The sequence below is a fragment of the Streptomyces sp. NPDC039609 genome, assembly GCF_055596705.1.
The window spans coordinates 401,766-458,477 of the sequence record NZ_JBVIUJ010000004.1; the positions used below are offsets into that span (position 1 = coordinate 401,766).

The 56,712-nt window shown below is 69.8% G+C and carries 47 protein-coding genes and 10 pseudogenes (1 of these 57 cut by a window edge); 35 read left to right on the forward strand and 22 right to left on the reverse strand.

Features of this window, described 5'->3' with window-relative positions; genetic code table 11:
* The first annotated feature begins 105 nt into the window (after positions 1-105).
* Positions 106-1,317 (forward strand): cation:proton antiporter, encoded by a 1,212-nt coding sequence (locus tag ACZ561_RS14005; protein WP_470993826.1) that lies wholly within the window; start codon positions 106-108, stop codon positions 1,315-1,317.
* A 98-nt stretch (positions 1,318-1,415) separates the two neighbouring features.
* Positions 1,416-1,637 (forward strand): hypothetical protein, encoded by a 222-nt coding sequence (locus tag ACZ561_RS14010; protein ID WP_329113465.1) that lies wholly within the window; start codon positions 1,416-1,418, stop codon positions 1,635-1,637.
* A gap of 42 nt (positions 1,638-1,679) precedes the next feature.
* Here ACZ561_RS14010 and ACZ561_RS14015 read toward each other — a convergent pair whose 3' ends face one another.
* Both ACZ561_RS14015 and ACZ561_RS14020 read right to left on the reverse strand, forming a co-directional pair.
* On the reverse strand, positions 1,680-2,516 hold the full coding sequence (locus tag ACZ561_RS14015) for an endonuclease I family protein (RefSeq protein ID WP_470993831.1): 837 nt from the start codon (positions 2,514-2,516) through the stop codon (positions 1,680-1,682).
* A 382-nt stretch (positions 2,517-2,898) separates the two neighbouring features.
* A complete protein-coding gene (locus ACZ561_RS14020) occupies positions 2,899-3,483 on the reverse strand; it encodes a snapalysin family zinc-dependent metalloprotease (RefSeq protein WP_470993834.1) in 585 nt (194 codons plus the stop codon).
* A 296-nt stretch (positions 3,484-3,779) separates the two neighbouring features.
* On the opposite strand from ACZ561_RS14020, the gene ACZ561_RS14025 reads away from it, so the two are divergent.
* Positions 3,780-5,213, forward strand: a complete 1,434-nt coding sequence (locus ACZ561_RS14025; protein ID WP_470993836.1) for an amidase — start codon at positions 3,780-3,782, stop codon at positions 5,211-5,213.
* A 45-nt stretch (positions 5,214-5,258) separates the two neighbouring features.
* Complete coding sequence (locus ACZ561_RS14030) at positions 5,259-6,512, forward strand: glycosyltransferase (protein WP_470993838.1); 1,254 nt, start codon at positions 5,259-5,261, stop codon at positions 6,510-6,512.
* 180 nt (positions 6,513-6,692) lie between these two features.
* Here the strand turns inward: ACZ561_RS14030 and ACZ561_RS14035 are convergent, their stop codons facing one another.
* Positions 6,693-7,328: a TetR/AcrR family transcriptional regulator gene (locus tag ACZ561_RS14035; protein WP_470993841.1), complete on the reverse strand. Its 636-nt coding sequence runs from the start codon at positions 7,326-7,328 to the stop codon at positions 6,693-6,695.
* A gap of 139 nt (positions 7,329-7,467) precedes the next feature.
* Between ACZ561_RS14035 and ACZ561_RS14040 the strand changes: the two genes are divergently transcribed.
* From ACZ561_RS14040 to ACZ561_RS14050, 3 genes and pseudogenes are all read left to right on the forward strand, one after another.
* On the forward strand, positions 7,468-8,613 hold the full coding sequence (locus ACZ561_RS14040; protein WP_470993844.1) for a VOC family protein: 1,146 nt from the start codon (positions 7,468-7,470) through the stop codon (positions 8,611-8,613).
* 43 nt (positions 8,614-8,656) lie between these two features.
* Entirely contained in the window at positions 8,657-9,610 is a 954-nt protein-coding gene (locus tag ACZ561_RS14045) for a fumarylacetoacetate hydrolase family protein (RefSeq protein ID WP_470993846.1), read from the forward strand.
* 96 nt (positions 9,611-9,706) lie between these two features.
* Positions 9,707-10,754 (forward strand): annotated as a pseudogene (locus ACZ561_RS14050) (FAD-dependent monooxygenase).
* A 250-nt stretch (positions 10,755-11,004) separates the two neighbouring features.
* Here ACZ561_RS14050 and ACZ561_RS14055 read toward each other — a convergent pair.
* From ACZ561_RS14055 to ACZ561_RS14075, 5 genes and pseudogenes are all read right to left on the reverse strand, one after another.
* Complete coding sequence (locus ACZ561_RS14055) at positions 11,005-11,343, reverse strand: MerR family transcriptional regulator (protein WP_470993848.1); 339 nt, start codon at positions 11,341-11,343, stop codon at positions 11,005-11,007.
* Positions 11,344-11,537: 194 nt separating this feature from the next.
* Positions 11,538-11,843 carry an SCO5918 family protein gene (locus ACZ561_RS14060; RefSeq protein WP_470993851.1) on the reverse strand — a complete coding sequence of 102 codons (306 nt, stop codon included), beginning with the start codon at positions 11,841-11,843 and terminating at the stop codon, positions 11,538-11,540.
* Between the two features lie 45 nt (positions 11,844-11,888).
* Positions 11,889-12,363, reverse strand: a pseudogene (locus ACZ561_RS14065) (hypothetical protein); the annotation flags it as partial.
* A 274-nt stretch (positions 12,364-12,637) separates the two neighbouring features.
* Positions 12,638-12,841, reverse strand: a complete 204-nt coding sequence (locus ACZ561_RS14070) for a cold-shock protein (RefSeq protein WP_030939356.1) — start codon at positions 12,839-12,841, stop codon at positions 12,638-12,640.
* 407 nt (positions 12,842-13,248) lie between these two features.
* Positions 13,249-13,383 (reverse strand): hypothetical protein, encoded by a 135-nt coding sequence (locus ACZ561_RS14075; RefSeq protein ID WP_470993854.1) that lies wholly within the window; start codon positions 13,381-13,383, stop codon positions 13,249-13,251.
* Positions 13,384-13,621: 238 nt separating this feature from the next.
* Here ACZ561_RS14075 and ACZ561_RS14080 point away from each other — a divergent pair, with 238 nt between their 5' ends.
* Both ACZ561_RS14080 and ACZ561_RS14085 read left to right on the forward strand, forming a co-directional pair.
* On the forward strand, positions 13,622-13,936 hold the full coding sequence (locus tag ACZ561_RS14080; protein WP_470993857.1) for a DUF6980 family protein: 315 nt from the start codon (positions 13,622-13,624) through the stop codon (positions 13,934-13,936).
* 217 nt (positions 13,937-14,153) lie between these two features.
* Positions 14,154-14,651: pseudogene (locus tag ACZ561_RS14085) on the forward strand (transposase); the annotation flags it as partial.
* A gap of 241 nt (positions 14,652-14,892) precedes the next feature.
* On the opposite strand, the gene ACZ561_RS14090 reads toward ACZ561_RS14085, so the two are convergent.
* Entirely contained in the window at positions 14,893-15,324 is a 432-nt protein-coding gene (locus ACZ561_RS14090) for a hypothetical protein (protein WP_470993860.1), read from the reverse strand.
* Positions 15,325-15,976: 652 nt separating this feature from the next.
* Between ACZ561_RS14090 and ACZ561_RS14095 the strand changes: the two are divergent.
* A pseudogene (locus tag ACZ561_RS14095) lies at positions 15,977-16,188 on the forward strand (hypothetical protein); the annotation flags it as partial.
* Between the two features lie 55 nt (positions 16,189-16,243).
* Positions 16,244-16,666: a hypothetical protein gene (locus ACZ561_RS14100; protein WP_470993862.1), complete on the forward strand. Its 423-nt coding sequence runs from the start codon at positions 16,244-16,246 to the stop codon at positions 16,664-16,666.
* Here ACZ561_RS14100 and ACZ561_RS14105 read toward each other — a convergent pair.
* Positions 16,663-17,682, reverse strand: a pseudogene (locus ACZ561_RS14105) (IS110 family RNA-guided transposase); the annotation flags it as partial. The gene ACZ561_RS14100 and the pseudogene ACZ561_RS14105 sit on opposite strands and share 4 nt — an antisense overlap.
* Positions 17,683-17,877: 195 nt before the next feature.
* On the opposite strand from ACZ561_RS14105, the gene ACZ561_RS14110 reads away from it, so the two are divergent.
* Complete coding sequence (locus ACZ561_RS14110) at positions 17,878-18,123, forward strand: hypothetical protein (protein WP_470993865.1); 246 nt, start codon at positions 17,878-17,880, stop codon at positions 18,121-18,123.
* On the opposite strand, the gene ACZ561_RS14115 is transcribed toward ACZ561_RS14110, so the two are convergent.
* Positions 18,092-18,427 (reverse strand): antibiotic biosynthesis monooxygenase, encoded by a 336-nt coding sequence (locus ACZ561_RS14115; protein WP_470993867.1) that lies wholly within the window; start codon positions 18,425-18,427, stop codon positions 18,092-18,094. The two genes, ACZ561_RS14110 and ACZ561_RS14115, sit on opposite strands and share 32 nt — an antisense overlap.
* 59 nt (positions 18,428-18,486) lie before the next feature.
* On the opposite strand from ACZ561_RS14115, the pseudogene ACZ561_RS14120 reads away from it, so the two are divergent.
* Positions 18,487-19,437, forward strand: a pseudogene (locus tag ACZ561_RS14120) (alanine--tRNA ligase); the annotation flags it as partial.
* Between the two features lie 54 nt (positions 19,438-19,491).
* Here ACZ561_RS14120 and ACZ561_RS14125 read toward each other — a convergent pair.
* Positions 19,492-21,228, reverse strand: coding sequence for an amidase (locus ACZ561_RS14125; RefSeq protein WP_470993870.1), 1,737 nt, complete (start codon positions 21,226-21,228; stop codon positions 19,492-19,494).
* A gap of 172 nt (positions 21,229-21,400) precedes the next feature.
* Here ACZ561_RS14125 and ACZ561_RS14130 point away from each other — a divergent pair, with 172 nt between their 5' ends.
* Positions 21,401-22,123, forward strand: coding sequence for a TetR/AcrR family transcriptional regulator (locus ACZ561_RS14130; RefSeq protein WP_470993873.1), 723 nt, complete (start codon positions 21,401-21,403; stop codon positions 22,121-22,123).
* 107 nt (positions 22,124-22,230) lie between these two features.
* Here the strand turns inward: ACZ561_RS14130 and ACZ561_RS14135 are convergent.
* Positions 22,231-22,379: pseudogene (locus tag ACZ561_RS14135) on the reverse strand (energy-coupling factor transporter transmembrane protein EcfT); the annotation flags it as partial.
* A gap of 474 nt (positions 22,380-22,853) precedes the next feature.
* On the opposite strand from ACZ561_RS14135, the pseudogene ACZ561_RS14140 reads away from it, so the two are divergent.
* The 3 genes and pseudogenes from ACZ561_RS14140 to ACZ561_RS14150 form a co-directional block, all read left to right on the forward strand.
* Positions 22,854-23,708 (forward strand): annotated as a pseudogene (locus ACZ561_RS14140) (SPFH domain-containing protein); the annotation flags it as partial.
* Between the two features lie 147 nt (positions 23,709-23,855).
* Positions 23,856-24,083: pseudogene (locus ACZ561_RS14145) on the forward strand (cation:proton antiporter regulatory subunit); the annotation flags it as partial.
* A 91-nt stretch (positions 24,084-24,174) separates the two neighbouring features.
* A complete protein-coding gene (locus tag ACZ561_RS14150) occupies positions 24,175-24,468 on the forward strand; it encodes a hypothetical protein (RefSeq protein WP_470994467.1) in 294 nt (97 codons plus the stop codon).
* Between the two features lie 311 nt (positions 24,469-24,779).
* On the opposite strand, the gene ACZ561_RS14155 is transcribed toward ACZ561_RS14150, so the two are convergent.
* Complete coding sequence (locus ACZ561_RS14155; RefSeq protein WP_470993875.1) at positions 24,780-25,085, reverse strand: DUF3040 domain-containing protein; 306 nt, start codon at positions 25,083-25,085, stop codon at positions 24,780-24,782.
* Between the two features lie 76 nt (positions 25,086-25,161).
* Positions 25,162-26,223, reverse strand: a complete 1,062-nt coding sequence (locus tag ACZ561_RS14160) for a PucR family transcriptional regulator (protein ID WP_470993879.1) — start codon at positions 26,221-26,223, stop codon at positions 25,162-25,164.
* Between the two features lie 225 nt (positions 26,224-26,448).
* On the opposite strand from ACZ561_RS14160, the gene ACZ561_RS14165 reads away from it, so the two are divergent.
* The 3 genes from ACZ561_RS14165 to ACZ561_RS14175 all read left to right on the forward strand — a co-directional run bounded on the left by ACZ561_RS14165 (position 26,449) and on the right by ACZ561_RS14175 (position 33,958).
* On the forward strand, positions 26,449-26,922 hold the full coding sequence (locus tag ACZ561_RS14165) for a hypothetical protein (protein WP_470993881.1): 474 nt from the start codon (positions 26,449-26,451) through the stop codon (positions 26,920-26,922).
* Positions 26,923-27,019: 97 nt separating this feature from the next.
* On the forward strand, positions 27,020-29,023 hold the full coding sequence (locus tag ACZ561_RS14170) for a flotillin family protein (RefSeq protein WP_470993884.1): 2,004 nt from the start codon (positions 27,020-27,022) through the stop codon (positions 29,021-29,023).
* Between the two features lie 99 nt (positions 29,024-29,122).
* Complete coding sequence (locus ACZ561_RS14175) at positions 29,123-33,958, forward strand: DNA repair ATPase (protein WP_470993887.1); 4,836 nt, start codon at positions 29,123-29,125, stop codon at positions 33,956-33,958.
* Here ACZ561_RS14175 and ACZ561_RS14180 read toward each other — a convergent pair.
* Positions 33,955-35,196 (reverse strand): NAD(P)/FAD-dependent oxidoreductase, encoded by a 1,242-nt coding sequence (locus ACZ561_RS14180; protein WP_470993890.1) that lies wholly within the window; start codon positions 35,194-35,196, stop codon positions 33,955-33,957. The genes ACZ561_RS14175 and ACZ561_RS14180 overlap by 4 nt on opposite strands.
* A 524-nt stretch (positions 35,197-35,720) precedes the next feature.
* Between ACZ561_RS14180 and ACZ561_RS14185 the strand changes: the two genes are divergently transcribed.
* From ACZ561_RS14185 to ACZ561_RS14240, 12 genes and pseudogenes are all read left to right on the forward strand, one after another.
* Positions 35,721-37,259: an alanine/glycine:cation symporter family protein gene (locus ACZ561_RS14185; protein ID WP_470993893.1), complete on the forward strand. Its 1,539-nt coding sequence runs from the start codon at positions 35,721-35,723 to the stop codon at positions 37,257-37,259.
* Between the two features lie 231 nt (positions 37,260-37,490).
* Positions 37,491-38,777 carry a Na+/H+ antiporter NhaA gene (gene nhaA / locus ACZ561_RS14190; RefSeq protein WP_470993896.1) on the forward strand — a complete coding sequence of 429 codons (1,287 nt, stop codon included), beginning with the start codon at positions 37,491-37,493 and terminating at the stop codon, positions 38,775-38,777.
* 452 nt (positions 38,778-39,229) lie between these two features.
* Complete coding sequence (locus ACZ561_RS14195; RefSeq protein WP_470993899.1) at positions 39,230-40,186, forward strand: sensor histidine kinase; 957 nt, start codon at positions 39,230-39,232, stop codon at positions 40,184-40,186.
* A complete protein-coding gene (locus ACZ561_RS14200) occupies positions 40,183-40,839 on the forward strand; it encodes a response regulator (RefSeq protein WP_470993902.1) in 657 nt (218 codons plus the stop codon). The genes ACZ561_RS14195 and ACZ561_RS14200 overlap by 4 nt, the downstream gene beginning before the upstream one ends.
* A 280-nt stretch (positions 40,840-41,119) precedes the next feature.
* The gene (locus ACZ561_RS14205) at positions 41,120-41,575 is read left to right on the forward strand and encodes a hypothetical protein (protein ID WP_470993905.1); all 456 of its coding nucleotides are present in this window, start codon (positions 41,120-41,122) and stop codon (positions 41,573-41,575) included.
* 12 nt (positions 41,576-41,587) lie between these two features.
* Positions 41,588-43,828: a DUF6571 family protein gene (locus ACZ561_RS14210; protein WP_470993907.1), complete on the forward strand. Its 2,241-nt coding sequence runs from the start codon at positions 41,588-41,590 to the stop codon at positions 43,826-43,828.
* Positions 43,829-43,830: 2 nt separating this feature from the next.
* Positions 43,831-44,415 carry a hypothetical protein gene (locus ACZ561_RS14215; protein ID WP_470993910.1) on the forward strand — a complete coding sequence of 195 codons (585 nt, stop codon included), beginning with the start codon at positions 43,831-43,833 and terminating at the stop codon, positions 44,413-44,415.
* A gap of 336 nt (positions 44,416-44,751) precedes the next feature.
* A complete protein-coding gene (locus ACZ561_RS14220; protein ID WP_470993912.1) occupies positions 44,752-45,999 on the forward strand; it encodes a cation:proton antiporter in 1,248 nt (415 codons plus the stop codon).
* On the forward strand, positions 45,986-46,438 hold the full coding sequence (locus tag ACZ561_RS14225) for a CBS domain-containing protein (protein WP_470993915.1): 453 nt from the start codon (positions 45,986-45,988) through the stop codon (positions 46,436-46,438). Before ACZ561_RS14220 ends, ACZ561_RS14225 begins: the two co-directional genes overlap by 14 nt.
* Positions 46,439-46,472: 34 nt before the next feature.
* Positions 46,473-46,706: pseudogene (locus tag ACZ561_RS14230) on the forward strand (tyrosine-type recombinase/integrase); the annotation flags it as partial.
* Positions 46,707-47,623: 917 nt separating this feature from the next.
* Positions 47,624-48,898: an APC family permease gene (locus ACZ561_RS14235; RefSeq protein ID WP_470993918.1), complete on the forward strand. Its 1,275-nt coding sequence runs from the start codon at positions 47,624-47,626 to the stop codon at positions 48,896-48,898.
* 102 nt (positions 48,899-49,000) lie between these two features.
* Positions 49,001-49,495, forward strand: a complete 495-nt coding sequence (locus tag ACZ561_RS14240; protein ID WP_470993921.1) for a DoxX family protein — start codon at positions 49,001-49,003, stop codon at positions 49,493-49,495.
* A gap of 13 nt (positions 49,496-49,508) precedes the next feature.
* On the opposite strand, the gene ACZ561_RS14245 is transcribed toward ACZ561_RS14240, so the two are convergent.
* From ACZ561_RS14245 to ACZ561_RS14260, 4 genes are all read right to left on the reverse strand, one after another.
* Positions 49,509-49,790, reverse strand: a complete 282-nt coding sequence (locus ACZ561_RS14245) for an Rv3488 family transcriptional regulator (RefSeq protein WP_470993925.1) — start codon at positions 49,788-49,790, stop codon at positions 49,509-49,511.
* 211 nt (positions 49,791-50,001) lie between these two features.
* A complete protein-coding gene (trxB, locus tag ACZ561_RS14250) occupies positions 50,002-50,979 on the reverse strand; it encodes a thioredoxin-disulfide reductase (RefSeq protein ID WP_470993928.1) in 978 nt (325 codons plus the stop codon).
* Between the two features lie 5 nt (positions 50,980-50,984).
* The gene (locus tag ACZ561_RS14255) at positions 50,985-51,398 is read right to left on the reverse strand and encodes an arsenate reductase ArsC (protein ID WP_470993931.1); all 414 of its coding nucleotides are present in this window, start codon (positions 51,396-51,398) and stop codon (positions 50,985-50,987) included.
* A gap of 49 nt (positions 51,399-51,447) precedes the next feature.
* Positions 51,448-52,086 (reverse strand): arsenate-mycothiol transferase ArsC, encoded by a 639-nt coding sequence (locus tag ACZ561_RS14260; RefSeq protein WP_470993934.1) that lies wholly within the window; start codon positions 52,084-52,086, stop codon positions 51,448-51,450.
* Positions 52,087-52,160: 74 nt separating this feature from the next.
* On the opposite strand from ACZ561_RS14260, the gene ACZ561_RS14265 reads away from it, so the two are divergent.
* Genes ACZ561_RS14265 through ACZ561_RS14275 form a run of 3 tightly spaced genes read left to right on the forward strand, consistent with a single transcriptional unit; the run spans position 52,161 to position 54,353 of the window.
* Entirely contained in the window at positions 52,161-52,475 is a 315-nt protein-coding gene (locus ACZ561_RS14265; RefSeq protein WP_470993936.1) for an ArsR/SmtB family transcription factor, read from the forward strand.
* 46 nt (positions 52,476-52,521) lie between these two features.
* Complete coding sequence (locus ACZ561_RS14270) at positions 52,522-53,289, forward strand: aquaporin (RefSeq protein WP_468271283.1); 768 nt, start codon at positions 52,522-52,524, stop codon at positions 53,287-53,289.
* The gene (locus tag ACZ561_RS14275; RefSeq protein ID WP_470993939.1) at positions 53,286-54,353 is read left to right on the forward strand and encodes an ArsO family NAD(P)H-dependent flavin-containing monooxygenase; all 1,068 of its coding nucleotides are present in this window, start codon (positions 53,286-53,288) and stop codon (positions 54,351-54,353) included. Before ACZ561_RS14270 ends, ACZ561_RS14275 begins: the two co-directional genes overlap by 4 nt.
* A 169-nt stretch (positions 54,354-54,522) precedes the next feature.
* Here the strand turns inward: ACZ561_RS14275 and ACZ561_RS14280 are convergent, their stop codons facing one another.
* Both ACZ561_RS14280 and ACZ561_RS14285 read right to left on the reverse strand, forming a co-directional pair.
* Positions 54,523-55,806 carry an MFS transporter gene (locus tag ACZ561_RS14280; protein WP_470993942.1) on the reverse strand — a complete coding sequence of 428 codons (1,284 nt, stop codon included), beginning with the start codon at positions 55,804-55,806 and terminating at the stop codon, positions 54,523-54,525.
* Positions 55,803-56,712, reverse strand: the 3' portion of a protein-coding gene (locus tag ACZ561_RS14285) for an MBL fold metallo-hydrolase (protein ID WP_470993945.1). Its footprint extends 467 nt past the window's final position; the window shows 910 of its 1,377 coding nt (coding positions 468-1,377); its start codon lies off the right edge, out of view — the gene reads right to left on this strand; it ends in the stop codon at positions 55,803-55,805. Before ACZ561_RS14285 ends, ACZ561_RS14280 begins: the two co-directional genes overlap by 4 nt.

Consider the following 56,712-nt stretch of genomic DNA (forward strand, 5'->3'; position numbering starts at 1 on the left):
ACCGCCGGTCGGGGGTGGGACGGGTCCTCGTCGGCGTGCTCGCACGGGTCGGAGGGACTTCCCGCCCTACGCTGCGTCTGTCCGAGGGCCCCTTCGAAAGCGCGGATGCTGTTGATCGCCGTCACCGTCATCGCGGGCATTCTGTTCACCTGGTGCGTCCTGTCGCACCGGCTCGCGCGATGGAGCATCACCGCGCCGATCGCCATGATGGTGGCGGGCATCGCCCTCACCAGCGGCTCGGACCCGCCGCTCGTCTTCGACTTCGGCGACATGGCGGGCTTCGAACATGCGGTGGAGGTCGTCCTCGCCCTTCTCCTCTTCGTCGACGCGACCGAGGTTCCCGAGGGAGTCATCCGCCGGGAGAGGAGCGTCGTCGCCCGTCTCCTGGGCGTCGCGCTGCCGCTCACCCTGGGCGCCGCCTTCCTGACCGCGCTCGCCTTCTTCCCCCACCAGCCCGGATGGGTTCTCGCGGCGCTCGCCACCGTCGTCGTCCCCCTCGATCTGGCGCCCACCGCGGCCGTGGTGCGGGACAAGCGCATCCCGGCCCGCCTGCGGGAAGTGCTCAACGTCGAGGGCGGCCTGAACGACGGGATCATCTCGCCGGTGTTCCTGCTCTGCGTCGCCGCCGCCGTCGAGTCCCACACGGCGAGCGACGACTACGCCGAGGCCGTCGTCGACGCCGTCGGATCGGCGGGCTGGGCCATCGGGGCCGGATCCCTCGTCGGCTACCTGGCCGGATGGGTGCTGCGCCGGTCCTGGGTGAGGGGCTGGACGCAGCACGCCGCGACGAGGCTCGCGGTGCTGAGCGTGCCCATCGCCGCGTACACCCTCTCCTCGTCCCTGGACGGCAACGGTTTCGTCGCCTCCTTCGTGGCCGGGGTCTGCATGGCACCCGCCATGAGGCATCTGCCGAAGGACGCCGTGGAGATGACCGACGATCTGGTCACCTTGCTGACGCTCGCCCTGTGGTTCCTCTTCGGCCAGATCGTCAACGACCAGTTCTGGGACGGGTTCCACCTCTCCGTCATCCTCTACGGTCTCCTCGCCGTCACCCTCGTGCGCATGGTGCCCGTGATGCTCGCGCTGATCGGTACGGATCTGTCCCTGACCGACAGGCTCTTCCTGGGATGGATGGGGCCCAGAGGTGTGACCTCGGTGGTCTTCGGCCTGCTCGCCGCGATCCAGTTGCCCGCCGCCGGTGGCGGTGACTTCATCTCCCGGGTGATGGTGATCACCGTCATGGTCAGCATCGTGCTGCACGGCGTGAGCGCCGAGCCCCTCGGCAGGCTCTACGCCCGCCGGCGCACCTCACCGTGAGCCGGCGGGTCTCGGGAACCTGCGGCCGGCGTCGAGCGTCATACCGGGCGAGGGCGATCATCGCCGACGCATGCACCACTCACGGAAGAGAGCCGCCCATGCAGTCGAGTGAAGACACCACCTTCGAGACCAGCCTCCCCGACGGCCGTCGCATGACCCTGTCCCTGCCTCCGCTCGACGCCCCCTGGGCCACCGGGGGCGTCGACGGCCTGCGTCCCGTCCGTGCCATGTACGAGGGACGCGGCGAGGAGCCGCACGACCTTCCTCCCGTTCCGGACCTGCGTGCGCTGAACCTCGCCGTCCTCGGCATGGGAGCCTGAGCCCGCGGGCGGACAGGGCTCCCATGCGCGCGGGAGCCTCCGTCACCTCCAGATCTCGGCCACCCATTCGGGGTGGTCGACGAAGGGGTTCCGGTTCTTCTGGATGCCGAAGATCTTGTCGTTGCGGGACTTCTCGAAGGCGTCCGGCGGATCCTGGTCGTTCCACTGCTTGAGGACCGACAGACGGCCCATCGCCGGCGCGGAGCCGTTGTCGACCTGGTCATTGGGCTCGAGGTCGGGGAAGCCGTCGCCGCCGTCGTAGCGGACGGCCATGTAGAGGATCATGCGGGCCACATCGCCCTTGACCTCGTCCCGCGGCTCGAACGAGTCACCGTCCGAAAGACTGCCGGGAGCCTCGTCGACCGGGTCGCCCCCGTTGTCGAAGTCGAGGTTTCCCCTGGTCGAGTTGACGGTGACGTCCTCGGGGCGCAGGTGGTGGATGTCCGTACCCGGGCCGGTGGCGGTGCCGAAGTCGCCGTGCGACTTGGCCCAGACGTGCTCGCGGTTCCAGTCGTTCGCGCCGCCGCCGTTGGTGTCCTTGGCCTGTGAGCGTCCTGAGTAGAGCAGGACGACGTTGTCCGGGTTGGCCGGGTCCTCGTCGGTGGTCTTCAGCGCGTCCCAGACCTCGTCGTACGAGAGTTTGGTCTGCTCGCCGATGATCGTGTGGAGGGCGTTCTTCAGCTCGGCACCGGTCTTGCCGAGCGCTCCTTCGTAGTACGTGGCGTCCAGCGGCGCTGCAGCCGGAGTGGGCGTGCCGGCACCGGCCGGCGGGGGCTGGGCGCCGGATGCGTAGGCCGCGGTGGAGGCGGCGATCGCGGCGGTCGCGACGATGCTCAGGACGGGGCGCCGCCAAGGGCGCTGCCTGTGGTGAGCGGACATGTGTGGGGGGTGTCCTCTCGCTCGGCGGGCACGGCGCCTCGTTCCGGCGATCGGCAGGCCCGGACGTGGTGCCCGACAGACGGATCACGGTGGGTGGTTCAGGCCGAGCTTGGCATGTCCTGGCCACGGGCGCGTGGACGCCGTGCACCTGTCCTGTGGTGACACCGTGGAGAGCGCCGGCTTCGTGCGCGGTGTATCGGTGGCCGCCTCCGTCGTTTCGATGACCGCTTCCGACGCAGAGGGAAGGCCGTTCGGCGGCACGGTGCCCGACGCAGGGGGAAGACCGACCGTCGGCAGGGTGCCCGACGCAGGGGGAGACCGACCGTCGGCAGGGTGCCCGACCGTCAAACACGGGCGGGCACCCTGCCGTTCGCGGCCTCCGCTACGGGGCGTCCACCAGGATCCGGCCGTCGAGGGGCAGGAGGGAGGCGGCGCCGTTGGCGTACGCGGACTGCACCCGGGCCCGCTCGGTCGCGTTCGGGACCGCGTTCACGCAGCTCGTGCCGGGGCTCGAGCCCGACATCAGCTGTGAGCACGGGCCGGGTTTGGTGTCGGGAAGGCCGAGGCTGTGGCCGAGTTCATGGGCGGCTATACGGGTCTTGTCGTATCCCTGGGCCACCGCCTGGCTCCCGAGCTCGACGCGGACCTGCCTGCCTGGGCGGACGGGGCCGAGGGTGGCCTGGGGCCAACCGGTGGTGGCCACGATGACGATCTCGGCGCGGGTGCCGGGCGCGGCCTCGACCAGCTTCACGTTGGTCACGTTCGCGTTCCAGGAGGCGACTCCGGCGGTGATCGCCGCCTCCCAGTCGCCGGCCCGGCTGTCGTCGTAACGAAGTGTCACCACCGCCGATGCGCTCGCCGTCGACGGCATCGAGGTGGGCGCGGCCGCGGCGCTCGCCGCCGTCGCCGTGGCCAGAACGACCGCTGCGGCGGTGGTTCCCGCCTTCAGCCATGTGTAGAGCGGCATTGCTGCTCCTTCACTCGTGGGGGCTCGGAACCACGCGGAACCGAGAGTGCGGGAAGAGCGGCGCTGGTGACTGGTCGACCGGGGTGGTCGGTTGCCGATCCTCCCGGGGCCCTCCGAAGGTATGCCCTCTCACCCTCATCCGTCATGCACCTGTCATGTTTGATTGCTTGTCATATCTCGTGCAGGGCTTTGGTGTTCGATGGCGCGTCGCGGAGGAGTCGCGAACCCCTCGCGTGTTACTTGACAGTAAGGAATGATGGGGGACGACCCATCACACGGCCGGGGCTGAGGTAGCGGTGACGACTTTCGACGAACGAACGACGGTGCACGCCTTCCGGGACGACGCCCTGGGGGAGTACGACGCCGTCGGTCTCGCCTCGGCGATTCGGCGGGGCGAGGTCGGCGCCGCCGAGGTCGCGCGGGACGCTGCGGAGCGGGTGCGGGCGGTAGAGGCGAGGCTCAACGCGGTCCAGGCGCACGTCGACTCCCCGGCGCACCCGGCCGGCGCAGGCGGTGTGGGTGGCGCGGGCGGTGTGTTCGCCGGGGTGCCGACCTTCGTCAAGGACAACACCGACCACCAGGGGCTGCCCACCGGCCATGGCAGCGCGGCCTTCACCCCGCGGGCGGCCCGACAGCACGCGCCGTTCGCCCGGCAGTTCCTGAGCAGCGGCGTCACGGTGCTGGGCAAAACCCGGCTGCCCGAGTTCGGGTTCAGCCCGACCACGGAGTACGAGGGCGCCGAACCCGTTCGCAACCCCTGGAACACGGGCTACTCGGCAGGCGGTTCGTCCGGCGGCAGCGCCGCGCTCGTGGCGGCCGGGGCGGTCCCGATCGCGCACGCCAACGACGGCGGCGGGTCGATCCGGATCCCCGCCGCCTGCTGCGGACTCGTCGGTCTCAAGCCGACCCGCGGCCGGGTCGTGGCGAACGCCCAGAGCCGTCAACTGCCGCTGGACCTCGTCTCCGACGGTGTCGTGAGCCGCTCGGTGCGGGACACCGCCGCGTTCCTCGCCGCCGCCGAGACCCACTGGCGCAATCCGAAGCTGCCTCCCCTGGGCCTGGTCGAAGGCCCCTCGGGCCGGCGTCTGCGGATCGGGTTCCTGCTCGACTCGCCGAACGGTGTCCAGGCCGACACCGCCACCCGGACGGCCGTGACGGAGACCGTGGCCACGCTCGAACGGCTCGGCCACACCGTGGAGCCGGTCGAGCTGGCCCTCGACCCCCGCTTCACCGAAGACTTCCTCACCTACTGGGGGATGCTGTCGTTCCTCCTCGGCGTCACCGGCCGGACCCTCGGCACGGACTTCGACCGGCGCCGCATGGACGGCCTCAGCCGGGGCCTGCGCGAGGCGTACCTCGAGAACTGGCAGCGCACTCCGGCCGTGCTGCGCAGGCTGAAGCGGACGGTGCGGGCGTACGCGGCGGCCTTCCGTGGTCTCGATCTCATCCTGTCTCCCGTGCTCGCCCACACCACGCCGCCCATCGGCCACCTCAGCCCGACCGTTCCGTACGCGACGCTCATCGAACGGATCCTCGCGTACGTCGCGTTCACGCCGGTCAACAACGTCGTCGGCACACCGTCGATCTCGCTGCCCGCCACGAGCGCCACGGAGGACGGACTGCCCATCGGCGTCATGTTCTCCGGTCGCCCGGGCGGTGAACGGACGCTGCTGGAGGTCGCGTTCGCGCTGGAGGCGGAGCAGCCCTTCCGTCGTATTCAGGACGTGTGACAGCACGTCCCCGACAGAGTCCCGCGGGTCTGACAAGCTGCCCTGGTGCGCGTGTTGATCGTGACGGCGGGAAGCTGGGGCGATGTCGCCCCTTACACCGGACTGGGCGTGCGACTGCGCTCGGCGGGCCATGACGTGGTGCTCGCGACCCATGGGCGTTTCGAGCGGGTGGTGACGGCTCACGGACTCGGGTTCCGGCCGCTGCCGGTCGACCCACGGGAGGAGTTGGCGTCTGCGGGCGGACAGCGGCTGGCGAAAGCGGTCGGCGCGCCGGGGGAGATGGCGCGGATCGCGCGCATGGCAGCGGCGTTCATGCCCCGGCTGAGCGCCGGTGTCGCGGACGCCGTGCGCCAGGGAGCCGACGTCATCCTGAGCTCCACGGTCACGGAACCCATGTGCTCGGTGCTCGCCGAGGCGCTGCGTCTGCCGAGCGTCGGTCTCCACCTCCAGCCGCTCCAGCCCACCGCGGAGTTTCCGCCGATGATGACGGGGCGCCGGTCGTTCGGACCGTACGGCAACCGGCTGGCCACGCACGCACTGTGGGTCGCGACCGACCGGATCTTCGCTCCCGCCGTCGGTGAACTCCGGCGCGAGCTCGGCCTGCGGCCCCGGCGGTGGGCCGGTCCGCTGGCCCTGCCGCGCGATCGGACGGTCCTGCACGGTTTCAGCCCCCGGATCGTCCCGCGGCCCGCCGACTGGCCCGAGGGCCACCGGGTCTGCGGCTACTGGTGGCCCGGAACGACGCCCGGTTGGCGCCCCGACCCCCGGCTGGTGGACTTCCTCGACTCCGGCCCGCCGCCGGTATTCGTCGGCTTCGGCAGCTTCGTCACCGCCGGGGCCGAGCGGCTGAGCGCCCTGCTCGTCGAGGCCCTGCGCCGAGCGAAGGTGCGCGGGATCGTCCAGGCCGGCTGGAGCGGCCTGCACGCCGAGGGCGACGACCTGCTCACCGTCCAGGAGGTCCCGCACGTCTGGCTGTTCCCGAGAACCACGGCCGTCGTCCACCACGCCGGCGCCGGTACGACCGCGGCCGGTCTGCGCGCCGGAGTTCCGGCCGTGCCGGTGCCGGTCCAGCTCGACCAGCACTTCTGGGCCGCCCGGCTCACCCGCCTCGGCGTCGCTCCGCCCCCACTGCGCTACCAGCGCCTGACTGCAGAGCGCCTCGCGGCCGCGATCACCGCCGCGACCCGCGACCCCGCCCTGCGCTCCCGCTCCCGTCTCCTCGCCGAACAACTGGCCCGGGAGGACGGAGCGCAGCCCGTACTGGACACCCTGGAGCGCCTTGCCGGGCGGCGGCGGTGACGGCGATTCCACAGCCGTCAGCGCCTTGCCGGGCGGCGGCGGTGACGGCGATTCCCCAGCCGTCCCCGGACGCGGTCGGCAGTCGGCAGCCAGGCCCGGACACGGCCTGACTCTCCGACGGCCCTGACCCTCCCGTGTCAGGGGTGGCTCCGCTTCGGCCCCGGTTCCGCCGACCGGGCGTCAGTCGGCGGAGGGAAGCGGGCGGCTGGTGATCTCCCGGGCCTCCCCCGGGGGGACGCCCAGCATGCGCAGCATCATCTCTGCCATGGCGCCGGCGGCTTCGTCGCTGTCGCCGTCGGGTCGGCCGAGTCGAAGTTCGAGCAGGGCGAGCACGCTGCCGCCGAGTGCCGTGAGGGCGATCTCGGGGTCGGCGAAGGTGAAGCGGCCGGAGGCCGAGCCGGTCTTGAGGTCGTCCAGGGCGCGAGGGGACAGACCGCGGTCGGAGTGGATGTGCCCGAGTCCCCGGTGGCGCAGGATCCGCATGATCTCCGGGTGTGTCCCGGCCATGCGGGCGCTGAGCCGCACGCCGAACGCGATCCGCTCGGCGGGGTCGTCGACGCCGTCGAGGAACTCGTCGATCGCCCGGCCGTACTCCTCGAGGGCGTCGATCACCGCCTCGTCGAAGAGGGCGGCCTTCGAGTCGAAGTGGTTGTAGAAGGAGCCGAAGCCCACGTCCGCCCGGTCCGCGATCACCTGGATGCTCACGCTGGTGTCGCCGGACTCGGCCAGGATCTGCCGGGCCGCTCGAACGAGTGCCTGCCGGGTCGTCGCGCGGCGCCGTTCGAACCGGTTGGTGGGTGGGGCTGACATCGGCATGGGCCAAGTGTAACCACGATCCACAGTCTTGATGAATTCCTCAGAAATCTTTCTCGAGCCGTTGACGAAGATGTGGTCAGAGCTGAGGATTTCCTCAAACAACAGGGACCATCCGACCCCGTCGACGACGGAGGGCACCATGCCTGACGCCCGCATCAACGCGACCGATGTAAAGACGGCCCACCAGGACCTGCATAGCGAGCAGGGCGCCCTGCGGGGCGAACACCCCGGCCGCTCCCGCAACCCGGTCATCAAGGCGGCCGACCTGGCCTGGCTGGAGTTCGAGAAGCCCGACCTGGACCGGGCCGAGGTGTTCGCTCGTGACTTCGGCTTCACGATCGCCGCCCGGAACGAGCGGGAACTGTGGCTGCGCGGCACCTTCGCCGGCTCGCCCTGCATGGTGATCCGCCGGGGGCGTGCGTCCCGGTTCATCGGCCCGGCGTTCCGTGCGGCCGAGCGGGCCGACCTGGACCGGCTGGCCCGTGTCACGGGCTCCGCCGTACGGGACGCGAACGTCCCTGGAGGAGGGAAGGCGGTCGACCTGCTCGACCCCTCCGGCTTCCCGGTGCGCGTGGTGTACTGCGGCGAACGACTGCCGGCGCTGCCCGAGCAGGAGCCCCTCCTGCTCAACTTCGGCACCGAGCCGCGCCGTACGAATGTCACCCAGCGCCCGCCGCGCGAGCCGTCCCGTATTCAGCGCCTGGGCCATGTGGTCCTGGAGACCCGGGTGTTCACCCAGGCCCTGCACTGGTACCTGGACACGCTCGGGATGATCGTGTCCGACTTCCTGTTCCTGGACGGGCAGCGCGACCGCGGCCCCACCATGGCGTTCATCCGCTGCGACCAGGGCGGACTGGCCGTGGACCACCACACCCTGGCCATGCACCTGGGGCCGGGCACCGGCTATGTGCACTCCGCCTACCAGGTCACCGACCTCGATGCGATCGCCGCCGGAGGGGAGTACCTGGGGGAGCGCGGCTACCAGCGGAGCTGGGGCATCGGCCGGCACATCCAGGGCAGTCAGCTCTTCGACTACTGGCGCGACCCCGATCGATTCATGCTGGAGCACTTCGCCGACGGCGACCTCTTCTCCTGTGACGTCGAGCCCGGTTGGGCGCCGATGTCGACGAGTGGCCTCGCCCAGTGGGGGCCACCGGCCACCCGCGACTTCCTCGGCGCAAACCCTTCGCCCAAGAGACTCCGCGAGGTCGTCGAAGCCATGCGCGGCGACAACGAGCTCGACCGAGCACGTCTGCTGGGCCTGCTGAAGGCCGCGAACTCCTGACCCCTCAAGTCATTCGACTCCCGCAACTCACAAAGGCACTGACATGAGCATCAACGTCCTGCGCGCTGCCGACGGCTGGTGGGCGGCCCTTTCCCAAGGCCGCGCCGTCCGCGTCGAGACCAAGGCCCGGACCACCGCGGAACTGCTCGCCGACCGCGAGGCCGTGCGCGAGGCCGCCGTCTCCGGCGAGCAGGGCACACCCGTCGCCGAACTGGTGGTGCTGTCCCCGGTCACCACTCCCTGCCGGGTGGTCGCACAGATGGTCAACTACCGCAGCCACGCCCGCGATTCGGGCTTCACCGGCGACATCCCGCCGGCCTTCTTCCGTAAGGCGTCAGGCTCGGTCAGCGGCCCGGCCGAGGCCATCGTCCGCCCATCGCACGTGAAGTTCCTCGACTACGAGGTCGAGCTCGGCCTGGTCCTGGGCGCGTCGCTGCCCATCGGCGCCGTCGTCACGGAGGGGGACCTGCCGACGTACGTCGCCGGGCTCGTCATCACCAACGACGTCAGCGCCCGCGACGTCCAGCTGACCAAGACGCAGTTCTACGAGAGCAAGTCGTACCCGACCTTCACACCCACCGGACCCCACCTCGCCCTGCTGGAGCCGGACGACTTCGCCCACCTGATGAACCTGCGGCTGAAGCTGTCCGTCAACGGTGACCTGCGCCAGGACCGCACCCTCGCCGACATGATCGTCCGGCCGGCGGAGGCGCTGACCCTGCTGGCCCGCTTCCAGACGCTCGACGCGGGCGACCTGCTGCTGACCGGCACCCCCGGCGGCACCGCTCTGAAGGCCCCGCCCAAGGCGGTCGAGAAGATCGGCGCGCTCCTGCCGCCCGCCGTGAAGTGGAAGGCGTTCTTCAGGAGCCAGACCAAGAACCCGCACTACCTCCACGAGGGCGATGTCGTGACGGCGAGCATCGCCACGCCGGACGGGCGGATCGACCTCGGCGAGCAGCGCACCGCTGTCACCCACGCCGACCAGCACACGGAGTGAGCCGCGCATGGAATCGCCACGCCGGACGGGCGGATCGACCTCGGCGAGCAGCGCACCGCTGTCACCCACGCCGACCAGCACACGGATGAGCCGCGCATGAAATCGACCCAGGACGCTCCGGGCGGCGAAGCCCCGGCGGCGTCGGTGGTCATCGTCGGGGCGGGTCCCGTCGGTGTCACCGCCGCGATCCTGCTCGCCCGCCGCGGGGTGCGCAGCATCCTGCTGGAGCGGCACAGGGACGTGTACCCGCTGCCGCGCGCCGTGGCCATGGACGACGAGGTCCGCCGGATCCTCCAGGCCCTGGGCATCCACGAGGGGTTCACCGCCATCGCACGGCCCGCCAACGGTCTCAGACTGCTGGACGCCGGGCACCGGGTGATGGCCGAGTTCCGGCGGGACGATCCGCACGGCCACCACGGATTCCCGCAGACCACCCTCTACGACCAGCCCGAACTCGAACGGCTGCTGCGGGACGCCCTGGCTCGTCACCCCGAGTGCGAACTGCGGGGCGGGGTGGAGGTGATTGCCGTCGAGCAGGACGCGCCGGACCCACATGCGCTGGGCGATGACCGGCGGTCAGGACAAGGCCGCCGCCGTACGCCGTACCGCGCTCGGGGCGGTCTGCCTTATCCCCGGACTCGCCTCGTACCTCTCCGCCAACGGCCTCGGCCCGGCCCTGGTCGGTGGCGGCCTGGTGCACCACGGCCGTCTGACCGGCCGCCGCCTGGCGGGCACGCTGGTGCCCCAGCCGTGGGTGACGACGGACGGCGAGCGCGTCCGCCTCGACGACGTGCTCGGCGACTCCTTCGCGGTCCTGTCGGCCGTGCCGCCCGCGCCTGTCGTCCGGGCCGTCGCCCAGGCTCTCGGCGCACGGATCGTCCACCTGGACGCCTCGGGCGTCTCCGACGCCGACCCCGGCGAAACGGTCGTCGTCGACGACGGGACCCTCGCCGCCTGGTTGCGTGCAGGCCGGGCGGACGCGGTCCTTCTGCGCCCCGACCGCGTCGTGATGACCACCGCTCCGGCCGGTGGCGGGGGGTTCAGCGGTACGTCCGAGTGGGCTCCCCTGCTGTGCTCGGCCCTGCGCCCCTTCCCCGCGCAACGGACCGCCCGTGCGCCCCTGTCGAGGAGCGCCACGCCCTGACGCGCCGAGTCGAGTGCGGGGCGTGCGTGGTTTCGTGCGTGGTTTCGCCAGAACGCGAAGAGGGACAGCGCCGAGTGTCCCTCCTGGCACCGTCCGGGGCCGTGTGCCGCTCAAGGCACACGTCCGGGCGGTCTCCCGCTGTTCCGCAGGGACTTGGGGGCGGTGTCCTCTCCTGCTCATGCGGGGACGCGGTGGGGGCGCGGGTGGGCGGCCCTTCTCGTGGGGAGGGCCCCGGCGGCCGGGCGCCGGGTCAGCCGGTCGTGTCGGGTGGTGCGCCCGCGGCGCGGCGGAATTCCTCGTTGAGGCGCTGGGCCTCTTCGAGCTGGTCCTCGAGGATGACGATGCGACAGGCGGCCTCGACCTGCATGCCCTGGTCGACGAGTTCCCGCGCGCGGGCGGCGATGCGCAGCTGGTAGCGGGAGTAGCGGCGGTGGCCGCCCTCCGAGCGGAGCGGGGTGATCAGGCGGGCCTCGCCGATGGCACGGAGGAAGCCGGGGGTGGTACCGAGCAGCTCGGCGGCCCTGCCCATCGTGTAGGCGGGGTAGTCGTCGTCGTCCAGCCGGCCACCGAGCGAGTCGTCCGCTGTCATCTGCACCTCTTCTTGGAAGCGCGTCGAGGGGCCCGGTGCCGAACGGCACAGGGCCCCGGAGGAAATTCAACACCATCTGCCGGGCCCGGTTCGTTTCCTGCCCCGCAGGCGAGTGCTCGCGGACGCGGACACCGGAAACACCGAAGGCCCCGACCGGCGTGTGCCGGTCGGGGCCTTCGGTGCCGTTCCGCGGCTCAGCCGGAGATGGTGCCGCCGAGCACCGCGGACGCCTGCTGGACCGGGCTCAGGGCCGTCGCGGGTGCCTCGTGCGGGCCGCGGACGGTGAAGCCGAGCTGGGTCATGGCCCGGATGACCTCGCCGGCGTTGAAATCGCGGCGGTCCTGGCGGGTGATGACCTGCCCCACCTGCATGACGGGGTAGACGCGACGGCCGATGACCACCGATTCGGCCACGACGGTTTCGGGCTTGACGCCCTTCATCGATTCCAGCACGTCGGCCTTGGTGAGGTCGAAGGGGAACCGGGCGATGACACAGCGCATGATGTCTCACTCACGGAAAATGGGGGACGAGTAGCAGGGCCGGCGACGGCGGGGCTCCGCCCGCCGTCCGGCGGTACGGGCGGGCAGCGCGAGACCGAAGGCGAGGGTCTTGCCGGAGCCGGAGCCGGAGCCGGAGCCGGAGCCGGAGCGGGAGCCGGAGCCGGTGCGCCCTCGGTCGAGCGCGTCACGGCTCGCAAGGACGTTCGGCAGGGTCGAGGCAACCTGGATCGGGAACGGGACGCTCACGCCCTCCGCGCCGAGCGCGGCGAGCAGCGGGGCGGCATGTCGAGCTCGGCGAACCGTTTCTACGACGGGTAGCGCGGGGGTGATCGTCGGGCCGTCCGAGGGAGGGCGAACTCGCCTTGTACGGCGGCGGGCCGGCGGCCGTAGCCGCCGGAGCGACCCGCCCTCCCGATCGGGCCTGGCCGCCGGAAACGGCTGGGGCCGCCGAGCCGAACCGGCTCCTGCCCGTACGGGAAGTGGAGGCGGAGGAGCGATTGCTCGTGCCTGTGCGGTTCATGTGGAGCCTTCCTCGAATGCGGCGCATGTCAAGGAATTCCCGCAGCGGCGAGCGCACGGAGAATTGAGAGAATGGGCGGGCTGGAACGTGAAAGCGAATCCGGCCGGCGGAAACGGGGACGAGGTGCGAACGCGGATGTCCCCGGGCGAGGATCCTCGTGCGGAGGGCCGCGGAATCCTCGGATCCCCGCTGGTGAAATCACTGCGGGGAGAACGCGCGGCTGGGGCCCGCACCCCGAGGGATGCGGGCCCCAGCCGCGAAGTACGCGTCAGCGTCAGGCGGGAACGATGTTCTCGGCCGTCGGGCCCTTCTGGCCCTGCGCGATGTCGAAGCTGACCTTCTGGCCTTCCTGCAGCTCGCGGAAGCCCTGGGCGGCGATGTTCGAGTAGTGGGCGAACACGTCAGGGCCGCCACCGTCCTGCTCGATGAAGCCGAAACCCTTTTCCGCGTTGAACCACTTCACGGTACCAGTAGCCATAATAAATCTCCTTCGGGGCAGTACAACGGGATCCGCAACGTGCGGACCTCGTATCGCCGCAATGATTGCCCCGCCGGACCGATGGGCCGGAAATGCACAAGCGCTCGCAGTGGACGTATAGTCCGACTGATTGCTTGAAACTCTTGGGAACCACAACTGCAACTGAGATCGACAGTAGCACGACAACAGTGACGCGTGCCGTAGATATCGGGCCCTCTTTGAAGCCGTGAAAAACCCTCAGCGCGCGGTCCCTTAAATTCTCATCTCGCTAACACAGGTTTTACCACCCGGGACGGAGCGTTCTTCGCGCGGCCGGGCAGGTCCCCGTACCCTCGGCGGCCGAGTGACCATCAAGACGGCTCAGAGCTTCAGGTGGTCGGCGAGCGCGCAGCGGTAGAAGTCAGTGGTCACGTTGGCACCGTCGCCGTGCGCCCTCTCACGCTGATGAGCAGGACGTCGCCGGCGTTCATGATCGCCGGTATCGTCTGCGCCGCGGTGCCGCTCTCCTCGTACTCCGGCCCGTGGTTGCTGCCCGGAATCACCCGCGTGGTCCCATTCTCCTCCCACCGCGGGACGCCGGTACGGGGTGCGAAACCGTTTGCCGTCGATCAACTGCCGCCGAGTCCACACATGCGGACGGGCCGACTTGATGCCTCTGAGGCGGCAACGGCTCCAGCCGGGCCCACTGTGCATCCGTCAGATCTCCACGTGCCAACCGGTGATCATCTAAGGCCGTGATCTACTTCTGGGCACAGTGCCGATGAACAAGAAACCGCGGTCATGACCAGCAACTGCTGCGAGGCGATGAACCGCCGAGTGAACGTGCCCTGCGACCAGCACGACGACCCCTTCGCCTGCCCGGACGCGCTGATCAAATTCAGCGCCAAGTTCCAGGAGTACGGGTTGATCATCCACGACGGCGGCACATCGAGCATCACCATCGACTTCTGCCGCTGGTGCGGACGCCGCCTCCCTGAATCACAGCGGGACCGATGGTTCGACGAACTGGAACGCCGTGGGATCGACCCGTGGGAGGGCGAAATCCCTGCCGAGTTCCACGACGACCGCTGGCTCGCCGCCCCGCCTCAGGACTGACGCAATGAACAGCCTCTCAAGCCGCTTCCGATACATGCCCTTAGCTTGACGTTTTCGGTCCGCCGTCGAACGGTCTCGAACTTGTTCGGGGTTTCCCCTGTTCACGGCGTGTCCACGGGGCCAGGGCCTGATCCTGCGGGCAGAGGTCGGCGCGGCGCGTGGAGGCCGGATCGTGGGACAGGTCGAGCACGGGGTTCAACCAGATGCGTTCACGGCGGTGACGGCGTTCCGCACCGAGCTACACGCCTCCCTGCTTACCCGGGGCGATGCCCTCTTCGAGCTGTGTGACGCGTTGTTGTGCACCGACGGTCCGGTTCGCACGCTCGTGGACTTGACCCTCGCGCCCGAGCACCGGCGCGGGCACGGCGCCCTCTACGCCGGACTGAACCAAGGCCGGATCGACGTCACCCGGCTCCGCCGTGCCCTGGTCGGGGTGCCGCTGCCCCGCGCGGCCGACGGGCGTCTGGTGCTGGCGGCCGACGTCTCCCCGTGGCTACGGCCGGACGCCGACACGTGCTCGGACCGTTCCTTCTGCCACACCTTCGGCCGGGGCCTGGGCAAGCACCAGGTGGTTCCGGGCTGGCCGTACTCGATCGTTGCCGCGCCGGAGAGCGGCCGCACCTCCTGGACCGCCCTGCTGGACGCGATCCGGCTGGAGCCCGGCGCCGACCTCGCGGCCGTCGCCGCCATCCAGGTCCGCGAGGTCGTCGAACGCCCTCCTCACGGACCTCACCCGCACCTTCCACGGCGTCGATATCGACGTTGTATGGTCCTCGCTGACACCCGATTCGTGGGTTGGGCGGATCCGGCCTATCGCCATGGCGGAGCCCGCTGGGGCCGACGGGATGAGTGAAGGAAACTGACCACGTATCGGACGACACACGTGGCGTGGACAGATGCCGGTCGGACGACACACGTGGCGTGGACAGATGCCGGGTGTGGACTTCGGTCGGTGATCAGAGCTGGTGCGTGATCCGTTGGCCGAGCTGTTCGAGGAACTTCCGCAAGCTGGCCGCAGCAACGACGAAGTCGTCGAACCAGGAAGCTGTAGTGGACTTCCAGACCTGTCCGCTGTCTCCGATCGCGAACAGATGGCCTCCGCCGTCGCTGGCGAAGACCAGTGCGATCGATTCCCCGCCAATCGGAGCGGGGCCGTACCCGCGGAGGTGTTCCGCCACGGTCGAGGATGAGTGGATGAAGTACCCGCTGTCGACGTCGGGCAGGGAAGCTTCGCTGATCACCCAGTAGAGCGTGGTCAGGTCGGAGGGGATCGGCGTCAGCTCCACGAGTGCGTTCGTCGCCTGGTGGCTGTCGTCGGTTGCGAGCATCACGGTGTTGCGGCCGGGTGGAAAGCCGTGCGTCGAGAGAAACGCCTTCATCAGCTCCATCAGAGCCGCATCGGCCTGCTCCCACCATGACCGGACCCACTCCGCGTCAAGCCGCTCACCTGGCACGGTTCCCCTCATCATTCGCGTGTGACCCGCCGGCGCGAGTCCGGAAGAACATATCGGAAGGCGGCGACGGTCCTGCCGGGCGCAGGATTATTGAGTAGGAGCCTGCAGCGTCAGCCCTCTTCGCTGGCAACTGTCGTCACGACTCGGGTTCTGGCTCACCTTCTGTGAAGTGCACACAATGAGTGACGTGCTACGCCGCGTGGTCTACTGTCCCGCCGGGAGGTGCCGTGAGTGGCGTAATGACGTTGTTGAAGCAGACCTGGGTGGACTGGGCTGTCTTCGTTTACATGGTCGTGACCGCGGCCAGGTGCAGGAGTCCCATTGCAGCTGGTCTCTTCACGGTGTTCGCAGTACCCGGTGGCGCTCATCGCGGTCCGCAAGAGCTGGAAGCTCGTACAGCTGACTGGTATTGGGCCGACGCGCTCTGCCGGCGACGCGGAGGCGCGCCACAGAAGTTGAGCCAGAACACGACTCGTCATGAAGGCCACTCACCCTGATCACCGCGCTCGCCCGCACACGCCGATGGCCCCCCAACCGCCGACGGCATCGCGGCTGCCCTGCTGTTGTCCGCCCCGGCCTCGGCGCCGCACTCGACCAGGCCCCGGCCGCCCCGGGATGCCGGCGGCGCACGCGGGCGGCGTGGAACGGCGCCGCCCGCACCCCTCGAGCGCGTCACCGCTCCGATGAGGCTCTGGGACGCTCGCAAGGCGGGCTCCCTCCAAGATCCACCTCGCCGGGGAAGGCGGGTGCCGCCCGCTCGGGTTTGTCAACACGCCCGGCCAGTGGGGGGGTGCCCCTATCTCTTTGGTCAAGGTGGATGGGTGCTCGTTCGGGCGTCTGGAACGATGTGCCTGTGCATGCTGATGATCAGGTTGGCGAGGGTGTCTCTGCGGAGCTCGCGGCGTTTCTGCGGAACGCTGATGAGGGCCGTCCGGTGAAGATCGTTCCTTCGGTCTGCGGCGGGTGCGGCGGGCGCGTGTTCTTCGTGCTCGTTGACGATGTCGAGGGCGGAGCCGAACGGGTATGCACTGGTTGCGGCGTCCGCGCGTTCATCGCGGATAGCGAGGAGTTCTGGGAGGACGCTGATCCTGGCGAGGCCTGCTGCCCATGCGGGAGCGAGGAGTTCGAGACCGCGGTCGCGTTCTCGCTCGCTGGCGACGGGTCGGTCCGCTGGGTGACCGTTGGGCTGCGGTGCCAGAACGACGGCTCCGTGGGGGCCTATGCCGACTGGAAGATCGACTACGGCCCCACGGATCACCTCCTGGCCATGGTCTAGGTCTGCGGAGCGACGGCCCGGGCGGGCTGGGGTTCGTAGAAGGTTCCGTCGCGGAGCATCGCGAAGAGGACGTCGGCCCGGCGTCTGGCGAGGCAGAGCAGGGCCTGGGTGTGGTGCTTTCCCTGGCTGATCTTCTTGTCGTAGTAGGCCCGCGATGCAGGGTCCCCAAGGGCGGCAAACGCGGAGAGGAAGAAGGCCCGTTTGAGCTGCTTGTTCCCCCTCCGGGAGGGCTGTTCACCGCGGATCGACGATCCTGAACTGCGGGTCGCGGGAGCAAGGCCCGCGTAGGCGGCGAGGTGGCCGGCGGTCGGGAAGGTGCTGCCGTCGCCAACCTCGATCAGGATGCGGGCTCCGGTCCTGACGCCGACTCCCGGCATCGACGTCAGGACCTTCGAAAGAGGGTGGGCGTCCAGGAGTTCCTCGATCCGCCCGGCCAGGAGCTTGCGCTGGTCAAGGACTGCGGCCAGAGATCCGGCCAGGCTCGGGACGATCAGCGCGGCCGCCTCGGTCCCCGGAACGGTGACGGTCTGCTCGTCCAGAGCGTCGAAGATCTCCTCGACCAGCCGCTCGGCCATCCTCGGAGCCTTCGGGCGTAACAGGGTGACCAGCCGCCGCCGTCCGGCCTTGCGTATCTGGGCCGGGGACCCGAACCGTTCCAGCAGCATCAGGACGGCCGGATGCTGCAACCGCGGCCCCAGCACCCGTTCCAGCGACGGGTGGATCTGGGTCAGCAGACCGTGGAGCCGGTTGGCGACCCTGGTCGCTTCGCCGGCCAGGTCGTCGTCGAACCCCACGATCATCTCCAGCTCGGCGATCGTCTCGTCCTCGCCGTCGATCGCCCGCAGCGTGTGCGGCATCGCGCGGGCCGCGTCCGCGATGATGAACGCGTCCTTCGCGTCCGTCTTGGCCTCACCTGGGTAGAGGTCGGCGATCCGCCGCATCGTCAGCCCCGGAAGGTAGGCGACCGGGCAGCCCATGTCCCGGGCCACGGCCAGTGGCAGGGCGCCGATCGAGGCCCGGTGTAACCGAGCTCCGGCAGGTGCACACCTCCCAGGGAGGCCCGCGGACCGAGATCGTGCCTCCGCCCGCTGGCTCTGCGGGCAGGGCGCGTCGGGTTGTGTCTCGGTGATCGAGGAGTCAGTAGGCCGCGGTGACGGTCGTGTTCCCGAAAACGAGGACGAGGACGCCAGCCTCTAGACAAAGCCGTTGTCGTGCCAGAGCCCCAGCTCCCGCAGCCTCAAGGCCGGGAAGTTGAGGAGCTGCTCGGTGCCGGCATCGCCGTCCTCTGCACGGTCAACAGCCACCACGTGGGGTTCCTCGGAGAGGTGGTCGAGTCGATCGCCTGTATCCAGGATGGGGAGATGGCGTCCGTGGATGCCGTCCGCCGTACCGAACAGATCGAGGTGGTCGACGTCTTGCACGGCCCTACGGCCGGGGGTTGTGGGAGGCGACGGTGAACAGGCGGGGCTGGACGTCGGTGGCGATGGTTGCGGCTTGGTCCATGTGGACCTGGGCCTTGGGGTTGGCGCGCATGGCCCAGTAGTGGTCCTCGCTTTCCCACTGGGCGTAGTTGATGACGCGCTGTCCGTCGGAGCCGGCGTGGACGATGGCGCAGAGGAAGCCGGGCCGGAACTCCATGGTCGTCTCGGTGGCGTGGGCGAGGAGGGCGAGGAGTTCGTGCCGGCGCTCGGGCGGGACGGTGAGGACGTTGATCAGGGTGGCCACGGGACGGGTGCTGTCGATGACGGCGGTCACGGCCATGGGCGTTTTCTCCTCCTGCGTTGCCACGGGGCCCGGTCGTGACGGGCGCCTGTCGTGTCCGACCCTCCGCTGGGAAGGCCCACTCCGGTACGCACGTCCTGCACGCGGCCCTGCGCGAGATCCTCGGCCCGACCGCCCTGCAGGCCGGCCCCTACAACCGACCCGGATGCGTCCGCCTCGACTTCCCCTGGCGCGGCGCCCTCACCCCCACGGTCCGCTCCGAGGTCGAGGAGGCTGCCAACCGCGCCATGCGCCGCGACCTGTCGGTCGGTGTGCGCTGGATGACGCTGCCCGAGGCCAAGGAGATCGGTGCGCTCGCGCTCTTCGACGAGACGTACGGGGAGAAGGTCCGGGTCGTCGAGATCGGCGGCGCCTGGTCGCGCGAGCTGTGCGGCGGCACGCACGTCGAACATGCCCCGCAGATCGGCACGGTCGCCCTGACCTCCGAGTCGTCCGTCGGCGCGGGCATGCGCCGTCTGGAGGCCGCCGTCGGCATCGAGGGCTTCGGCTAGCTGGCCCGAGAGCGGGGCCTTGTCGCCCGCATCGCCGAGCGGCTCGGCGCGCCCCGTGCCGAACTCCCCGAGAAGGTCGCCGGCCTCCTCGACCGGCTCAAGGCCGCCGACCGGGAGAACGCCCGCCTCAAGCAGCAGGCCACCACCGCCCGCGCCGCCGAACTCGTCGGGGGCGTGATCGACGTGAACGGTGTCCAGGTCGTCACCGCCACTGCCGAGGGCGACGCGGACGAGGCCTGGGCCCGGGCCACCGCCGTCCGCGACCGTCTTCCCGTCGGCACTCCCGGTGCCGTCGGCATCGGCACGGGAGCGGGCGTGGTCGTCGTCGGGCTGAACAAGGCCGCCCACGAGACGGGCCTGAGCGCGGCCTCGCTGGTCAAGCAGCTCCTCGGCGGACGTGGCAGCGGCTCATCGGAGCTCGCCCAGGGCGGCGGACTGGCCGCCGACCGCCTCGCCGACACCCTGGCGGAACTGCCCCGCGTGATCGGCGTCCGCTGATCTGGCCGGGGGAGGGGCGTGGCCGAACGCCACGCCCCTCCTCGGCGCGTCAGGTCACTCCGCCGTCAGGCGCGGCGTGCGTGGCGGCACCGTGCGTCGGGCGCCGGTCTTCTCGAAGGCCGCCGCGAGGGTCAGCAGAGTGTTGTCGTCGTAGGCGCGGCCCGCGAAGGTCAGTCCGACGGGCATACCGGTGTCCGTCATGGTGCCCATGGGTACGGTCACGGTCGGGATGCCAAGGTGGCGGGGGACCAGGTTGCCGTTGGCGACCCAGACGCCGTTGCGCCAGCCGAGGTCGGCGGACGCCACGTCGACGTCCATGTTCGCGGGGCCCACGTCGGCCACCGCGGGGAAGACCACCGCGTCCAGGCCCAGCCCGTCCATCCACAGCTCCAGGTCGACGCGGCGCGTCTCCTCCAGCCCGCGCAGCCCCTCCTCCAGGAGCGGCATGTCGGCGAGGGACGCGTACGGGCGCTCGCGCACGAAGCGGGGGTACTCGCCGATGGTGTCGTCGAAGCCGTCGTACCGGTCGGGCAGTTCGCCCTCCTGCTTGGGCCAGATGAGGTCGCCGTCGACGTCGGCCAGGGTGGAGAGCGCCGGGTCGCCGTTGGCGCGCAGGAAGTCGTCCCATGCCCAGGCGGACAGGTCCTCGATCTCGAAGGCGAGGTACTCGCGGCCGACCAGTCCGCGGGTCAGCAGCGAGGGCGCTCCGGGGCGGTCGGACTCGTAGTTGGTCACCACGGGGAAGTCGACCTCGACCACCTCGGCGCCGGCGGCCTCCAGGTCGCGGCGGGCGGCTTCCCACAGGGCGATCACCGAGGGGCGCGTGTCGATGCGCTGCCCGGTCTGGCCGCCGATGCCTCCGTCGGGGTTCGTTCCGGCGTCGGGGTCGGCGTTGATGTACATCCGGGGCACGCCGACGCGCTTGCCGGCGAGCGCGGTGGATGCGGCCTCGGCGTCGGCGGGTGCGAGGGCCGGGTAGGAGGCGGGACGCACCTGTGACGGCGGGGGCAGCGTCACCCACGGCTGGGCGCGCCACAGGTCCCCGCGGGTGTCCGGGTCGTCGGCGACGACGACGTCGAGCAGTTCGAGCAGGTCGGCCATGGTGCGGGTGTGCGGGACGACGACGTCCATGGTCGGTACGAGCGGCCAGTTGCCGCGGACCGAGATCACCCCGCGGCTGGGGGTGTAGGCGCACAGAGCGTTGTTCGAGGCGGGGGCGCGGCCCGAGGACCAGGTCTCCTCGCCGAGGCCGAACGCGCCGAAGGACGCCGCCGTCGCCGTGCCGGAGCCGTTGGAGGAGCCGGAGCCGTAGGCGCTGGTGAGCCAGTCGGCGCTGTACGGGCTCTCCGCGCGGCCGTACACGCCGCGCTGCATGCCGCCGTTCGCCATGGGCGGCATGTTGGTCAGGCCGATCAGGACCGCGCCGCCCGCGCGCAGCCGCTCGATGGCGAAGGCGTCCCGCTGGGCGACGAGGTGCTCGAACGCCGGGGAGCCGGACGCGGCTGTGAGCCCCTCGGCGAGGTAGCTGTCCTTGGCGGTGTACGGGATGCCGTCCAGCGGCCCCAGCGTCTCGCCGCGGGCGCGGCGGGCGTCGGACGCCTCCGCTTCCGCCCGGGAGTGCGGGTTCATCACGACCATCGCGTTCAGGGCGGTGGCCGTACCGGCACGGTCGTACGCGTCGATCCGCGCGAGGTACGCGTCGAGCAGCCCGACGGCGGTCGTCTCGCCCTTCTCCAGCGCCGCGCGCAGGTCGGCGATACAGGTCTCCACGACATCGAATCCGCGCGTCATGAGGGTGTCTCCTGGGTGGTGAGTAGGGCAGGCGGGCCGCGGCCGTCGGGGCGACCGCGCACAGCCGGTCGTCACACCCCATCGCACTGACTAGATTTTCAGTCTAGACTAAAGGTCTAGATTTTTGGAACCTAGACTTGAGGCCTGGATTTCCGGAACCGAAAGTGAGCCCATGCCGACGTCAGAGACCGGGCCCGCGCTGCCCGACCGCCTCCTCCCGTCGAAAGGCGTGACCGGGTCGGCGGGCGTGGAGACCGGCGCCGCCTCGCGGCCCATGGCCCGGGTGCCGATCGACAGGAAGCGTCAGCCCGGCGGGGACGAGGCGCGGGAGCGCGCCATGAGGGCCGCCGTCAGCGTCATCGCCGAGAAGGGCACAGCGGCACTGCGGATGTCGGACATCGCCGCGCGGGCGGGCATGAGCACCGGGCACATCCTCTACCACTTCGGAAAGAAGGACCGGCTCCTGCTCGAGGTCCTCGCCTGGAGCCAGGCGGACCTCTGGGTCCGGTTCCAGCAGGCCGCCGACCGGGCGGCGTCCCCTGCAGAGAAGCTGGACCTGTTCGTCCGCTTCTACCTGCCCCGCCACCAAGGCGACGAACGCTACGCGCTGTGGACGCAGGTACTGGCCCAGCGCCACGACGAAGCGGGCCGGCAGATCCTCACCGAGCTGCTGGACGGCTGGGACGAGCGCCTGGAAGCCATCCTCCGTGAGGGCCGCGACCTGGGGCACTTCGCCGACGTGGACCTCCCCGATTTCACCATCCGGGCCGTGGCCATGCTGAGCGGGCTCTCCGAGGACGTGATGTTCGGACGGTCCCGCTGGCAGCACACCTCCGCACACGCCTTCGCCCTGTCCGCCCTCGAACGCGAACTGCGTCCCACCGACCAGGGCTGACGACGGTCGGATGCCACCAGCGGAACCGATCGGGCGTTCTGAAGGTCAGCTGTGAGCACGGGGCGTCAGGCCCGCGGCGTGACGCCCTGGTCCACCTGACGCTTGCGGGGCAGAGGGAAGCGGAAGTGGTCGTGCGGGGTGATGCCGGTGGCGAAGGCCGCCCGGACACCACGCGGATCGCGGCCATCGTCAGGGCGAGGCAGGGGTAGTACGTGAAGCCCCGTGCCCAGGGGGCCTTGGTGCGGCGCATGGTGATGGCAGCGTGTCGGCGACCAGGCGCCGCGCCAGCGGGCCGCGCAGGGCCCCGTTGCGGCGGCGGCGCCACCTCGCGCTGGGCCGGGCGAACCACGTTGAACAGCAGGTTCGTCGGCTCACCGGACGAGCTATAGCCAGGGTCATGAGAATCGCCGGTTTGGCTAACCGGTGATCCGCGGCTATGTTGCCGCGCTGTTTCGGCCCCTGCCTGGCCTCCCGGACCGTCAGAGTGACGGTGATCACTGACACCTTTCGGAGGGTGCTGCGTAGGCTTGTGCAGTCGTCGCGGTGGGGTCTTGGAGGGCTGGCGAAGCTTTCCGGCAACGCCTGACGGGGCGTCAGGCAAGTCAGCAAGTGGTCAGCATCAGTCCTCAAAAACCTGGTGAAAGCTGACCGGACATGCGACTCGCTGTAAGGTAGGGAAACCGCCCTTGACCTGCAAAAACGCAGGCAGGGAGCCTAAGTCCAGGAGTGCCTCGATACGGTGCTCTACTACCAGATCACCGACCCGCGGGCGGCGGCCTACGAGGTCGCGGACTACCTGCAGGCGATCGATCAGCTCACCGTGACCACGCTGCGGAACGTCATCGGGTCCATGGACCTGGAGGAGACGCTCACCTCACGTGAGGAGATCAACGCCCGGCTCCGCGCCGTCCTGGACGACGCCACAGGCAAGTGGGGCATCCGGGTCAACCGCGTCGAGATCAAGGCCATCGATCCACCGGCCACCATCAAGGAGGCGATGGAGAAGCAGATGCGGGCCGAGCGTGACAAGCGCGCGGCCATCCTGCACGCCGAGGGGGAGCGGCAGGCCAAGATCCTCACCGCGGAGGGCACGAAACAGAAGGACATCCTGGAAGCGCAGGGCACGCAGCAAGCCATGATCTTGCGGGCGGACGGCGAGGCGAAGGCGGTGGAGCGCGTCTTCCAGGCCGTTCATCGCAACAATGCCGATCCGAAGATCCTGGCCTACAAGTACCTCGAGACGCTCCCGCACCTGGCGAAGAGCGACAACAACACGTTCTGGGTGATCCCGGGGGAGTTGACCGAGGCAGTTCGCGCAGTCACCCACGCATTCGGTGATCACTCGACGACGGGTCTTCCCCAATCCGCGCAACCGGACGAGACAGCCACTACCGCCGCCGAGGGCGCAGCGGACGAAGGCGAGGCGCCGGAGCTGGAGGTAGCCTCGCCGCTTTCGCTCGACGCTGCCGCGGCTGCCGACGAGGTGGCGAGGCAGGCCGCCGCCGTGGTGAGCGACGCGAAGGCCGAGGCTGAGGCCGCGAGGGCCTCCCAGGTGCCGGGCCGGGGGCAGATGCCCGGCGATTGAGCGCCGACAGAGAGGCGCGTCCCGAACATCTGGGCCAAGGCGATCAGCCGCCAGCACGGCAAGATCCTCGAACGCCTCGGCGTCCATCATGTCGTCCCGCCCGAACACGAGATGGGCGAGCGGGTCGCCCATCTCGTCACCGGCCGGATGCTCGACTTCATCGAGTTCGACGACGACTACGCCCTGGTCAAGACCGTCGCCCCGCAGGTGGCGACCGGTCGGCCGCTCGGCCAGTCCCAGGTACGCAGCCGCTACGGCATCACCGTCGTCGGAATCAAGCGCCCCGGTGAGGACTTCACGTACGCCACCGCCGATACGGTCGTGCAGAAGGGCGACATCATCGTCGTCACCGGCAAGACGGCGGCTGTGGAGACGTTCACAGAACTCCCCCGACCGCTAGGATCCCCTGCTGGTGAGCCGGGAAGCCTGGTCGGCACAGTCCTCCGCCTGCCCGGAAGCAGTCACAATGTCTCTCACCCTCGTCCTGCTCGCCCTGTGGGCGCTCGCCTTCCTGACGTTCAACACCGTCATAGCCGTGCGGGTCTGGCGACTGGCCCACCTGCCCCGGTGGCGCCGCGCGCTGCCGGCGCTTCTGCTCTGTGCCGCTGTGGCCGCGAGCCTCAGTAGGGCCACGGGCACGACCCTCGTCGCGGAGACCTTCGCGTTCCCGCTGAACGCGGCCACGGCGCTCGTGGGGATCCTCGAGCTACGTCGGCACCGCGCACCTGCGCACGGTATCGCGCAGGGAGAATCGGCGTGAGCCCTTGGGCGAGCTGGACACTCCTGGTCACCGGTGCGGTGTTCGTCCTCGTGCCGAGCGTCGCCCTTCTGCGAGGCTGGAGACCCGGCAGCCTGCGGTTCCGAGGGGCCTGTGCTGTTGCTCGGCTTGGCGGGCGTCGCGCTGTACGGGGTGGAGCTGACCGGCGAGGTCCCGCGCCTGGCCGGTGCGTCGACCGGCGTGCGCGCTGGTGCGCGTGCACGGCTCCGGGGCTTGTCGCCTTGTCCATCGCCCTCGTGGTCGTCTACGACCACTTGGCCCGTCCTTCGCGGCCGAAGCGCCGCCGAATCCTGTCAACGATACGTGCTCAGCACGGCGGAGTGCGCCGCCGGCCGGGGAACCTCCCCGTCGGGAGGCCCAGGCTGTGAGTTCAGGGCGGCCGTGAGGATGAGCCCCAGGAGGGCGATGACGGCCAGGACGACCGCGGTCACGAGTCGGGGATCGCGCCGCGAAAGGCGGGCCTTCACGGATCGCTCAGGCTGCTCGGGAAACTGCTGGTTCAGCGTCTCCAGCGTCGCGCTGAGTGCGGGGTCGTCGTGTGTGAGCCCCCGCTCCATGTCGGCAAGGATGCGCTCGTCATCTGCAGGGTGACTCATCATGACCCCCTCCACCTGCCGCTGCGGGAAGTCCTACCGTCAGTGTGCCCGTCCGGCGCAGCCTCGACGCGTCGAGCGGTCATAGTTCCTGGTCGGGCCACCCGAGGAGGCGTGCTCCGATGACGGCGGTCTGAAGGGTGTAGCGCTGGACGGGATCGCCGGGGTCGGAACCCGTCAGGCGTTCGATGCGGTCGAGACGGTAGGTCATGGCCCGGACGCTGAGGTTCAGGCGGCGGGCCGCCTGTGTGGTGACGCAGCCGGTGTCGAAGTACGCGGTGAGGGTGTCCAGGAGTGGCAGGGCGCCGCCGCGGGACTGCTGGAGCGGGCCGAGGACGCTGCGAACGAGGTCGGCCATGGCCTGCCGGTCGCGGGTGAGGACGGGGTAGACGAGCAGGTCGGCGGCGTGCAGTACCGGGTCGTTCAGGTCCATGCGGGCGGCGAGGTCGAGGGCGTTGAGGGCTTCCTCGTATGAGTGGACGACCCCGCCGGCACCCGGGTGGGACCGCCCGATGGCGACCTGGCCGCCGTCGGTGGCGGCGTACGCCTGCTTGGCGAAGTGGGCCAGTACCTCGGGTTCGTCGGCCGGCGCGACGCAGATGAGACGCCCGTCCTTGGTGGTGAGCAGGATGCGGCGGTTGCCGAAGCGGGCGACGAGCGAGGACTCGACGGCACGGGTGACCGCGTAGCCGTCGTCGTACGGCTCCGGGCCCTGCGCCACGGCCACCGCGTGGGCGTGGGAGAGGAGCAGTCCGAAACGTTCCGCGCGTTCGGCGAGCCTGCCGAGGTCGCTGCGGCCGTAGAGGAGGTCGTCGATGAACTCGCGCCGAGCTGCCTCCTCCTGGCGCATCGCCAGATGTTGCGCCCGCTCGTGTCCCTCGGCGAAGGCGTCCACAGCCTGCCCGACGGCGCTCAGGAGATGGGCGGATGCCGCATGGGGCAGCTGGGGGTGGAGACGCTCCGCGGCGGAGAGATGAGCCCGGATGAGGCCCCGCAGCCCGATGCCGGCCTCCGCGGCCTGCTCCCCGCGCAACCGCAGCGCCTCCAGCTCGTCGCGGGTGAGCCTGCGGCGGGTCGCGCACACACTCGACAGGATCTCTGCATACCCCTCCAGATACTGCTCGGCGGTCTCTCGCTCCGTCACGGCCCCTCCCGGATTCCTGCCGCGCCTTTGACGAGTTCCTGACGCGTGCCGACCAAGAGTGGCACGTTGCGCTTTGGGGTCGTCTCTGGCATCAAGAAGACGTCAAAGACTGCCGGTTCACGGCAATGCCGGTGTGGTGCCTTCTACGTCAGGATGGTCTCGCGAGAGGCCACGGCATCGAGTCGATGCCTGGACCCGGATACTTCGAGACATCAAGGGGGAACGATGGGGGAAGTCCTGGACGCCGCCATCGGCTTCCCGACGATGCTGTTCACCGCCGCGCTGATCGTCGTCGCGGGCTTCTGGCTGTTGGTCCTGTGCGGTGTGGCGGAGCGCGACGTCTTCGACTCCGACGTGGACGCCGAAGCCCTGCGTCTCGACGGAGTGCCGTTCTCCGTGGCCGCGACCCTGTCCATCGTGGTGGGGTGGCTTCTGAGCGTGGGCGGTTCGGTGCTCCTGGCGCGTGCCGGCATGCCCGGTCTCCTCTCGCACCTGCTCTCCACCGCCCTGCTACTGGTGGCCCCGCTCCTCGCCTGGCTGGTGACGCGGCGGCTCGTACGGCCGCTGTCGAAGCTGTTCCCCGACGAACGCGGGCTGTCGCGGCAGGGCGTCCTGGGTCTGTCAGGCCCGCCCGAACGGGACCGATCCACTGCGTCTGGGCAGTGCCCTGCTGCTGTGCCGGTACGACGAGGCCGATAGCTCGTCCCGGCGCGCGCCGCCGGTAGGGCGCCCGCCCACGTCATGCCGCTGCTTGAGCCTGCGGCTCCCCATTTCTTCCATCGACACGGGGTTTCTCATGGATGCCATCACCCCGGGCATCGGCGTGTCCGTCGCCGTTGTCCTGCTCATCGCCGTCACTCTTCTCTTCGCCGTCACCCGGCTGTTCCGGAAAGTGGAGCAGGGCAAGGCCCTGATCGTCTCCAAGATGCGGAAGGTCGACGTGACCTTCACCGGCCAGGTGGTCCTGCCCGTGCTGCACAAGGCCGAACTCATGGACATCTCGGTGAAGACGATCGAGATCAGCCGTACCGGCAGGGACGGGCTGATCTGCCGCGACAACATCCGCGCCGACATCCGCATCTCGTTCTTCGTCCGGGTCAACAAGACCGTCGAGGACGTCATCAAGGTCGCCCAGGCCATCGGCACGGCGCGGGCCAGCGACAAGGAGACGCTGCAGGAGCTGTTCAACGCCAAGTTCTCCGAGGCGCTGAAGACCGTCGGCAAGCAGCTCGACTTCACCGACCTGTACACCAAGCGCGAGGAGCTGCGCTTCCGGATCATCGAGATCATCGGCATCGACCTCAACGGCTACAGCCTGGAAGACGCGGCCATCGACTACCTGGAGCAGACCCCGCTCTCCCAGCTCGACCCCGGCAACATCCTTGATGCCCAGGGCATCCGGAAGATCACCGAGCTGACAGCTGTCGAGAACGTCCGTACCAACGAGTTCCGCCAGCACGAGCAGAAGGAGATCACCCGGCAGAACGTCGACGCCCGCGAGGCCATCCTGGAGCTGGAGCGGCGCCAGGCGGACGCCGAGATCAAGCAGAAGCGCGAGATCGACACCGTACGGGCCCGGGAGGAGGCCGAGACCGCGAGGGTCGTGGAGGAGGAGCGGCTGCGGGCGCAGAGCGCTTTCCTCAAGACCGAGGAGCAGCTCGGCATTCAGCGCGAGAACCAGGCCCGTGAGGTGGCGGTCGCGCAGAAGAACCGCGAGCGGGTCATCGCCGTCGAGAACGAGCGGATCGAGAAGGACCGCCTGCTCGAAGTCATCGCCCGCGACCGGGAGACCGAGCTCACCCGCATCTCCGCCGAGAAGGAGGTCGAGGCCGAGCGCCGGGACATCGCCGAGGTCATCCGCGAGCGGGTCGCCGTGGACCGTACGGTCGCCGAGCAGGAGGAGTCCATCAAGCGCCTGCGCGCGGTGGAGGAGGCCGAGCGCGAGCGCCAGGCGATCATCATCGCCGCCGAGGCCGAGGCGCAGGAGAAGCTGGTCAAGGACATCAAGGCGGCCGAGGCCGCCGAGCAGGCCGCCGTCCACCGCGCCGCCGAGGAGCTCACGCTCGCCGAGGCCCGGAACAAGGCCGCCGACATGGATGCCCGCGCCAAGATCCGCCTCGCCGAGGGGATCCAGGCCGAGGCGGCGGCAGAGGGCCTGGCGGCCGTGCAGGTACGGGAGAAGGAGGCCGACGCGATCGAGAAGGCCGGCCGTGCCGAGGCAGAGGCGACCGAGGCGCGCCTGCGTGCCGAAGCCGTCGGCACCCGGGAGAAGGCCCTGGCGGAGGCGACCGCGATCGGCGAGAAGCTGAAGGCGGAGGCGGCCGGCCTTACCGAGAAGGCGGCCGCGATGGCCGCGCTCGACGAGGCGTCGCGTACCCACGAGGAGTACCGGCTGCGGCTGGAGGCGGAGAAGGACATCCGTCTGGCCGGGCTCGAAGTGCAGCGGCAGGTGGCCGAGGCGCAGGCCACGGTCCTCGCGACCGGCCTGGAGAACGCCGACATCAACATCGTCGGCGGCGAGTCCGTCTTCCTCGACCGGCTGGTCCAGTCGATCGCGCTCGGCAAGTCCGTCGACGGCTTCATGGAGCACTCGCAGACCGCGCAGGCGCTCGCCGGTCCCTGGCTGAACGGAGACGGATCCTTCACCGAGGACCTGACCAAGGTGCTTGGGTCGCTGTCCACCGCCGACGTGCAGAACCTCAGCGTGTCCGCGCTGCTGGCGAAGGTCATGAAGTCCGGGGTCCTGGACGTGGCGGCCCCGGCCGGCACCGAGGCGCTGAACGGCGCCGTCAAGAGCTGACCGCCCACGGGGGAGCGGTCAAGGCGGGTCCGGTGCCGGCAAACGGGGGAGTTACCGGCACCGGACCCGTACCCATCACGGTACAAGGAGCGGAACGGGATGAGCGCGGGAATCGACCAGGACACGTACGCGGTGCTGCGCGACCGTCTTGTCGCGCAGGCAGGCGAGCTGGCCCGGCGTGCCGAGGCCCTCAACCAGGCGCGGATCACGGAATTCGGTTCGGGCGAGCTGACCCTCACGGGCACCGACCGCATACGTACCGAGAGCAGCGGCCTGCCTCGGGACCTCGTGGGCGTCGGCGACGACGTCCTGCTCTTCGGCCGCCACACACCCTTCGCGGGGCGTACCGAGACCCTGGTCGCCGACGTCTTCACGCTCTACGACCGCGAGCTGAACCCGCTGCCCGAGGGCGCGGTGCCCGGCCTCCTCGACGACCCGGACTTCGTCCGGGAGTTCACCGCCCTGCACCGCTACTTCCGGGGCGCCCGTCTGCTGCGGCTGCGCCGCCTGGAGGGACGTCTCCTCGCCGTGTTCCGGACCGGGGAGCAGGCCGACGACCTCCGTGTCCTGCGCTGGTCCGTCGGACCGTTCGGCGAGATGAGCTTCCTTGATGCCCAGGGGGAGCGCGACCAGGTCTTCCCTCCCTCCCACGACGTCGACTGGGTGGAGACGACTCGCGACGATCACGTGCTGGGTCGGCACCCGCACATCTCGCTCGACGGCCGCCTCTTCGTGTCCACGGTCGGCGGGGCGTTGACGGTGAAGACGGAGAACGACTCCGAGAACGGCGAGGGTATCCACAGCGAGCCGGTCGACGAGCCCCTCCAGTCCCTGGCCGACGCGGAGGTCGCGTACGCGACGGTGGGCGCTCTGATCGTGGTGCGAGTCCGCCCGTACAAGGAGGAGACCCGACGCCACCTCGTCTTCAACACCCTGACCGGGACTGTGGTCCGACTCGACGGCATCGGTCAGGCGTGTCTGCGGCTGCCCGAGAACGAGGGCATCGTGTTCCCCGGCGGCTACTGCCTCGCCTCCGGCACGGTGAAGACCTTCGACGTGGACTCGGCGGAGCAGACGTTCGAGCGGGCGATCCGTTCCCCCAACGGCGAGGACATCCTCTTCGTCTTCCACGCCCAGGAGGCCGGCCGCAGCCTGCTCCTCCCGTACAACCTGATCCGCAAGGAGATCGCCACGCCCGTCTCCTGCGGCGGCTACGCGCTCCTCGACGACGGGACGATGGTCGTCCTGCGCGCGGAGGACGGGGCGCCCGGTCGCGTGCACCCGGTGCAGATCTGGCAGACCGCGTACGTGGCCGACACCCACGTTGCTGAAGCCGGGACCGGGCCGCTGGCCCGGATCGGCAACGCGGACCTCGTCCGGGGCATCTCCGACTGCCTAGCCATCGCCCGGCAGGCCGTCGAGCTGACGCCTGCCGGCGCGGTGTACGAGTCGCTGGTCGCCGCATGCTCGCGGGCGGCCGACGTCCACCACTGGTTGGGCGACTCGGAGACGGGCGACCTGCACGGTCCGCTGGCCGAGCTGCGGGACACAGCCGCGCAGGTCCTCGACGAGTTCGAGACCGTGACCACACTCACCCGGCAGGCGACCGACGCGCTGGCCGAGTCCGCCCAGCGGATCACCCGGCTGGTCCGGCGTGTCCGGGGCGAGGCACCCGTCACGGCCGAGGAATGGATCTCACGGATCACCGAACTCCGCCAGGCGCAGGGGCACCTGGTGACCCTGAAGGAGATGCGGTACGCCGACACGGAGAGGATCGACACCCTCGCCGGGGACGTGGAGGCCGACATCGCCTCGGCCGCGCAGCGGGCCGTCGCGTTCCTCCAGCGCGAGGACGCCTTCACCGTCCACCAGGCGGACGCCGAACGGCTCGCCACGGAGGCCGGGGAGCTGACCACCGTCGCCGAGGCAGGCCCCGTCGGCGACCGGCTCGACGAGCACACCCTCGGCCTGCGGACGCTCAGCGAGATCGTCGCCGGCCTCGACATCGGCGACGCGACCGTACGCACCTCCATCCTGGAACGGATCGCCGACATTCTCGGCTCGCTCAACCGCGCCCGGGCCGTCCTCGCCTCCCGGCGTGCCGAACTCCTCGCCCACGAGGGCCGGGCGGAGTTCGCCGCCGAGCTCGCCCTGCTCGGCCAGGCCGTCACCGGTGCTCTGGCGGCGTCGGACACCCCGGAGTGCTGCGACGACCAGCTCGGCCGCCTCCTGCTCCAGCTGGAGAACCTGGAGTTCCGCTTCGCCGAGCACGACGGCTTCCTGGCCGCCGTAGCCGAGAAGCGGACCGAGATCTACGACGCCTTCACCGCCCGCAAGCAGTCCCTCCAGGACACCCGCGACCGCCGCGCGGAGCGTCTGGCGGAGTCGGCGGGACGCGTACTGGATGCGATCACCCGACGCGCCTCCACCCTGGGCGACCTCGACGAGGTGCACACGTACTTCGTCTCGGACCCGATGGTCGCCAAGGTGCGGCGCATCGCGGGAGAACTGCGGGAACTCGGCGACCAGGTACGGGCGGAGGAATTGGACGGCCGTCTCGGAGCCGCCCGTCAGGAGGCCGGGCGGGCGCTGCGGGACCGTACCGACCTCTTCTCCGACGGCGGCGACACCATCCGGCTCGGCCGGCACCGCTTCGCCGTCAATCGGCAGGCTCCGGAGCTGACGCTCGTACCGCACGAGAACACCCTCGTCATCGCACTGACCGGCACTGACTACCGCGCACCCGTCACCGACCCGGAGTTCGCCGCGACCCGCCCGTCCTGGGGCCGGACGCTGCCGTCCGAGTCGCCGGAGATCTACCGCTCCGAGTATCTGGCCGCACGCCTGCTCGCCGAGCACGGCGCGGACAACCTGGCAGGCGCGGATCTCGGCGCGCTCGCGCGGCGGGCGGCCGAGTCCGCCTACGACGAGGGCTACGAGCGTGGCGTCCACGACCACGACGCGGCGGCGATCCTGGAGGCGGTACTCAAGCTCCACGAGAGCGCCGGACTCCTCAGGTACCCGGCGAAGGCGCGCGCAACGGCTCAGACCTTCTGGGCCCACTCCGCCACCGCCGAGGCCCGCGACCAGTGGAGCCGGCGTGCGGTCTCACTGACACAGGCCCGTGATCTCTTCGGTTCGTCATCGGCCGTGGACGGACTCCGGTCGGAACTGGCCGAGGAGATCGGCGACGAGACCGCCGCCGAGTACCTGATCGCGGAACTGTCCGGTCGGCAGGGCTTCGCCGTCGCCCACGAGGCGCACACGCTGCTGGACAAGTTCCGCCGTGCCGTCGGCACCTCCGCGTACGACGAGACCCTCGCAGCTCTCACGGAGCCGGGCGCGCGTCGGCAGCTCGTCGAGGCATGGCTCACCTCCTACGCGTCGGCCTCCGGAGAGCCGCTCGACGAGGGCGTACTGGCCGAGGCTGTCGCCATGGAGCTCACTCCTGGGCTCGACCGCTACGAGGTGGACGCCGCAACCACGGCGACCGTCACCGGACTCCTCGGCACCCACCCCCGTGTGGAGGCACGGGCGCTGGAACTGCGTCTTGACGAGTACCTCGCCAGGACGCGGGCCTTCGCCGACCGGGACGTGCCCGCCTTCCGCGCCTACCAGCAGCACCGGACGGAGCTCGTCGCGGCCGAGCGCGCCCAGCTGCGCGTGGACGAGTACCGGCCCCGCGTCATGTCGTCCTTCGTCCGCAACCGGCTCGTCGACGAGGTCTACCTGCCCCTGATCGGCGACAACCTCGCCAAGCAGCTCGGCGCGGCGGGTGACGCCAAGCGCACCGACTCCCACGGCCTGCTCCTGCTCCTCTCGCCGCCCGGCTACGGCAAGACGACCCTGATCGAATACGTCGCCGACCGTCTCGGGCTTCTCCTCGTCAAGGTCGACGGTCCCGCCCTCGGACAGGACACGACCTCCCTCGACCCTGCCGAAGCACCCGATGCCGCCGCCCGCCGGGAACTGGAGAAGATCGCCTTCGCCCTTGCGGCGGGCAACAACGTCCTGCTGTACGTGGACGACATCCAGCACACCGCACCGGAGTTCCTGCAGAGGTTCATCCCCCTCTGCGACGCCACCCGCACCCTGAACGGCCACGACCTGCGCGGCAAGCGCTTCGCCGTCTGCATGGCCGGAAACCCGTACACCGAGTCCGGGCAGCGCTTCCGGGTGCCGGACATGCTCGCCAACCGAGCCGATGTGTGGAACCTCGGTGACGTGCTGACCGGCAAGGAGGACGCCTTCGCGCTGAGCTTCGTCGAGAACGCCCTCACCTCCCACCCCGTCCTCGCCCCGCTGGCCGGGCGCGACCGCGCAGACCTGGAACTCCTGACCCGGCTGGCGACGGACGACCCGACCGCACGACGTGACCGGCTCACCCACCCCTACGCCCCCGCCGAACTCGAGCGGATCCTCGCCGCCCTGCGCCACCTGCTGACCGCCCGCGAGACCGTCCTCGCTGTCAACGCGGCCTACATCGCCTCCGCCGCCCAGTCCGACGACGCCCGTACCGAGCCGCCCTTCCGGCTCCAGGGCTCGTACCGCAACATGAACAAGATCGCGGCCCGCATCTCACCCGCCATGAACGACGCCGAACTCGCCGCCGTCATCGACGACCACTACACCGCCGAGGCTCAGACCCTCACCACCGAGGCCGAGGCCAACCTCCTCAAGCTCGCCGAGCTGCGGGGCACCCTCACCACTTCTCAGGCCGCCCGCTGGTCGGAGGTCACCACTGCCTACGCACGCACCCAGGCACTCGGCGGCGCCGACGAGGACCTGCTGAGCCGGGCGGTCGCCGCCCTCGGCCTGCTCGCCGACCGCATCACTGCCGTCGAAACGGCGATCACCCGGGCGACGGACCCGCGCCATCTGCTCGCCCGTCCGGTAGGGAGGCACGCGGCAGGACCGGCGGAAGCTTCCGGCTAGGCGGCGTGAGGTGCCTGCTGCTCCATGCGTTGCTGCATGTGTCCGAAGAACTCCTCCGGCCGCGTCACGCCGGCCGTCACGCGGGCGAACTCGTCCTGTGCCGAGCGGCTCTGGGACACGGCGAGGAGCAGTTCCTGCATCTCGGGGGGTGGTGGTTCCAGCGTCGCGAACTCGGCCGTGAACTCGTACATGCTCATGACTTCGGAGTCTCTTGTCTCCTGGCAGGACCGCATTGCCTCGACAAGGGGCCGACGGCCGGTGAGTACGTCGTCGAGTGCTCCGGCGCACCGTTCCGCGTCACGGAAGGCGTCCTGGATGCCCTGGGCGGTGATGGGGTCCTTCAGGTATCCGGCGTCTCCGACGAGGATCCAGCCGGGTCCGTATGGTGTGCGGAAGTAGTTGGGGATGGCCATGCCGACGAACCTCTCGGCCTGGGTGGCCTTGGAGACCCGTTCGGCGAAGGCCGGCGCGCGGGCCAGTGTGGCGTGGTAGTTGCCTTCGATGTCGCCGCGGTTGGCCTCGAAGTCGCGCATGGGCCAAGCGGCGATGACCATCGTCATATCGTCGTTGGTGGGCCATGCGGCGAAGGCGCGGTCTTCGCGGTCGAACGCCTCGAATTTCCCGTACATCGGCAGACCGGCCCAGTAGGTGTAGTAGTACGCGTTGATCTTCGGCTTCTCCGCGTAGGCCGTGGCGGCCGTTGCCTTCGCGACGGTCGAGTGGAGTCCGTCGGCGCCGACGACGATCCGGGCGTGGTCGGTGGAGGTCGTGCCGTCCTTGCCGTGCCCCTTTATTCCGGTGACCGTTCCGCCGTCGAACAGGATCTCCTCGACGGTGAATCCCTCTCGGACTTCGGCGCCCGACTCCGCGGCGGAGTCGACCAGGATCTTGTCCAGGACCGTGCGGCGCGGGGCGTAGGACACATCGAAGCCCTCCCCGGCAGGAGACCCGGCGATGACGAAGGGGCCCAGGTCGAACTCGTAGAGGTCGATGGCGGGGCAGCCCGTGCCGACGACCCGGTCCAGCAGTCCCCAGCGTTCGAGCGCGGCCAGTCCGGGCGGATGGATCAGATGGGTGGAGATCGTGTCGCTCGGGAACGTCGCCCGGTCGACGAGGAGAACCCGGTGGCCGAGGCGGGCCAGCAGCATGGCGGTCGGCGCCCCCGCACACCGAGCGCCGACGACGATCACGTCGTAGTCCTGGGTTCCTGCACCGGACGCGCCGGCCGTGCTGGTCATGGACCTCACCTGCCGATCGAGCACACCGCTCGATGGAACCGTTTGCGGGCAGACGGGGTGTCTGTCGTTCCTGCGGTGCGTCACTTCCACGCTAGACCAGGCTCGCGCCCCGTTCCCGCCGAGCCGTGGACGACCGCCTGCGACCATTCCTCGTGAACAGGGGTGTCATGTACTCAAGCTCCTGACCTGCGGAGATAAGTGCACCATGAACGGACATCGTGTCCGGATAACGGTCACGACACGCTTGCTGGGACTTTCGGAGATCGCCGTACGTGATGTGATGTCCGTCACGCTGCCTGGGGTGGATGTCGTGGTGGGAATGCGCAACTTCGCAGGTGGCGCCATCCCTCGCCGCTCCCGCGGAGTGCCGGCACGCACCGGCAGTACGACCAAGGTGATCACGTTCCGAGTCCGCGTACGTCGACCCTCCGGTCGCCGATCGGACAACGGCGTTCGCTCAAAGCCCGCACATCCACTGGCGCAGCCTCCCGCGCGCCAGTCCTGCGCCATCGAGGTTTCCCACCGTGTCGCTCGATTCCCTCACCCAGTCCGTCGACAAGGCTGTCAGCGGCTTCTTCGAGCCCATAGCCACCTGGCTGGGCGAGATCGTCTTCTACTCCGTGCCCGTCGGGGGTACGCAGCTGCCGCTGATCGTGGCCTGGCTCGTCGTCGCCGGTCTGGTCTTCACCGGCTGGTTCGGTCTCGTCCAGCTGCGCAAGTTCAAGCTCGCCGTGAACGTGGTGCGGGGCAAGTACGACGAGAAGGGGTCGGCCGGTGAGGTCAACCACTTCCAGGCCCTGACCGCCGCCGTCTCCGGCACCGTGGGCCTCGGCAACATCGCCGGTGTCGCCGTCGCCGTCTCCATCGGCGGCCCGGGCGCCACGTTCTGGATGATCCTCTGTGGCCTGCTGGGCATGGCGACGAGGTTCGTCGAGGTCACCCTCGGTGTGAAGTACCGCGAGGTGCACGCCGACGGAACCGTCTCCGGCGGCCCGATGCACTACCTGCCCAAGGGCCTGGCCGAGCGCTTCGGCAAGAACGGCAAGACCCTCGGCAAGGTCCTCGCCGTCCTGGCCTCGTTCTTCGTGCTGTTCTTCGGCCTGTTCGGTGGCAACCTCTTCCAGGTCAACCAGTCCTACGCCCAGCTCGTCTCCGTCACCGGCGGCGAGAACGGCCTCATGGGCTCCTCGGCCGGCGCCCTGTTCTTCGGCATCCTGACCGCGGCCCTGGTCGGCATCGTGCTCCTCGGCGGCATCCGTTCGATCGCCTCCGTCACCAGCAAGCTCGTGCCCGCGATGGCCGGCATCTACATCGCCGCCTGCCTCGTCGTCATCGCCGTCCACGTCACCGCCGTTCCCGCCGCGATCTCCACGATCATCGAGGGCGCCTTCAACCCGCAGGGCGTCGCCGGCGGTGTGCTCGGTGCGCTGATCATCGGCTTCAAGCGGGCCGCGTTCTCCAACGAGGCCGGTCTCGGCTCCGCCCCGATCGCCCATTCGGCCGTGAAGACCAAGCACCCCGCGAGCGAGGGCCTGGTCGCGCTCCTTGAGCCGTTCATCGACACGGTCGTCATCTGCACCATGACCGCGCTGACCATCGTCATCGCCAACCCGGCCAGCTACGTCGAGGTCCGTCAGGGCGGTGACTCCATCGGCGGCGTGACCATCACCTCGGACGCCTTCGGCACCGTCCTGCCCTGGTTCCCGTACATCCTGACCATCGCGGTCATGCTGTTCGCGATCTCCACGGTGCTGACCTGGGGCTACTACTGCATGAAGGCGTGGACGCACCTCTTCGGCCGTAGCAAGGCCAGCGAGGTGACCTTCAAGATCTTCTACACCCTGTTCGCGGTGGCCGGTTCGCTGCTGACGCTGCAGACGCTGATCGACATGGCCGACGCGGTGCTGTTCATGCTCGCCGTCATCAACATCATCGGCCTGTACCTCCTCGCCCCGGTCGTCAAGCGGGAGTTGAACTCCTTCCTCGCCTTCGTCAAGCGCCGCGACGCCGGCCTCGAGACGGACGAGGACGCCGACCCGGAGCCGGTGAAGACCACCGTCTGACCGCCCCCCCGGCGGACCGGCTCCCGAAGGGCTCTGTCCCCACCTCGCGCCTTGGTGGGGACAGGGCCCTTCACCCTTTGTTCCAGCAGGTGAGAGACGCCTGGTGAGGCTCCCGCGCGCCCGATAGGGTGTAAACAACGCGTCAAGGGATGACGCTGGTGTGCCGGGAAGTCTGGTCGGCGTCCGAGGGCCCGTGTGCCCGTTTGTCGACATCCCCCGGAGGCCCACCCCATGACGCAGTCACGTCCCCGCAAAGTGATCTTCGGTCTGCTGCCCTGGCCCGAGCGCCAGGCGGTGGCCGAGGCCCTGCGGACGGAGACGGTCGGCGGTCTGGTTCTCCTTGCGGCAGCCGTCGTCGCGCTCGTCTGGGCGAACAGCCCGTGGAGTGCGGCGTACGAGTCCGTACGCGACTTCCACTTCGGCATCCCCGCCCTGGGCCTGGACCTGTCGGTCGCCCACTGGACCGCCGACGGCCTTCTCGCGATCTTCTTCCTGGTCGCGGGCATCGAGCTGAAGCGCGAGCTCGTCGTCGGTGAACTGCGCACGCCTGCCACGGCGGCCCTGCCCGTGATCGCCGCCCTGTGCGGCATGGCGGTTCCGGCGGCCGTCTACACCCTCGTCGCCGCCTCGGGTGGCGGAAGCCTGGACGGCTGGGCCGTCCCGATGGCCACCGACATCGCCTTCGCCCTCGCCGTCCTCGCGGTGATAAGCACTCATCTACCCTCCGCTCTAAGGGCGTTCCTCCTCACCCTTGCGGTCGTCGACGACCTCGGCGCCATCCTCATCATCGCGATCTTCTTCACCTCCGACCTCAACTTCTGGGCCCTGGGCGGAGCGTTCGCCGGAATCGTCCTCTTCTACGCACTCCAGCGCCTCCGCGTGCGCGGCTGGTGGTGGTACGTCCCGCTCGGCGTCGCCGTCTGGGCCCTGATGTACAACTCCGGCGTTCACGCCACCGTCGCCGGCGTCGCCATGGGTCTCATCCTGCGCACCACCCGCGACAAGGGCGAGGACGCCTCCCCGGGCGCCCGGGTCTCCCACCTCGTCCACCCCTTCTCCGCCGGCGTGGCCGTTCCCCTCTTCGCCCTCTTCGCCGCCGGCGTCGGCATCTCGGGCGCCGCGCTCGGCCACGTCTTCACCGACCCGGAGCCGCTCGGGGTATTCCTCGGTCTGGTCGCGGGCAAGATCCTCGGCATCTTCCTCGGCACCTACCTGGCCGCCCGCTTCACGCGTGCCCAACTCAATCCCGACCTCGCCTGGGCCGACGTCTTCGGACTCGCCACCCTGGCCGGCATCGGCTTCACCGTCGCCCTCCTCATCGGCGAACTGGCCTTCCCGAACGGTGCCGAGGCCGAGCACATCAAGGCCGCCGTCCTGATCGGCTCCCTCACGGCCGCCGTCCTCGCCGCCGTACTGCTGCGGCGCCGCAACCGCGTCTACAAGCGTCTGTGGGAAGACGAGGAGCGCGACGAAGACGCGGACGGCATCCCCGACATCTACCAGTCCGGGACCCGTTGATGGGGGACGGGGCCGTGTCGGCGTTGCTCGGCACGGCGATCGTGCTGGCGCTCCTGGTCATCCGTTCGGCTGTCCGCGAGCTGAGGACACCAGGCAGCGTCCGTCGTGATTGGGTCTTCCTCCAGGATGGGCGCGCTCTGGCCGCCGGTGCGACAGCGAGCTTGATGTTCGGGGGCATCGGCTGGTCGGTCTCTGGTCCGGTGTCCTTGCCCTGGGCGCTTCTCGCGGGTCTTCTCGTGGCAGCCATCTCCAGCAAGAGAACGTGAGCGGGCATGTCCACCCTGGCGGCCGTCGGCTTCAAACAGGGGTGGCCCTTCGGCGAACGATGTGGTCGAAGCTGGGTGTCAGCAGGTATGGAATCCTTGGGGCGATCATCAAGGATCGCCCTTGATCTCCGTCGCGATGCTGGTCAGCGGCGGTACGGGTACCGGTGAGCGAGGCGGAGGTCTGCGGTGTCGTTGTTCTGGCGGATCTTCGCGATGAATGCCTTCCTCTTGGTCGTGGCCACGCTTCTCCTTCTCAGCCCATGGGTCACGGTCTCCTCTCCGGTGCTGCTCAACGAAGCCATGGTGGTGATCGTCGGGGTTCTGGCGATGCTCGTGGCCAACGCTCTTCTCTTCCGGTATACGCTGCACCCGCTCAAGCGGTTGTCTCGTGCCATGGCGCAGGCGGATCTCGTGACGCCCGGCATGCGGACGGAGGCCACCGGTCCGCAAGAAATGGCGGAGCTGGTGCATGCCTTCAACGCGATGCTCGACCGGCTGCAGAGCGAGCGAGCTGCGAGCAACGCCCGGGTGGCTGCGGCCCAGGAGGCCGAGCGGCGGCGTATCGCGCGGGAACTCCACGACGAGGTGGGTCAAGCCCTGGCGGCCGTCCTGCTCCAGTTGAAGTGGCTGGCGGATCGGGCGCCCGAGGAGCTACGCGACGATATTCACGGAGCACAGGAGGCGACCAGGGAGAGCCTGGACGAGCTCCGGCTCATCGCCCGCCGCCTGAGGCCCGGGGTGTTGGAAGACCTCGGACTGACGAGCGCACTCCGGGCCTTGGCCACCGATTTCACGACTGCCGGAATCATGGTCGACCACCATCTCGACCATGGGCTGCCGGCACTGACGGAGGAAGTCGAGCTGGCCGTCTACCGGGTGGCGCAGGAAGCCTTGTCCAACGCGGCGCGTCACTCGGACGCAGACCGTGTCGACCTCGAACTGAGGCACCGGGCCTGGGCAGCGGTGGACCTCGTGATCCGTGACAACGGTCTTGGCTGCCGCGGCGCCTCGGAGGGATCCGGCATCCGTGGCATGCGCGAACGGGCTCTTCTGATCGGGGCGCTGTTCTCCCTCGGGGCCAACCCGGAGGGGGGCACCACGGTGCGCTTGCGGGTGCCCGTCACGGCGCAGGCCGAGCGGTGACCGCGCACCCCCGACGCATCCTGCTCGCCGACGATCACGCTCTGGTGCGTCGTGGCGTACGGCTGATCCTCGACTCCGAACCCGAGATGCGTGTCGTCGCGGAGGCCGGCGACGGTGCCGAGGCCCTCTCGATGGCCCAGAAGGTGCCCATCGATCTGGCGATCCTGGACATCGCCATGCCACGGATGACGGGGTTGCAGGCTGCCCGTGAGCTTTCGCGGTCCCAACCGGGCCTGCGCATCCTGATGCTGACGATGTACGACAATGATCAGTACTTCTTCGAGGCTCTGAGGGTCGGCGCCAGCGGCTACGTAATGAAGTCGGTCGCGGACCGGGATCTGGTGGCGGCCTGCCGCGCCGCGATGCGGGGCGAGCCGTTCCTCTACCCCGGCGTCGAGAGCACGCTGATCCGCAAGTATCTCGATCGTGCGGAGCGGGGCAAGTCGCTTCCGGAGAAGGCGATCACCGATCGTGAGGAGGAGATCCTCAAGCTCGTCGCCGAGGGCCACAGCTCGAAGGAGATCGGCGACATGCTGGTCATCAGCGCGAAGACCGTCGAGCGTCATCGGGCGAATCTGCTGCAGAAGCTCGGGCTGCGCGACCGCGTCGAGCTCACCCGTTATGCCATAAGGACCGGCCTGATCGAACCGTAGTCTCGACGATCCCCACGACAGTCCAGTCCGTGGCACCCACAAGCGGCCGTCATCGGCGTCATGGCGGTGGCCTGCGCCGGACAGACTCATACATGCTGGCACCCATCTTTCGGCTCTGGGATCGCCATTGGCGGGGCTCATCGGGTATGCAGGGAGGCGACAAGATCCACGCCTCAAGAGCCCGTGCGTATGATCGATCGTCTCCGGTGGGGGTCGTCGATCACGCGGGCAGCTCGGCATGGGACCGCCTTGGGATCACGTAGACACGGGGGTGTCGAAGATGTCGTTCGACGACGAATGGGGCGCGGCGAAGACAGCGTCCATGCGCTTGAACAAGGCCGACAGCACAGGTGGTTCGACGCCGAAGCCAGGCTCCGCCGACTATGTGGTGGAGGACGACGAACTCGGCGACATAGGCCACGCCGCCTACGGCCTGTTCAACGGCCTGGAGCCCGGAGGCAAGCACGCGGGCTCGGCGAGCGAGACCGCCGGTACCAGTCTGAAGGGCGACGGCTTCGATTGCGGTGCCGCGCTCACCGAGGTGAACCAGACCTGGGAGAGGCAGGTGAAGACCCTCCTCCAAGCTTGCGCCCACATCTCCAACCACCTGAATCACACCAAGAAGTCCCGCGAGGAGGACGACAACTGGATCCAGGCTCAACTGCGCCACTACGCCCCGGTTCCCGGGCAGGACGGCGCCGTGTCCGCCTCGCAGATCAACAAGTACTTCCGGTAAGGAGCCGCCACCATGCCCACCTTCGAGCAGCTCCTCAATGTGAAGTTCGGTCCGCTCGACACCGCGGTCACCGAGTGGACCGAGATGATCACCAAGCTGACGGCACTCCAGACCGACGCCAAAGCCATGAAGACCAAGGCCGACAAGTCCACCTGGAAGGGCGAGAACGCCAGCGTCACCAAGGAGTTCGTCACCAAGACGGCCAAGGAGTTCACCGACGCCGTCACCGAGGCCGAATCCGTACGCGACCTCCTCAAGGACGCCGACACCCTGCTCAAGACCGCCCAGAGTGACCTCAAGGCCGCCTACGAGAACCCGCCTCCGGGGATCACCATCTACCCCAACGGGGTGCTCAGCCATCGCGTCCACCCCGACCGCCGGTCCAAGGACAGCACCGAGCCCGTCGCCACCGAGGCCCAGTTCGAGGCCCTGCGTGAGAAGCTCGAGGGCATCCTCAAGCGGGCCGCCGAAGCGGACGAGCTGTGTGCCTGGGGCCTGCGCGCCCTGATCAAGAACCACCCCAACGACTTCGGCAGCACCGACCTCGGCGGCGTCGCCGACGCCAAGAAGATGCGCGCGGAGGAGAAGCAGCAGGCCGAGAACGGCCGCGAGGCCGCCAAGCTCTACGCCCGCTGGGAGCACCTCGACGACAAGGAGCGCGAGCGGCTGCTCCAGCTGGCCGAGGGCGGCAAGAACTCTCCGGCCTTCGCCGAGCAGCTGATGACGAACCTCAGCTACCGGGGCCGCGACCAGCAGGAGGCCGTACTCCTGCTCGCCGGAAGCCTGGAGACGGGCGGCCGCGACGGTCAGCTCTCCGCCACCGACGCCCGCCTCTACAAGGCCCTGTCCGGCTCCCTCGCCACCGCCACCGGCCCCGACTCCTCGATCGGCTCGCCAGGAGGTGTCACCTCGGCCTGGACCGACAAGCTCATCACCACGGCCCGCGACGGCAACGGCCTCTCCAACCGTCACCCCGGATACATCGGGGGTGGCGCTGCGAGCCTGAAGGACCTCACCGATCTGATGGCCGCCGACGCCGGCGACAAGGCATACGACCCGAACGACAAGAACAGCTCCCCGTACGACAAGGACAAGGGCGACCCGGTCTACAGCGAGGCGTTCCTGCACGAGGTCGGCGACACCATCCGCGAGTGGGAGACGGGCAACGACGACGCCTACGACGGCCACCTGAAGCACTGGGCGGGCACCCAGGAGGACCCGATGAAGGGTCTGATGAACGCCATGAGCCGCAACCCGTCGGCTGCCACTCACTACTTCGACCCGAACACCACCGACAACCTCAAGTACTTCCTGGACGACCGCAAGTGGCCGGGCGGCGACGTCGAGTTCAAGATGCCCGAGGAGACGCAGCGCACCTCGGCCCGCACCGAGTTCGGCGCCGCCCTGGAGGCTGCGGCCACCGGCCGCGAGCCGGACAAGCCGCTGCACGGCGTCCCCGCGTACCACGACGGCGCGCAGGCCGCGATCTTCGAGCGGGTCGCCAAGGAGTACACCGGCGAGCAGACCTACGGGACGCAGAGCTCCGTGCCTCTGGCCATGCGCACGAGCATGGGCAACATGATCGGCGACTACGCCTCTGACGTGCACCAGATCCTCGGCAAGAAGATGGACGGGCCGACCGACTTCAACAACCTCACGATCGAGCGGGGTGACCTCACCCGCCTCATGCGCGGCGTCGCCGAGGACCCCAAGGCGTTCGGTGTCATGCACCACTCGCAGAGCGTGGTGATCGCCGAGGGGCTGAGCGGATTCCCACCGGAATCCTTCCGTAAGGAGGACCCCGAGCTTCGCGCCTGGATCAAGCAGTCCGCGTCGGTGCTCGGTCACTTCGACGGCGTGCGCGGTGACGTCATCTACGACCTCGGCCAGGCGGAGAAGGACACCAACGCCTGGAACCAGAGGATGAACTACCACGCCATCGGCGCACCCCTGACGGCCATCCCCATCGTCGGCGACGCGCTCCAGCGCACGGTCGACGCCGGCACGGCCGGGTACATGAACGAGCTCAACGCCAAGGTCGACGAGGAGACTCGTAGGGACATGGTCAAGCACTTCGAGAACGGCGAGAAGCAGATGGACGCCATGATGCGCAAGATGGCGATGGAGAAGGGCCTCACGAAGGAGGAGCTGGACGCGACCCCGGGCGAGTACGAGGACGGTCTCCAGACGACTGCCGAGAACTGGTACCAGCAAGGCATCGAGGATGCCCAGAAGAGGATGGGCCAGCCGTAGACATGGACAAGAAGTGGCTGCCGCTGACCATCGTGCTCGGCGCCGCCGGGATGGCCGTCGTGACGGCGAGCTTCTGGCCTGAAGACGAGAAGCCGCCGCTGCCGCAGACGCTGTGTCATGGGGCGCTCAGCCGGCAGACGGCGGAACTGATCGACGACGGGAAGGGGGGCGAGGTCAGCGCGGAGGAGTGGGAGAGAAAGGGCAAGAGCACCGATTACGCGGTGTTCAAGGGGTGTCAGGTGCTGCGCGCGAACGCGGACAGCGACTACCCCCGAGGGGTCTACACCCTGATCATCGAGGACAACCGGAACGACCCTCGCTACAACCCCAAGGACTCCGTCCCCCTCGGCCCCGGCTTCACCGGCTGGGCGCTCCCTGACAAGGCCGAGGCCACGCTGCCCGCCGGCTGCGCCGCCCGCATGGGCTCGACGGCGCCGTACATCGCGGTGACGCTCATGGGACCCTCGAAGAAGGGGGAAGAGGAGGAGAAGGAGCTCGTCGACCGGGACACCGCGATCCGCAACAATGCGGCCGTGGTGCGGGAAGCCGCCACCAGGCTCGCCAAGAAGTACGACTGCGCCGCCTGACCGTCGCCCGGCTGCCGCCCCGGGACAGGCCGCCCGCCGCCGCTCCACGCGGCGGCGGGCTGCGAGTCGCTTCCGTCCCATCGTCGTTGACGCGATTGATCGCTCGGTCGACGTCGGCACGGCTGCGTACATGGACGAACTCGATTCCAAGGTGGATGCGGCGACTCGCAGCAACATTGCCATGCACCGGCAAGTTCACCCTCTCCAGGTTGCGTGTCAAGGGCCTGTCAATGATGCGTAAGGAACGTATAAGGTCGGTAGCGGTGTGCCGGGAAGTCTGGTCGGCGAACAGGGGAGACGTCTCTGTTCTCACCTGCCGACAGGAGGACTTCCGCCATGGTGCTTGTCGCCGTCTTCGGAGCAGCGCTGCTCATTGCCGTCCTGCTCTCCGGGCTCGCTGCCCGGACCGTGCTGTCCACTTCTCTGCTCTTCCTGGTCGGCGGTGCGCTGGTCAGCGACGGGTTCCTCGGGCTGATCAACATCACGCCCGAGAGTGAGATCGTGTCGGTCACCGCCGATCTCGCCCTGTTCGCCGTGCTGTTCACGGACGGCATGCACGTCTCGTTCGCCAAGCTGCGCGCCAACTGGCGAAACCCGGTACGGGCGTTGGGGTTGGGGATGCCGCTTGCCTGCGTGGGGATGGCGCTGATCACCCACTACCTGGTGGGCTTGGACTGGACGACGTCCTTCCTCGTCGGAGCCGTCCTCGCGCCGACGGACCCGGTGTTCGCCTCGGCGATCGTGGGCCGCAAGGAAGTTCCCGCCAGGCTGCGTGAACTCCTCAACGTGGAAAGCGGCATCAACGACGGGCTCGCCCTCCCGGTGGTCCTGATCCTCATCGCCGCCGCCGGCCCGACCTCGCCCCACGCCGAGGCGTCCTTCGGGAAGATCGGCCTGGAGCTGGGACTGGGTCTCGCCTTCGGCGTGGCTCTGCCGCTGCTCGTCACCCTGCTCGCCCGGGTAAGGTTCCTCGGCGCCGAGCCGAAGCTCCAGCCGCTGCTGCCGTTGGCCACAGGCGTCATCCTCTACGCGGCCTGCCACCTCACCCACGCCAATCCCTACCTCGCCGCCTTCTCCGCGGGCGCGGTCCTCGCCGCCGTCTCGCCCGCGTCCCACAAGGCGTTCGAGTCCCTGGGGGAGTCGCTCGCGGAGCTGGCCAAGTTCGCGGCCCTGCTGGTGTTCGGCGCGCTGCTGACCCCGCAGCTGTTCGGAGACCTCTCCTTCGGCGGGTACGTGGCGGTGGTCCTCGCGATCGTGCTGGTCCGGCCGGGCTCCCTGTTGCTGTCGCTGTGGGGGACGCGGATCGACCGCAGGGAGAAACTGGTCGCTGCCTGGTTCGGGCCGAAGGGCTTCGCGTCGGTCGTCTACGGCCTGCTGGTCCTCCAGGCCGGCATCCCGCAGGGGCAGGAGGCGTACACGCTGATCGCCGTCTGCATCGCCTTCTCGATCATCGCGCACAGCAGCACGGACGTCCCGATCGCCCGTCTCTTCCACGTCGACGACCTCGTCGAGGCCGGCGGAGAGCGGACGCAGGCTCACTCGGAGGCCGCCGACGCGGAGGCGGGCGCCCATGCGCGCACGTGACCTCGCCAGGCGGTGCGCCTCCCTGTCCGCCGACGAGCCGGTCCTCCGGGCCGTCGAGCTGCTGGCCTACGAGGGCGCGAACGGGGTCGTGGTGGTGACCGGGGAGGGGCACCCCTTCGCGATCCTGGAGGGCCATCACATCCTGGCCGGAACCCTCCCCGACGCGGTGCGCGACGACCATCTGAGGGCCAGCGTCGTGGCCGACCGCCTCGATCACGAAGTCCGCGTGAGCATGGCGACGTTGACGGTCGCCGACGTGCTGCCCAGACACCGGCCCGCCCTCGCGCTCGTCAGCCCCCATGCCTCGCCGCTGCAGATGTCCGCCGTCATGGCCCGGACCGGCAGCCCCGTCGTCGCGGTCGTCGAGTACGACGGCGACGAGCGCCCGCACTTGCTGGGGACCGTCACGGCGGCCAGGCCGCTCACTCATTTCCGCTGACCGCCTCGGCCCCCGACCACAAAGGAGCACGTGTCGTGTGCAGAAGCTCTTCAAAGACCTCCCCGCGGAGAACGGCGTCGGAATGTACAGCTTCCGGCACTACTTCGCCTCGAACGCGCTCGGGAGCGGCATACCCATCACCGACGTCGCCGAATGGATGGGGCACAAGTCCATCGAGGAGACGTATCGAACCTACTGGCACCTGATGCCGGGAAGCATCACCAAGGCCGCCCGGATCCTGGACGCGGGCCTCTGGGAAGCAGCCTGATTCCTCGACCTCTGAGGAGCAGCAGGTTCTTGGAGTGCTGGTCGTGCACGCCTCGCGTAGCAGCTGACCAGCGTAAACGGCCATGATTCGGCCAAGCTGTAGGGGCGGCTGGGTCCGCGTATGGCTCGGATCTTGGTCGGCACGGAAGTGGGCCCCCGACCGATGGCCTGTGGCGGCGGCGAGCTGGCACACAAACGAGGGGCGGACCGACAAGTCTTCACGGAGCACGCCTCAACCCAAGGCCACGAGAGAAGAGTCGCCAGGGCTTGGATCGCGGAGCCGGCAACCAACCGGATGAAGAACTTCCACGCCACAGCGGGCATGCATCAGCGCGGAGAGAGGGTGGACCTGAGCACGGCACCAGCCCCCGACCGGGGCGGGGGGAAGGAGGTGCCGTGAAGGCCGCCCTATATCCGCAGGAGTTGCAGCTCGGCCAGGTCGGCGGCGCCCGCCGACTCTCAGCCGATACTGCGGCGACGGCAGGCAGTTCGGGGGCCGGACGCCCGCCATCCAGCGCGGCGGCCAGCGCCGAAGGCGTGTAGGGAGCGCGCCGATCCCGCTCGCTGCAAAGGTCGAATCTGCAGGCTCGGCGTGACCAGATCCTCCCGCGATGTGCGCGCAGTCCTCGGCTGTCTGATGTGCGGCCTCTTGGGCCGTCGCCGGCTCCGTGCACCGGCGGCGCCTGCGTGCGCCTTCTGGGTACCGGTCCGGGCGCCAGGCCATGCATCGTCAGCACGTTAGCCAAGCGAGCACCAGCAGCACGGGGCTACGCCAGGCGGGGCGGCGGCTCTTCGTATGGTCCTGTGCCTGGCCGGCCGCGTGCGTACCCGGCGGCCCGGGCGACGCGGCGTGAATATATCGTCTGCCGATATCGAGGCCCGTAAGACACGTTCCCCGTGCAGCCGAGGAGTGAACCCATGAGTAGGCCACCGACAGCGCCGGGGGTGCCCGATGAGCTGCATCGGCGGCTCGGCCTGTCCGATGCCGTGATGATCGGCCTGGGGTCGATGATCGGCGCGGGGATCTTCGCCGCGCTTGCCCCGGCCGCGGGCGTGGCCGGCTCCGGGCTGCTGCTCGGTCTGGCTCTGGCCGCGGTGGTGGCGTACTGCAACGCCACCTCCTCCGCCCGGCTCGCGGCCCTCTACCCGGCCTCGGGAGGTACGTATTTCTACGGGCGCGAGCGGCTCGGCGACTTCTGGGGCTACCTGGCCGGGTGGGCGTTCGTGGTCGGCAAGACCGCGTCTTGCGCGGCGATGGCGCTCACCGTCGGTTCGTACGTGTGGCCGAGCCAGGCGCATGCGGTGGCCGTCGCGGCTGTGGTGGCGCTCACGGCGGTGAACTACGCCGGGGTGCAGAAGTCTGCGCTGCTGACCCGCGTCATCGTGGCTGTCGTCCTGGCGGTGCTCGCCGCCGTGGCCGTCGCCGCCTTCACCTCCGGCGCGGCGGACGCCGGCCGGCTGGACATCGGCGACGACGCCACGGCGGGCGGGGTCCTCCAGGCGGCGGGGCTGCTATTCTTCGCCTTTGCCGGGTATGCCCGCATCGCCACGCTGGGCGAGGAGGTCCGGGACCCGGCCCGTACGATCCCCAGGGCGATCCCGATCGCGCTCGGCATCACGCTCGTCGTGTACGCCGTCATCGCCGTCGCCGCCCTGACGGTGCTGGGCCCGAGGGGGCTGGCGGATGCGACCGCGCCGCTGTCGGACGCGGTCCGGGCCGCGGGCGCCGACTGGCTCGTAACCGTCGTACGCGTCGGCGCGGCGGTGGCCGCGCTGGGTTCGCTGCTCGCGCTGATCCTCGGCGTCTCCCGCACCACCCTCGCGATGGCCCGGGACCGGCACCTGCCACACGCCCTGGCCGCCGTCCACCCCCGCTTCAAAGTCCCGCACCGGGCCGAACTCGTCGTCGGCGTGGTCGTGGCGGTGGTCGCGGCGACGGCGGACGTGCGTGGAGCGATCGGTTTCTCGTCCTTCGGCGTGCTGGCCTACTACGCCGTCGCCAACGCCTCCGCCTGGACCCTCACCCCGGACGAGGGCCGCCCCGCGCGCATCGTCCCCGTCCTCGGCCTGGCCGGCTGCCTCGTCCTTGCCTTCGCCCTGCCGCTCACCTCGGTCATCTCCGGTGCCGTGGTGCTGGCCGTCGGCGCCGCGGCCTTCGCGGTCCGCCGCGCGGTGGCCGGCCACAGGCCGTAGCCGTACGACGCGCCCGCCCCGCGTATGCGGAAAACCGGCGGTGCCCCTCTGCCGCGCGGGACGATGTCGGCACCCGACAGTCTCGTTGACAGAGGGGCCCTCATGACCCAGCACGGCACCTGGCCCACCCGCCTGACCTCGACGGATGCGCCCGGAGCGGTGGTACTCATCCGCCTCTACGTCGGGGCGGTGTTCCTCTTCGAGGGTATTCAGAAGTTCCTTTACCCCGATCAGCTGGGCGCCGCCCGGTTCGACAAGGCCGGTATCCCCGCCCCGGGATTCTTCGGACCCCTGGACGGGATCTTTGAGATCGTCTGCGGCGTGCTGATCCTGGCCGGGCTGCTCACCCGGCTCGCCGCCGTGCCGATGATCGTGAACATGCTCGGCGCGCTGTTGATCACCAAGGTCCCGATCCTTTGGGGCGACGCTCCTCTGTTCAACGGCGAGTCGGGCTGGTGGGACTTCGTCCACGAGTCCCGCACCGACCTGGCCCAGCTGTGCGGCAGCCTTTTTCTGCTGATCGTCGGGGCCGGCGTGTATTCCATGGACGCCCGTCTGGCCCGGCATGCCCAACTGGAGGCCGCGACCCGCCCGTGACGCGGCGGCGGTCTCAGGACAGCTCGTCACCGAGGACTTCGCGGGCCAGCTCCGCCAGCGCCTTGCGGTCCTCGGCCAGGGCCTTCTTCCCCGCCTCGGTCGCCTTGTAGACGCGCCGGGTCCGGCCGTCGACGACCCGCTGCTCGGAGCTGAGCAGTCCGTCGGCCTCGAGCCGGTGCAGTGTCGGATACAGGGTGCCGGGGCTGATCTGGTAGCCGTGGGAGGCCAGTTCCTCGGTCATCCACGCGCCGTGGATCTCCTCCTCGGCCGCGTGATGCAGGATGTGCAGCCGCACCGCGCCCGCTGGAACTCCCGCACCGCAGTCCACCCTCCACACCCGCCGGGCAGTGACGAATCCGATATCGGAATCCGATCCTACGCCGACGCGCGGTGAGATCAGGTGCTTGAATCAGTGCACCTGATCTCCCATGGAGGCGGCGGGCGTTCCACGGTCGGTCCCGCCTTTCCCGCTTGGGGTGCCGTTCGGCAGCCCTCTCCGCGTCTTGTCAGGCGGTCACGCCGACGGGCTCGGCGCGCGGGGTCCGTGCGGCGAGGTATCGCTCGGTGTCGATGGCGGCCTGGCAGCCGCTGGCGGCGGCGGTGATGGCCTGGCGGTAGGTGTGGTCGACGACGTCGCCGGCGGCGAAGACACCGGGGATGTTCGTACGGGTGGAGGGGGCGTCGACCTTGATGTAGCCCTCGTCGTCGAGGTCGATCTGGCCGGTGAAGAGTTCGGTGCGCGGGTCGTGGCCGATGGCGATGAACAGTCCAGTGGCGTCGAGGTCGCGGGTCCCGCCGGTGAGGGTGTCGCGCAGGACGACGCCGGCGAGCATGCCGTTCTCTTCCTTGATCTCGGCGATCTCGCTGTCGAAGGCGAAGGAGATCTTGTCGTCGGCGAAGGCCCGGTTCTGCATGGCCTTCGACGCGCGGAGGGTGGAGCGGCGGTGGACGACGGTGACGGAGCGGGCGAAGCGGGTGAGGAAGGTGGCTTCCTCCATGGCGGTGTCGCCGCCGCCGACCACGACGATGTCGCGGTCGCGGAAGAAGAAGCCGTCGCAGGTGGCGCACCAGGAGACGCCGCGGCCGGAGAGCTCGTCCTCCTTGGGCAGGCCGAGCTTGCGGTAGCCGGAGCCGGTGGCGATGATCACCGTCTTCGCGCGGTGGACGGCGCCTTCCGAGTCGGTGAGGAGCTTGATGTCGCCGGTGAGGTCGACGGAGACGATGTCGTCGTCGATCATCTCGGCGCCGAATCGTTCGGCCTGGGCCCGCATGTTGTCCATGAGGTCGGGGCCGTCGATGCCGGTGGGGAAGCCGGGGAAGTTCTCGACCTCGGTCGTGGTGGTCAGGGAGCCGCCGACGAAGATCGAGCTGCCGAAGAGCAGCGGCTTGAGCTGGGCGCGGGCGGTGTAGAGGGCGGCGGTGTATCCGGCGGGGCCGGAACCGATGATGACGACGTCGCGTATGCCGTCGGGCTGGTCGCTCACGCCTTTCACGCCTTCTTGGCGTCGATGTCGGCGATCAGGCCCTCGATGAGGGTCTTGATCTCGTCGCGGATGGGGCGGACGGCCTCGACACCCTGGCCGGCGGGGTCCTCCAGCTGCCAGTCGAGGTACGTCTTGCCGGGGAAGTACGGGCAGGCGTCGCCGCAGCCCATGGTGATGATGTAATCCGACGCCTGCGCCGCCTCGACAGTGAGGACCTTGGGCTTCTGGTCGGCGATGTCGATGCCGAGTTCGGCCATGGCCTCGACGGCGGCGGGGTTGACCTGATCACCGGGGAGGGAGCCGGCGGAGCGGACCTCGACGCGGTCGCCGGCGAGGTGGCGCAGGAAGCCGGCGGCCATCTGGGAGCGGCCGGCGTTGTGGACGCAGACGAAGAGCACGGAGGCGAGCGGAGCGGTCATCAGTTCTTCCTTATGGCAGGGACAAGCGTGTTGCAGGGAACCGAAAGCTTCATGAGCCGGGCAGGCTGTCCAGCAGGGCGGTGATGCGCGTATCGAGGGCTTCGCGGATGTTCCGTACGACGGCGATCGGGGCGCCCTCGGGGTCCGCGATCGGCCAGTCCAGGTAGCGGGGGCCGGGGATCACGGGGCAGGCATCGCCACAGCCCATCGTGACCACGATGTCGGCGGCCCGGACGACTTCGTCGGTCAGCGGCTTCGGGTAGGCGTCTTCCAGCGGGACGCCCGCCTCGGTGAGCACCTGGACCACGTGGGGGTCGACCTGGCCGGTCGGTTCCGTCCCGGCGGAGGACGCGATGGCCTCATCGTCGGCGCGGTGAGCGAGCAGGGCGGCGGCCATCTGGGAGCGGCCGGAGTTGTGGCTGCAGACGAACAGGACACGCGTCGGCCGGCCCACCACGGGCGCGGTCTCCAGGTGCGCGAGTGCGTCCAGCCGCTCGGCTGCGAACCGCTCCGTCAGCACCACGAGGTGGGTACGGATGTGGGCGGCCTGCGCGAGGCGCTCATAGGAGTCGGCTACGAGGCGCTGTACCGTCTCGACCGAGAATCGGCCCTGATGGCGCACGGCGAGTCGGGCGACACCGGCGGCGAGGCGTTCGTCGGGAAGGACCGGGTACGGGGACGCGGTCATGGCGAGAACCCCCTGGGTTCAAAGAGGTCAGCCCAGGCTGGTATCAGCTCCGGGTGATGTGAGAGTATCAGTCCATGATGACGTCAGTCGATGCTGATCTGATCCGGATTCTGGGCGATCCCCTGCGACTCCAGATCGTGACCCTGCTCTCCCGTGAGACGCTGTGCACCAGCCACCTCGTGGAGGAAACCGGCGCCAAGCAGACCAACCTCTCCAACCACCTGAGAGTGCTGCGCGAGGCCGGGGTCGTGGAGACGGAGCCTTGCGGCCGGTTCACCTACTACCGGCTCCGGCCGGACGTTATCGAGCAGCTTGCCGGTCAGTTCGCCGCTCTCGCGCAGACCGCGCGCCTGACCGCCGAGGCGAACTTCAAGCGTTCCTGCCCCTGACCCTGACCCTGCCCCTGTGCCTCACCTGTCCGAGGAGACCCCGCCCGTGACCGCCACCGAGCCCGCCGCGAGCGACGCCATAGCCGCCGACACGTCGCCGCAGCCCGCCCCCGGCGCCACCCCGCCCCGCACCCCGCTCGCCGCCCGTGCCGCCGCCGAGATCGTGGGCACTGCCGCACTGGTGGCGATCGTGGTCGGCTCCGGCATCCAGGCCACGAAGCTCACCGATGACGTCGCGCTGCAGCTGCTCGCGAACTCCACCGCCACCGTCTTCGGCCTCGGTGTCTTGATCGCCCTCCTCGGCCCGGTCTCCGGCGCCCACTTCAACCCCGCCGTCACGCTTGCCGAGTGGTGGACCGCCCGTCGAGGCGGCGCCGGGGTGAACGCCCGCGAGCTCGCCGTCTACGTGCCCTCCCAGATCGTGGGCGCGGTCCTGGGTGCCGTACTCGCGGACGCGATGTTCGGCGAGCCGCTGGTCAAGTGGTCCACGCACGACCGCTCCGCCGGGAACCTGCTCCTCGGCGAGGTCGTCGCGACAGCCGGCCTGGTCCTGCTGATCTTCGGCCTGGCCCGTACGGACCGCCTCCGCTTCGCGCCGGTCGCCGTGGCCTCGTACATCGGCGCCGCCTACTGGTTCACCTCCTCGACGTCCTTCGCGAACCCGGCGGTGACCATCGGCCGCGCCTTCACCGACACCTTCGCGGGCATCGCCCCCGCCTCCGTCCCTGGCTTCATCGGCATGCAGCTGATCGGTGCGATCGTCGGCCTGGCCCTGGTCGCAGTCATCTTCATGCGGCCCAAGGCGAGCGAGTGACCCAGCACGTGGACGTGTTGGTGATCGGCGGCGGCCAGTCCGGACTCGCCGCCGGCTACCACCTGCGCCGGCTCGGTCTGGACTTCGTGATCCTCGACGCGGGCACGGCCCCCGGCGGGGCCTGGCGGCACACCTGGGACTCCCTGCACCTGTTCTCGCCCGCCGCGTACTCCTCGCTGCCGAGCCGCCTGATGCCGCCGCAGGAGGGCGAGACGTACCCGGACGCGGCGCACGTCGTCACGTACTTGAAGGGCTACGAGCAGCGGTACGAGCTCCCGGTCGTACGGCCGGTCCGCGTCGAGGCGGTCTACAGGGACGGCAACTTCCTGCGGGTCGAGGGGGACACGGGGACCTGGCGGGCCCGCGCGGTGATCAGCGCCACCGGCACCTGGTCACGCCCGTTCGTTCCGGCCGTCCCCGGCCGTACGGAGTTCGCTGGCGCCCAGCTGCACACCGTCAGTTACCGCAGCCCGCGCGACTTCGCCGGGCAGAGGGTGATCGTGGTCGGGGGCGGCAACTCCGGCGCGCAGGTCGCCGCCGACCTCGCATACGACACCGACCTCACCTGGGTCACCCTGCGCGAACCGCGCTACCTCGCCGACGACATCGACGGCCGCGCCCTCTTCGACCACGCCACGGCCCGTCGCCGCGCCCTCGACGAAGGTCGTACCGACACCGGTGGTGTGGCCTCCCTCGGCGACATCGTCGCCGTACCGCCCGTACGAGAGGCGCGGGACGCCGGCAGGCTCAAAGCCCAGCCGATGTTCGACCGGATCACCGCGACCGGCGTCGTGTGGGCCGACGGCACCACGGCGGACGCCGACGCGATCATCTGGTGCACCGGCTTCCGCCCGGCCCTCTCCCACCTCGCACCCCTGGGCCTGCGCGGACCCCGAGGCCACATTCCCACGACCGGCACCCAGGCAATCGGCGAACCCCGCCTCCACCTCCTCGGCTACGGAGACTGGACCGGCCCCGCCTCCGCCACCCTCATCGGCGTCGGCCGCCCCGCTCGCGAAGCCGCCCGCGCGATCGCCGCTCTCCTGGCAGATGGGTCAAGGTAGGGCCCTCACCGTGCCGACGGCCGCAAGTGACCAGCTGGGCGGGTGGCTGATCACGGCTCTTTCGGCTGCGTGCCCGGGTACCGGTCCGTGGCAGTTTCGGGCGGGTGCTCCCGGGCCGTTGATTGGACTTGGGGCCGGCGTTGCTTGCCTTGGCGAGGCCGGTCGGCGGTCAACGGGTGCCGGGGCGGTGTTCGGTGATCCAGCGGGCGGCGAGGAGGCCGGAGGCCGCGGTGAGGACGGCGGCGGCGATGACGGTGGCGTTCAGGCCGAGCCAGTCGGCCAGGATCCCGGCGACCAGAGCGCCGACGGCGTAGCCGATGTCGCGCCAGAACCGGTAGGTGCCCAGGGCGTTGGCGCGCCAGGCGGGGTGGGCGTGGTCGGAGATGGAGGCGATGAGGGCCGGGTAGACCATGGCGGTGCCGAGGCCCAGGAAGACCGCGGAGAGGACTCCGGCGAGCAGGGGGCTGTCGAGCAGGGCGAGAGCGAGGACGAACCCGACCGCCTGGACGAGCATGCCCGTGACGATCAGCGGTTTGCGGCCGACGCGGTCGGCGAGGTGGCCGGTGGGGATCTGGCCGATGCCCCACAGGATCGGGTAGAGGCCCTTGATGAGGCCGACGGCGGCCAGGCCGAGACCGTGGTCGGTGAAGAGCAGGGGGAAGACGCCCCAGGTGAGGCCGTCGTTGAGGTTGTTGACCAGGCCGGCCTGGCTGGCGCCGCGCAGGGAGCGGTTGCGCCAGGACGTACGGATGAACGTGGCCTTCAGACCGGTGTCCTCGTCGCTGGGCAGCGGCTTGGAGTGCTGGGCGAGTTCGAGGGCGACGTGTGCGGCTGTGTCGCGGACGACCAGGGCGAGGGCCAGTCCGGCGACGACGAACACGACACCGATCAACTCCGGGACGGGGCGCAGGCCGTAGGACGTCGCGAGGTAACCGGTGAGCAGGGCGGTGACGCCGACGGCGGTGTATCCGGCGGCCTCGTTCAGGCCGGTCGCGAGTCCGCGGCGGGACGGGCCGACCAGGTCGATCTTCATGTTGACGGTCATCGACCAGGTCAGGCCCTGGTTGAGGCCGAGCAGCACGTTGGCCGCGACGATCCAGCCCCACGACGGCGCCCAGGCGAGGACGAAGGGGACGGGTATGCCGATCAGCCAGCCGGTGACGAGGAGTTGCTTGCGGCGGAAGCGGGCGGTCAGCGCACCGGCGGCCAGATTGGTGAGGGCCTTGGTGACGCCGAAGGCGATGATGAAGGAGAAGACGGCCAGGTCGCTGGTGAGTCCGAAGGTCTCGGACCCGATGAGCGGCACGGTGGTGCGTTCGAGTCCGACGAGTCCGCCGACGCAGATGTTGACGATGACGAGCAGGGTGAACTGCAGCCGGTTCTCGCGCAGGCCGAGGCGGACGGGCCGCCCGTGTGCATCGGTCGGTGACGTGGTCGAAGGGGTGGCGTTCACGCGGGCGTGCCCTCGGTTCCCTGGGCGAGCTTCTGGTCGTGTGCGGCGGCGTAGTCGGCCGGTCCGCCGTCGAGGACGGCGATGTCGGTGTGGCCGGCGCGCTCCAGGAGGCTTGCGGCGGTCATGGCGCGCTCGCCGTGACCGCAGGCCACGACCGCGCCCGCGGGGGCGTCGGCGGCATGCGCGGGGAGCGTGCCGAGTTCGATGCCGAGGGCTCCGGGGACGTGTCCGGCCGCGAACTCCGACTCCTGCCGCACGTCGACGTACGGGCGGTTCGCGGCCCTTTCGGCGGTGACGAACTCGGTGGTGGTCTGCGGGTTTCCGGCCGCCGTCCAGCTCGCCATGCCACCGGAGAGACGGCCCGCCAGCCGCTCGTACCCGATCTTGTACGACTGCCAGACGACCTCCGACAGGTCCTGGTCGTCGTTGGTGACGAACGCGAGCGGGGCGGTGTCGGGCAGGAGCCAGCCCAGCCAGGTCGCGAACTGGCCGCGCAGCGGGATCGACAGGGAGCCGGGGATGTGGCCGGCTGCGTAGTCGGCCGCCGGGCGGGCGTCGACGACATGGCCGCCGTCCGCGAGCAGGGTGCGGACCTGGTCGGCCGTCAGGCCGGGCAGTGCGGGTGAGGTGGTGAGGACGGCGGGGCCGCGCCGGTTGGCCTCGGAGAGGAGGTCGAAGTAGGCCGGGTATGAGCCGAGGCTCGCGAGGAGCTGTCGTACGAAGGTGTCCTCGTCCGGGGCGGCGAGGAGCGGGTTGGTCTGCTTCTGGTTGCCGATGGTGCTGGTGCGTTCGGCCCCTGGCGGGGCGGAACAGAACGAACCGGCGCCGTGTGTCGGCCATACGGCGGTCGTGTCCGGCAGCTCGGTGAGGCGGTGGAGGGAGCGGTACTGGGCGCGGGCGAGTTCT

Bases quoted from the DNA above. Each gene is read 5' to 3' on its own strand.
- ACZ561_RS14005 (WP_470993826.1), top strand. From the start codon at position 106: ATGCTGTTGATCGCCGTCACCGTCATCGCGGGCATTCTGTTCACCTGG.
- ACZ561_RS14010 (WP_329113465.1), top strand. From the start codon at position 1,416: ATGCAGTCGAGTGAAGACACCACCTTCGAGACCAGCCTCCCCGACGGC.
- ACZ561_RS14015 (WP_470993831.1), bottom strand. From the start codon at position 2,516: ATGTCCGCTCACCACAGGCAGCGCCCTTGGCGGCGCCCCGTCCTGAGC.
- ACZ561_RS14020 (WP_470993834.1), bottom strand. From the start codon at position 3,483: ATGCCGCTCTACACATGGCTGAAGGCGGGAACCACCGCCGCAGCGGTC.
- ACZ561_RS14035 (WP_470993841.1), bottom strand. From the start codon at position 7,328: ATGCCGATGTCAGCCCCACCCACCAACCGGTTCGAACGGCGCCGCGCG.
- ACZ561_RS14040 (WP_470993844.1), top strand. From the start codon at position 7,468: ATGCCTGACGCCCGCATCAACGCGACCGATGTAAAGACGGCCCACCAG.
- ACZ561_RS14045 (WP_470993846.1), top strand. From the start codon at position 8,657: ATGAGCATCAACGTCCTGCGCGCTGCCGACGGCTGGTGGGCGGCCCTT.
- ACZ561_RS14055 (WP_470993848.1), bottom strand. From the start codon at position 11,343: ATGACAGCGGACGACTCGCTCGGTGGCCGGCTGGACGACGACGACTAC.
- ACZ561_RS14060 (WP_470993851.1), bottom strand. From the start codon at position 11,843: ATGCGCTGTGTCATCGCCCGGTTCCCCTTCGACCTCACCAAGGCCGAC.
- ACZ561_RS14070 (WP_030939356.1), bottom strand. From the start codon at position 12,841: ATGGCTACTGGTACCGTGAAGTGGTTCAACGCGGAAAAGGGTTTCGGC.
- ACZ561_RS14080 (WP_470993857.1), top strand. From the start codon at position 13,622: ATGACCAGCAACTGCTGCGAGGCGATGAACCGCCGAGTGAACGTGCCC.
- ACZ561_RS14090 (WP_470993860.1), bottom strand. From the start codon at position 15,324: ATGGAGCTGATGAAGGCGTTTCTCTCGACGCACGGCTTTCCACCCGGC.
- ACZ561_RS14115 (WP_470993867.1), bottom strand. From the start codon at position 18,427: ATGGCCGTGACCGCCGTCATCGACAGCACCCGTCCCGTGGCCACCCTG.
- ACZ561_RS14125 (WP_470993870.1), bottom strand. From the start codon at position 21,228: ATGACGCGCGGATTCGATGTCGTGGAGACCTGTATCGCCGACCTGCGC.
- ACZ561_RS14130 (WP_470993873.1), top strand. From the start codon at position 21,401: ATGCCGACGTCAGAGACCGGGCCCGCGCTGCCCGACCGCCTCCTCCCG.
- ACZ561_RS14150 (WP_470994467.1), top strand. From the start codon at position 24,175: ATGTCTCTCACCCTCGTCCTGCTCGCCCTGTGGGCGCTCGCCTTCCTG.
- ACZ561_RS14155 (WP_470993875.1), bottom strand. From the start codon at position 25,085: ATGATGAGTCACCCTGCAGATGACGAGCGCATCCTTGCCGACATGGAG.
- ACZ561_RS14165 (WP_470993881.1), top strand. From the start codon at position 26,449: ATGGGGGAAGTCCTGGACGCCGCCATCGGCTTCCCGACGATGCTGTTC.
- ACZ561_RS14170 (WP_470993884.1), top strand. From the start codon at position 27,020: ATGGATGCCATCACCCCGGGCATCGGCGTGTCCGTCGCCGTTGTCCTG.
- ACZ561_RS14175 (WP_470993887.1), top strand. From the start codon at position 29,123: ATGAGCGCGGGAATCGACCAGGACACGTACGCGGTGCTGCGCGACCGT.
- ACZ561_RS14180 (WP_470993890.1), bottom strand. From the start codon at position 35,196: ATGACCAGCACGGCCGGCGCGTCCGGTGCAGGAACCCAGGACTACGAC.
- nhaA (WP_470993896.1), top strand. From the start codon at position 37,491: ATGACGCAGTCACGTCCCCGCAAAGTGATCTTCGGTCTGCTGCCCTGG.
- ACZ561_RS14205 (WP_470993905.1), top strand. From the start codon at position 41,120: ATGTCGTTCGACGACGAATGGGGCGCGGCGAAGACAGCGTCCATGCGC.
- ACZ561_RS14210 (WP_470993907.1), top strand. From the start codon at position 41,588: ATGCCCACCTTCGAGCAGCTCCTCAATGTGAAGTTCGGTCCGCTCGAC.
- ACZ561_RS14215 (WP_470993910.1), top strand. From the start codon at position 43,831: ATGGACAAGAAGTGGCTGCCGCTGACCATCGTGCTCGGCGCCGCCGGG.
- ACZ561_RS14220 (WP_470993912.1), top strand. From the start codon at position 44,752: ATGGTGCTTGTCGCCGTCTTCGGAGCAGCGCTGCTCATTGCCGTCCTG.
- ACZ561_RS14225 (WP_470993915.1), top strand. From the start codon at position 45,986: ATGCGCGCACGTGACCTCGCCAGGCGGTGCGCCTCCCTGTCCGCCGAC.
- ACZ561_RS14235 (WP_470993918.1), top strand. From the start codon at position 47,624: ATGAGTAGGCCACCGACAGCGCCGGGGGTGCCCGATGAGCTGCATCGG.
- ACZ561_RS14240 (WP_470993921.1), top strand. From the start codon at position 49,001: ATGACCCAGCACGGCACCTGGCCCACCCGCCTGACCTCGACGGATGCG.
- ACZ561_RS14255 (WP_470993931.1), bottom strand. From the start codon at position 51,398: ATGACCGCTCCGCTCGCCTCCGTGCTCTTCGTCTGCGTCCACAACGCC.
- ACZ561_RS14260 (WP_470993934.1), bottom strand. From the start codon at position 52,086: ATGACCGCGTCCCCGTACCCGGTCCTTCCCGACGAACGCCTCGCCGCC.
- ACZ561_RS14265 (WP_470993936.1), top strand. From the start codon at position 52,161: ATGATGACGTCAGTCGATGCTGATCTGATCCGGATTCTGGGCGATCCC.